This window comes from Coleofasciculus sp. H7-2, from assembly GCF_042747725.1.
GTDB lineage: Bacteria > Cyanobacteriota > Cyanobacteriia > Cyanobacteriales > FACHB-T130 > FACHB-T130.
Window position 1 is genome coordinate 1 of the sequence record NZ_JBHZGO010000101.1, and the last position, 56,335, is coordinate 56,335.

General features: G+C 45.8%; 55 protein-coding genes. 30 read left to right on the plus strand and 25 right to left on the minus strand.

Annotation, left to right across the window (positions count from 1 at the left end):
• Positions 1 to 250 precede the first annotated feature (250 nt).
• Both ACFW2W_RS20130 and ACFW2W_RS20135 read right to left on the minus strand, forming a co-directional pair.
• The gene (locus tag ACFW2W_RS20130; RefSeq protein ID WP_378182266.1) at positions 251 to 1,210 is read right to left on the minus strand and encodes a putative 2-dehydropantoate 2-reductase; all 960 of its coding nucleotides are present in this window, start codon (positions 1,208 to 1,210) and stop codon (positions 251 to 253) included.
• A gap of 6 nt (positions 1,211 to 1,216) precedes the next feature.
• Entirely contained in the window at positions 1,217 to 1,393 is a 177-nt protein-coding gene (locus ACFW2W_RS20135; protein ID WP_378182269.1) for a hypothetical protein, read from the minus strand.
• Between the two features lie 108 nt (positions 1,394 to 1,501).
• Between ACFW2W_RS20135 and ACFW2W_RS20140 the strand changes: the two genes are divergently transcribed.
• A complete protein-coding gene (locus ACFW2W_RS20140) occupies positions 1,502 to 2,482 on the plus strand; it encodes an ABC transporter ATP-binding protein (protein ID WP_378182272.1) in 981 nt (326 codons plus the stop codon).
• A 392-nt stretch (positions 2,483 to 2,874) separates the two neighbouring features.
• Complete coding sequence (locus tag ACFW2W_RS20145; protein WP_378182275.1) at positions 2,875 to 3,291, plus strand: fasciclin domain-containing protein; 417 nt, start codon at positions 2,875 to 2,877, stop codon at positions 3,289 to 3,291.
• A 158-nt stretch (positions 3,292 to 3,449) separates the two neighbouring features.
• Here ACFW2W_RS20145 and ACFW2W_RS20150 read toward each other — a convergent pair whose 3' ends face one another.
• Both ACFW2W_RS20150 and ACFW2W_RS20155 read right to left on the minus strand, forming a co-directional pair.
• The gene (locus ACFW2W_RS20150; protein WP_378182278.1) at positions 3,450 to 4,910 is read right to left on the minus strand and encodes a glycoside hydrolase family 13 protein; all 1,461 of its coding nucleotides are present in this window, start codon (positions 4,908 to 4,910) and stop codon (positions 3,450 to 3,452) included.
• Between the two features lie 141 nt (positions 4,911 to 5,051).
• On the minus strand, positions 5,052 to 5,441 hold the full coding sequence (locus tag ACFW2W_RS20155; protein ID WP_378182281.1) for a CU044_2847 family protein: 390 nt from the start codon (positions 5,439 to 5,441) through the stop codon (positions 5,052 to 5,054).
• A 133-nt stretch (positions 5,442 to 5,574) separates the two neighbouring features.
• Between ACFW2W_RS20155 and ACFW2W_RS20160 the strand changes: the two genes are divergently transcribed.
• Entirely contained in the window at positions 5,575 to 6,711 is a 1,137-nt protein-coding gene (locus tag ACFW2W_RS20160; RefSeq protein WP_378182284.1) for a hypothetical protein, read from the plus strand.
• A gap of 158 nt (positions 6,712 to 6,869) precedes the next feature.
• Here ACFW2W_RS20160 and ACFW2W_RS20165 read toward each other — a convergent pair whose 3' ends face one another.
• Positions 6,870 to 8,063: a trypsin-like serine peptidase gene (locus ACFW2W_RS20165; RefSeq protein WP_378182287.1), complete on the minus strand. Its 1,194-nt coding sequence runs from the start codon at positions 8,061 to 8,063 to the stop codon at positions 6,870 to 6,872.
• Here ACFW2W_RS20165 and ACFW2W_RS20170 point away from each other — a divergent pair.
• On the plus strand, positions 8,032 to 10,101 hold the full coding sequence (locus tag ACFW2W_RS20170) for a pentapeptide repeat-containing protein (protein ID WP_378182290.1): 2,070 nt from the start codon (positions 8,032 to 8,034) through the stop codon (positions 10,099 to 10,101). The genes ACFW2W_RS20165 and ACFW2W_RS20170 overlap by 32 nt on opposite strands.
• 333 nt (positions 10,102 to 10,434) lie before the next feature.
• Positions 10,435 to 10,833, plus strand: coding sequence for a response regulator transcription factor (locus ACFW2W_RS20175; RefSeq protein ID WP_378182293.1), 399 nt, complete (start codon positions 10,435 to 10,437; stop codon positions 10,831 to 10,833).
• Positions 10,834 to 10,910: 77 nt separating this feature from the next.
• Here the strand turns inward: ACFW2W_RS20175 and ACFW2W_RS20180 are convergent, their stop codons facing one another.
• Both ACFW2W_RS20180 and ACFW2W_RS20185 read right to left on the minus strand, forming a co-directional pair.
• Positions 10,911 to 11,093, minus strand: coding sequence for a hypothetical protein (locus ACFW2W_RS20180; protein ID WP_190410508.1), 183 nt, complete (start codon positions 11,091 to 11,093; stop codon positions 10,911 to 10,913).
• 42 nt (positions 11,094 to 11,135) lie between these two features.
• On the minus strand, positions 11,136 to 11,396 hold the full coding sequence (locus tag ACFW2W_RS20185) for a hypothetical protein (RefSeq protein WP_378182297.1): 261 nt from the start codon (positions 11,394 to 11,396) through the stop codon (positions 11,136 to 11,138).
• 300 nt (positions 11,397 to 11,696) lie between these two features.
• On the opposite strand from ACFW2W_RS20185, the gene ACFW2W_RS20190 reads away from it, so the two are divergent.
• Positions 11,697 to 12,242, plus strand: coding sequence for a DUF2854 domain-containing protein (locus ACFW2W_RS20190; protein ID WP_378182300.1), 546 nt, complete (start codon positions 11,697 to 11,699; stop codon positions 12,240 to 12,242).
• A 25-nt stretch (positions 12,243 to 12,267) separates the two neighbouring features.
• On the opposite strand, the gene ACFW2W_RS20195 is transcribed toward ACFW2W_RS20190, so the two are convergent.
• From ACFW2W_RS20195 to ACFW2W_RS20205, 3 genes are all read right to left on the minus strand, one after another.
• Positions 12,268 to 12,525, minus strand: coding sequence for a chlororespiratory reduction protein 7 (locus ACFW2W_RS20195; RefSeq protein ID WP_378183016.1), 258 nt, complete (start codon positions 12,523 to 12,525; stop codon positions 12,268 to 12,270).
• A gap of 469 nt (positions 12,526 to 12,994) precedes the next feature.
• The gene (locus tag ACFW2W_RS20200) at positions 12,995 to 13,492 is read right to left on the minus strand and encodes an Hsp20/alpha crystallin family protein (RefSeq protein ID WP_378182303.1); all 498 of its coding nucleotides are present in this window, start codon (positions 13,490 to 13,492) and stop codon (positions 12,995 to 12,997) included.
• Between the two features lie 258 nt (positions 13,493 to 13,750).
• Entirely contained in the window at positions 13,751 to 14,284 is a 534-nt protein-coding gene (locus ACFW2W_RS20205) for an Hsp20/alpha crystallin family protein (protein WP_378182306.1), read from the minus strand.
• Positions 14,285 to 14,588: 304 nt separating this feature from the next.
• Between ACFW2W_RS20205 and psaC the strand changes: the two genes are divergently transcribed.
• From psaC to ACFW2W_RS20220, 3 genes are all read left to right on the plus strand, one after another.
• Entirely contained in the window at positions 14,589 to 14,837 is a 249-nt protein-coding gene (gene psaC, locus ACFW2W_RS20210; protein ID WP_089128523.1) for a photosystem I iron-sulfur center protein PsaC, read from the plus strand.
• 184 nt (positions 14,838 to 15,021) lie between these two features.
• On the plus strand, positions 15,022 to 17,175 hold the full coding sequence (glmS, locus tag ACFW2W_RS20215; protein ID WP_378182309.1) for a glutamine--fructose-6-phosphate transaminase (isomerizing): 2,154 nt from the start codon (positions 15,022 to 15,024) through the stop codon (positions 17,173 to 17,175).
• A 181-nt stretch (positions 17,176 to 17,356) separates the two neighbouring features.
• A complete protein-coding gene (locus tag ACFW2W_RS20220) occupies positions 17,357 to 18,166 on the plus strand; it encodes a class I SAM-dependent methyltransferase (RefSeq protein WP_378182312.1) in 810 nt (269 codons plus the stop codon).
• A 35-nt stretch (positions 18,167 to 18,201) separates the two neighbouring features.
• Here the strand turns inward: ACFW2W_RS20220 and dxr are convergent, their stop codons facing one another.
• On the minus strand, positions 18,202 to 19,398 hold the full coding sequence (gene dxr, locus ACFW2W_RS20225; RefSeq protein ID WP_378182315.1) for a 1-deoxy-D-xylulose-5-phosphate reductoisomerase: 1,197 nt from the start codon (positions 19,396 to 19,398) through the stop codon (positions 18,202 to 18,204).
• Positions 19,399 to 19,573: 175 nt separating this feature from the next.
• Between dxr and ACFW2W_RS20230 the strand changes: the two genes are divergently transcribed.
• From ACFW2W_RS20230 to ACFW2W_RS20240, 3 genes are all read left to right on the plus strand, one after another.
• Positions 19,574 to 20,863, plus strand: a complete 1,290-nt coding sequence (locus tag ACFW2W_RS20230) for a mannosyltransferase family protein (protein WP_378182318.1) — start codon at positions 19,574 to 19,576, stop codon at positions 20,861 to 20,863.
• Positions 20,864 to 21,241: 378 nt separating this feature from the next.
• Positions 21,242 to 22,645, plus strand: a complete 1,404-nt coding sequence (locus tag ACFW2W_RS20235) for a DUF2079 domain-containing protein (RefSeq protein ID WP_378182321.1) — start codon at positions 21,242 to 21,244, stop codon at positions 22,643 to 22,645.
• Between the two features lie 30 nt (positions 22,646 to 22,675).
• Positions 22,676 to 23,347, plus strand: coding sequence for an acetoacetate decarboxylase family protein (locus ACFW2W_RS20240; RefSeq protein WP_378182324.1), 672 nt, complete (start codon positions 22,676 to 22,678; stop codon positions 23,345 to 23,347).
• 323 nt (positions 23,348 to 23,670) lie between these two features.
• Here the strand turns inward: ACFW2W_RS20240 and ACFW2W_RS20245 are convergent, their stop codons facing one another.
• Positions 23,671 to 24,150, minus strand: coding sequence for an orange carotenoid protein N-terminal domain-containing protein (locus tag ACFW2W_RS20245; protein WP_378182327.1), 480 nt, complete (start codon positions 24,148 to 24,150; stop codon positions 23,671 to 23,673).
• Between the two features lie 473 nt (positions 24,151 to 24,623).
• On the opposite strand from ACFW2W_RS20245, the gene ACFW2W_RS20250 reads away from it, so the two are divergent.
• Positions 24,624 to 24,758 carry a hypothetical protein gene (locus tag ACFW2W_RS20250; RefSeq protein ID WP_378182330.1) on the plus strand — a complete coding sequence of 45 codons (135 nt, stop codon included), beginning with the start codon at positions 24,624 to 24,626 and terminating at the stop codon, positions 24,756 to 24,758.
• Here ACFW2W_RS20250 and ACFW2W_RS20255 read toward each other — a convergent pair.
• Positions 24,747 to 26,168 carry a 1-acyl-sn-glycerol-3-phosphate acyltransferase gene (locus ACFW2W_RS20255; RefSeq protein WP_378183019.1) on the minus strand — a complete coding sequence of 474 codons (1,422 nt, stop codon included), beginning with the start codon at positions 26,166 to 26,168 and terminating at the stop codon, positions 24,747 to 24,749. The two genes, ACFW2W_RS20250 and ACFW2W_RS20255, sit on opposite strands and share 12 nt — an antisense overlap.
• 90 nt (positions 26,169 to 26,258) lie before the next feature.
• On the opposite strand from ACFW2W_RS20255, the gene proS reads away from it, so the two are divergent.
• From proS to ACFW2W_RS20270, 3 genes are all read left to right on the plus strand, one after another.
• Positions 26,259 to 28,067 (plus strand): proline--tRNA ligase, encoded by a 1,809-nt coding sequence (gene proS, locus ACFW2W_RS20260; RefSeq protein ID WP_378182333.1) that lies wholly within the window; start codon positions 26,259 to 26,261, stop codon positions 28,065 to 28,067.
• 174 nt (positions 28,068 to 28,241) lie between these two features.
• Entirely contained in the window at positions 28,242 to 29,063 is an 822-nt protein-coding gene (locus ACFW2W_RS20265) for a DUF2993 domain-containing protein (RefSeq protein ID WP_378182336.1), read from the plus strand.
• Between the two features lie 89 nt (positions 29,064 to 29,152).
• The gene (locus ACFW2W_RS20270) at positions 29,153 to 29,806 is read left to right on the plus strand and encodes a GerMN domain-containing protein (protein WP_378182339.1); all 654 of its coding nucleotides are present in this window, start codon (positions 29,153 to 29,155) and stop codon (positions 29,804 to 29,806) included.
• Between the two features lie 8 nt (positions 29,807 to 29,814).
• Here the strand turns inward: ACFW2W_RS20270 and ACFW2W_RS20275 are convergent, their stop codons facing one another.
• From ACFW2W_RS20275 to efp, 3 genes are all read right to left on the minus strand, one after another.
• The gene (locus ACFW2W_RS20275) at positions 29,815 to 30,168 is read right to left on the minus strand and encodes a helix-turn-helix transcriptional regulator (protein ID WP_190410537.1); all 354 of its coding nucleotides are present in this window, start codon (positions 30,166 to 30,168) and stop codon (positions 29,815 to 29,817) included.
• Positions 30,169 to 30,683: 515 nt separating this feature from the next.
• Positions 30,684 to 31,205, minus strand: a complete 522-nt coding sequence (gene accB / locus ACFW2W_RS20280; protein ID WP_378182343.1) for an acetyl-CoA carboxylase biotin carboxyl carrier protein — start codon at positions 31,203 to 31,205, stop codon at positions 30,684 to 30,686.
• A gap of 145 nt (positions 31,206 to 31,350) precedes the next feature.
• Positions 31,351 to 31,908 (minus strand): elongation factor P, encoded by a 558-nt coding sequence (efp, locus tag ACFW2W_RS20285; protein WP_378182346.1) that lies wholly within the window; start codon positions 31,906 to 31,908, stop codon positions 31,351 to 31,353.
• Between the two features lie 196 nt (positions 31,909 to 32,104).
• Between efp and ACFW2W_RS20290 the strand changes: the two genes are divergently transcribed.
• Positions 32,105 to 33,244, plus strand: a complete 1,140-nt coding sequence (locus tag ACFW2W_RS20290) for a peptidylprolyl isomerase (protein ID WP_378182349.1) — start codon at positions 32,105 to 32,107, stop codon at positions 33,242 to 33,244.
• 99 nt (positions 33,245 to 33,343) lie between these two features.
• The gene (locus ACFW2W_RS20295; RefSeq protein ID WP_378182352.1) at positions 33,344 to 33,655 is read left to right on the plus strand and encodes a hypothetical protein; all 312 of its coding nucleotides are present in this window, start codon (positions 33,344 to 33,346) and stop codon (positions 33,653 to 33,655) included.
• A 109-nt stretch (positions 33,656 to 33,764) separates the two neighbouring features.
• Here the strand turns inward: ACFW2W_RS20295 and ACFW2W_RS20300 are convergent, their stop codons facing one another.
• On the minus strand, positions 33,765 to 35,111 hold the full coding sequence (locus ACFW2W_RS20300; protein WP_378182355.1) for a hypothetical protein: 1,347 nt from the start codon (positions 35,109 to 35,111) through the stop codon (positions 33,765 to 33,767).
• Positions 35,104 to 36,444: an NB-ARC domain-containing protein gene (locus tag ACFW2W_RS20305; protein ID WP_378182358.1), complete on the minus strand. Its 1,341-nt coding sequence runs from the start codon at positions 36,442 to 36,444 to the stop codon at positions 35,104 to 35,106. Before ACFW2W_RS20305 ends, ACFW2W_RS20300 begins: the two co-directional genes overlap by 8 nt.
• Positions 36,445 to 36,713: 269 nt before the next feature.
• On the opposite strand from ACFW2W_RS20305, the gene ACFW2W_RS20310 reads away from it, so the two are divergent.
• Both ACFW2W_RS20310 and ACFW2W_RS20315 read left to right on the plus strand, forming a co-directional pair.
• Entirely contained in the window at positions 36,714 to 37,514 is an 801-nt protein-coding gene (locus ACFW2W_RS20310) for a DUF4114 domain-containing protein (RefSeq protein ID WP_378182361.1), read from the plus strand.
• Between the two features lie 97 nt (positions 37,515 to 37,611).
• The gene (locus tag ACFW2W_RS20315; RefSeq protein WP_378182364.1) at positions 37,612 to 37,806 is read left to right on the plus strand and encodes a hypothetical protein; all 195 of its coding nucleotides are present in this window, start codon (positions 37,612 to 37,614) and stop codon (positions 37,804 to 37,806) included.
• A gap of 65 nt (positions 37,807 to 37,871) precedes the next feature.
• On the opposite strand, the gene ACFW2W_RS20320 is transcribed toward ACFW2W_RS20315, so the two are convergent.
• From ACFW2W_RS20320 to tyrS, 5 genes are all read right to left on the minus strand, one after another.
• Entirely contained in the window at positions 37,872 to 38,510 is a 639-nt protein-coding gene (locus ACFW2W_RS20320) for a Uma2 family endonuclease (RefSeq protein WP_378182367.1), read from the minus strand.
• 571 nt (positions 38,511 to 39,081) lie between these two features.
• Positions 39,082 to 39,933 carry an exosortase-dependent surface protein XDP2 gene (locus ACFW2W_RS20325; RefSeq protein ID WP_378182370.1) on the minus strand — a complete coding sequence of 284 codons (852 nt, stop codon included), beginning with the start codon at positions 39,931 to 39,933 and terminating at the stop codon, positions 39,082 to 39,084.
• A gap of 495 nt (positions 39,934 to 40,428) precedes the next feature.
• Positions 40,429 to 41,073, minus strand: a complete 645-nt coding sequence (locus ACFW2W_RS20330; protein ID WP_378182374.1) for a hypothetical protein — start codon at positions 41,071 to 41,073, stop codon at positions 40,429 to 40,431.
• Positions 41,070 to 41,822: an orotidine-5'-phosphate decarboxylase gene (gene pyrF / locus ACFW2W_RS20335; protein ID WP_378183022.1), complete on the minus strand. Its 753-nt coding sequence runs from the start codon at positions 41,820 to 41,822 to the stop codon at positions 41,070 to 41,072. The genes ACFW2W_RS20330 and pyrF overlap by 4 nt, the downstream gene beginning before the upstream one ends.
• A gap of 67 nt (positions 41,823 to 41,889) precedes the next feature.
• Positions 41,890 to 43,098 carry a tyrosine--tRNA ligase gene (gene tyrS / locus ACFW2W_RS20340; protein ID WP_378182377.1) on the minus strand — a complete coding sequence of 403 codons (1,209 nt, stop codon included), beginning with the start codon at positions 43,096 to 43,098 and terminating at the stop codon, positions 41,890 to 41,892.
• A 328-nt stretch (positions 43,099 to 43,426) separates the two neighbouring features.
• Here tyrS and ACFW2W_RS20345 point away from each other — a divergent pair, with 328 nt between their 5' ends.
• Positions 43,427 to 45,346 carry a transglycosylase domain-containing protein gene (locus tag ACFW2W_RS20345; RefSeq protein ID WP_378182380.1) on the plus strand — a complete coding sequence of 640 codons (1,920 nt, stop codon included), beginning with the start codon at positions 43,427 to 43,429 and terminating at the stop codon, positions 45,344 to 45,346.
• Between the two features lie 43 nt (positions 45,347 to 45,389).
• Here the strand turns inward: ACFW2W_RS20345 and ACFW2W_RS20350 are convergent, their stop codons facing one another.
• Entirely contained in the window at positions 45,390 to 45,713 is a 324-nt protein-coding gene (locus ACFW2W_RS20350; protein WP_378182383.1) for a DUF1825 family protein, read from the minus strand.
• A 460-nt stretch (positions 45,714 to 46,173) separates the two neighbouring features.
• Here ACFW2W_RS20350 and ACFW2W_RS20355 point away from each other — a divergent pair, with 460 nt between their 5' ends.
• On the plus strand, positions 46,174 to 46,557 hold the full coding sequence (locus ACFW2W_RS20355) for an NINE protein (RefSeq protein WP_378183025.1): 384 nt from the start codon (positions 46,174 to 46,176) through the stop codon (positions 46,555 to 46,557).
• Positions 46,558 to 46,562: 5 nt separating this feature from the next.
• A complete protein-coding gene (locus tag ACFW2W_RS20360) occupies positions 46,563 to 47,111 on the plus strand; it encodes a helix-hairpin-helix domain-containing protein (protein ID WP_378182386.1) in 549 nt (182 codons plus the stop codon).
• Between the two features lie 83 nt (positions 47,112 to 47,194).
• Here the strand turns inward: ACFW2W_RS20360 and lepB are convergent, their stop codons facing one another.
• A complete protein-coding gene (gene lepB / locus ACFW2W_RS20365; protein WP_378183028.1) occupies positions 47,195 to 47,719 on the minus strand; it encodes a signal peptidase I in 525 nt (174 codons plus the stop codon).
• Positions 47,720 to 48,307: 588 nt separating this feature from the next.
• Here lepB and ACFW2W_RS20370 point away from each other — a divergent pair.
• The 7 genes from ACFW2W_RS20370 (at position 48,308) to ACFW2W_RS20400 (ending at position 56,284) form a co-directional block, all read left to right on the plus strand.
• Entirely contained in the window at positions 48,308 to 49,198 is an 891-nt protein-coding gene (locus tag ACFW2W_RS20370; protein WP_378182389.1) for an XDD3 family exosortase-dependent surface protein, read from the plus strand.
• A 101-nt stretch (positions 49,199 to 49,299) separates the two neighbouring features.
• Entirely contained in the window at positions 49,300 to 50,748 is a 1,449-nt protein-coding gene (locus ACFW2W_RS20375) for an S-layer homology domain-containing protein (RefSeq protein ID WP_378182392.1), read from the plus strand.
• A gap of 311 nt (positions 50,749 to 51,059) precedes the next feature.
• Positions 51,060 to 52,112, plus strand: a complete 1,053-nt coding sequence (locus ACFW2W_RS20380; RefSeq protein WP_378182395.1) for an SGNH/GDSL hydrolase family protein — start codon at positions 51,060 to 51,062, stop codon at positions 52,110 to 52,112.
• 87 nt (positions 52,113 to 52,199) lie between these two features.
• Complete coding sequence (locus ACFW2W_RS20385) at positions 52,200 to 53,273, plus strand: M42 family metallopeptidase (protein WP_378182398.1); 1,074 nt, start codon at positions 52,200 to 52,202, stop codon at positions 53,271 to 53,273.
• 70 nt (positions 53,274 to 53,343) lie between these two features.
• Positions 53,344 to 53,808, plus strand: a complete 465-nt coding sequence (locus tag ACFW2W_RS20390) for a CBS domain-containing protein (RefSeq protein ID WP_378182401.1) — start codon at positions 53,344 to 53,346, stop codon at positions 53,806 to 53,808.
• A gap of 96 nt (positions 53,809 to 53,904) precedes the next feature.
• Positions 53,905 to 54,570 carry a phycobilisome degradation protein NblB gene (gene nblB, locus ACFW2W_RS20395; RefSeq protein WP_378182404.1) on the plus strand — a complete coding sequence of 222 codons (666 nt, stop codon included), beginning with the start codon at positions 53,905 to 53,907 and terminating at the stop codon, positions 54,568 to 54,570.
• A 901-nt stretch (positions 54,571 to 55,471) separates the two neighbouring features.
• Positions 55,472 to 56,284 carry an exosortase-dependent surface protein XDP2 gene (locus tag ACFW2W_RS20400; RefSeq protein WP_378182407.1) on the plus strand — a complete coding sequence of 271 codons (813 nt, stop codon included), beginning with the start codon at positions 55,472 to 55,474 and terminating at the stop codon, positions 56,282 to 56,284.
• The last annotated feature ends 51 nt before the right edge of the window (positions 56,285 to 56,335 follow it).

The window sequence follows — 56,335 nt, forward strand, 5'->3', positions numbered from 1 at the left end:
GAAACCCAACACGCATAAGCATTTGTTGGGTTTCGTTCCTCAACCCAACCTACTAGCTACTCAACCCAACCTACGCAGATTTTGAATTTTTAGCTCTAAATGAACCGTATTGGGTTTTAGCTGTTCAACCTTTCAATTGCTCTTTGAGTTTGTCGTCAAGGAGATGGGGAATTATCAAGTTAAAAATTTCCAATTCCCACCTTTTCTTACCTGCTCTAAACAGAAAAACGTAACTAATATACCCAGCAACTTACAACTGCTTGGTATAAGTTTTGATGCGATTTCTAGCATCCAAAAACTTTAGCTGCTGGTAAAGCATCGCAATTTTCGGCAAATCAACACCTGCTGCTTGTGCAGTTCGTAGGGGATTGCCGAACATGGTTTCCACCTCTAGAGGACGCCCTTCGTCATAGTCTATTTTCATGCTAGTGCGGTACGGCTTCATCTTTGCCGTATGATCGAGCATCTTTTCGACAAAGCTATCAGGAATTATCCGACCAACGGCAGATGCACCTGCCAACACTTCACCCATCAACTGCTCGGCTAATAATCGAGTGTGAAAATCGCTCATCAGCTCATCTGTTGTGGCGTCAAGAACCACAGAAAGCCCGTTATATGGGATATTCCACACCAGTTTCTGCCAACGAGCAAATAGCAAGTCTTCAGCAAGTTGGATAGGGATGTCAGCACTTTCAAAGTCGCTGGCAATCTGACGCATTCGCTCGGTAATCCCGCCGGATTGATAATCGGGAGTATATTCGCCAAGTGTAATCGCTTTATAGTCAAGGTGGCGGATGTGTCCTGGTCCCACTTTATAAGAACAGAGAAAGCATAAGCCTCCCATCACTCGTTCCGAACCAACAATTTTGGCGACTTTCTCTTCAACGCCTAGACCATTTTGCAGCACCAAGACAACACCATCATCCTTGATCGCAAATGGCAGCATTTCAGGTAGCAGGTGGTTTTGGGTCGTTTTCAGCGCCACAACCACCACATCGCAAGGTGGCATCTTGCCAGCGTTAGGGTAGGCGTTAACGTGGGGGAGGGTAAAATCGCCATCTGGGGACTCAATGACTAAACCCTGTTGCCAGACGTGTTCGTAATCGCTGTGCAACAGGAAGTGGACATTCAGCCCCGCTCGTTGTAGTTTAGCTCCGTAGTAGCCCCCCAGCGCTCCTGTTCCGAGGATGGCGTAACTCCGATTAGACATTGCTCTCTAAAAAAGCTGAATCGCGGATATTTGGGCAACTTGCACGACTGGCGGTAGTTGACTTTGGGGTGCGGGTATCATTTCACCCCGGAAATCTAGTAACTGAACAAGCAGCAGATAAGCGATCGCTAGAATTATAGAAATTGCCCCAGCGATAATTGCCACAATCTTTGAGCGTTCCATCAGTTCCCTCGTAACATTACTCATTCCATTTTCTATCTTGAACTGACACGATCGGCAAAATAGAGAATCAATAATATTGTAGAGAATGCGATCGCTTGCCGAACTAATATGAATTCTGTTGAAGATAAGTCAGGGGAATCGATTACAGTTTACCGTCAGCCGGTAGTACAGACTTTTGAACTGCGAAAGGTTTATCGCAGCGGATTTTGGCTGAATCAAAAAATCGAATCTCTCAAAAGCTGCACGCTGTCTGTGTTTCAGGGGGAAACGTTTGGGCTGCTAGGACCGAATGGTGCTGGGAAAACGACGCTGTTGAAGACGCTCTTGGGAATTGTACGTCCTACGGGTGGACGAGGGGTACTTCTGGGAAAACCTTTGGGCGATCGCGAAGTTAAACAACGCATCGGCTATCTACCAGAAAACGCCTATTTCTACGACTTTCTCACTGGCTGGGAGTTTTTGCAATTTACTGCTGGATTATTTCAGATCCCGAAATCAGTGCAGCGTCAACGCATTCCCCAACTACTGGAATTAGTCGGATTGGCTCAATCTGCTGCCCGTAAAAAGCAGATGCGTCAGTATTCTAAAGGGATGCTGCAACGAGTAGGCATGGCTCAAGCGCTGATTAACGATCCAGAACTGGTATTTTTGGATGAGCCGATGTCGGGTCTTGACCCAATGGGGCGCTACCAGATGCGAGAGATTATTCTATCCCTGAAAGAGCAGGGAAAGACCATTTTCTTTAATAGCCATATTTTAGCGGAAGTGGAGCAGATATGCGATCGCGTCGCTATCCTCGCCCAAGGTGAACTGATTTGCGTCGGCTCCCTCGATGAACTCCTTGGCATCGCTGAATCCTACCACGTCAGAGGCAAAGGCGGGAACCTGGAGGTTCTCAAACGCTGGATACCCGATTTAGCATTTGAGCATAATGGCTGGCACGGTCACTTACAAGGCGAACCCCAAGAGTTTCTGGCTAGCCTCCGTCTGATGAGTGCCCATCTGACGACAATGAACCTATCCCGTCCTTCTCTGGAAGACTTTTTTATTCAGCAGCTACAACAACGTGGCATTCGTTCCAGTAGTTGAGTGGCAATTCCAACCAAATTTCAGACTTGAGGTAGGCAAGCAAAAAAGATGTATGGGCATAGGCAACCAGCTTATACCCATTCATTTTTTAACCGCTATACTTAAGCTTCTTGTTAGCCCTTTGTGCAAGGGGGATTGGGGGATCTGATCGGGACTTACGCAAAGCTTATACATATAGCATTTTGTAGGGGCAATCCCCCTGTGGTTGCCCCTAGATGTCGCGCAAGTTGCGTAAGTCCTGCGATCGGTGGCTGCACAAAAGTGAAATGGGATTAAATTGGTAGCTGTGTTAACCTACAAGCGATCGCGCCTTCAATACTTTTGAAGGATGCACTGCAACTCTTCTAGCGAGTATCTCTAAACAGGACACTCACTTAAAATCATCGAAACGCATGGCTGACCTTGTAGAAACTGCCGCCAACGAAGGATCTTTCAAGACTCTGGTTACTGCTATTGAGGCTGCTGGTCTGTTAGAGATTCTCAAGAGTCCGGGGCCGTTTACTGTCTTTGCCCCAACCGACGAAGCGTTTGCCAAAATTCCAGCGAATACAATTGCTTCTTGGATGGAGAACATCCCCAAGCTGAAGCAAATTTTAACCTATCACGTCCTGTTTGGGGATGTTAGAACCGATAACTTCGTCGAGATAGATTCCGCTGAGACAGTTGAAGGCGGCATTGTGGGGATTGATAGCACCGACGACGGCTTCAAAGTGAATGACGCTAAGGTGCTGAAAACAGATATCCTTACCGATAACGGTGTCATCCATGTCATTGATTCTGTACTTGTACCGTCGATACTGTCTAAATAGACACTGTTCGCTGCCCTTGCCTTCTGTCTAAAGACATAACTCATTGACCTAAAACCTGGCGATTAAGTAGGTCACGCTAACCCTAATTTGCTGACATAAAGAGGCACCTTTGCAAAGGTGCCTTCTTTTGATTTAGGCGATCGCCTGGTTGAATCAGCTCAACCTAGGATGCATCCACTACGCGGTGGCAAATGCAAGGACAGATGGTTAGATTCTCCCTCACTACTCCATGACACCTCAGCAGTGCCATATAATTGCTGATGAGGCTGGGATTGTAATCCCGCCACCTCAAAACTCAGATGATCTGCCGGTGCCGTCCCCACGTTAACGGCAACAATCAGTTCCTCATCTCCTAATTTTCGGGCAAAGACGTAAACCGTTCCTTCAGCAAACAGAACGTGGTAAGAACCTGTACGCAAGGCTGGATATTCGTGACGCAGGGCGATGAGTTGCTTGTGATAATCTAGAACATCACGCTCCCAGTGGGCTTCCATCGGAAAGCCTCGGCGCGAGTCGGGATCGAGTTTTCCCGGTAATCCCACTTCATCTCCGTAGTAGACGCTGGGCGCACCGGGATAAGTTAATAGCAGCAATGTTGCTAGTTGAACACTCTCCTTGTCGCCGCCAGCAATGGAAATCAGCCGCGCCGTATCGTGACTAGCTAACAAATTCAACTGTGTCAGTTGAATATCCCACGGGTATAGTTCCAACAATTGCTGGATTTTTTCGCCATATTCGGCGGCGAACAGCGGTGGGTAAGGATGGTAAGAACGATCTTTCACTTGCTCCATATCTACGCGATCGCCTGCGGCAAAAGCAATTGTCGGTGCAGCAAATAGATAGTTCATCACCCCGTCAAACTGAGTCCCATCCAGCCATTCGCGGGAATCTCCCCAGACTTCCCCCACGATATAAGCTTCTGGGTTAATGGCTTTCACGCGATCGCGGAATTCTTGCCAAAATCCATCAGCCTTAATCTCAAACGGCACATCCAACCGCCAACCATCAACGCCGAACTTAATCCAATATTCGGCAATCTCCATAATATATTCCCGCACTTCAGGATTTTCATGGTTGAACACTGGCAACGCCCGATTTCCATCCCAACCCTCATAGTTAGCCGGAAACTCGCCGTTATAGGGGGATACAGGCCATTCGTGAATCTTAAACCAATCCAGCCAAGGCGAATTGGGGCCATTTTCCAGAACATCGTGGAAGAAGAAAAAGCCCCGACTAGAGTGATTAAACACCCCATCCAGCACCACCTTAATATTCCGTTCGTGGGCAGCTTCTAGCAATTCCCGAAAAGCGCCATTCCCCCCCAACATCGGATCGACTTGGTAATAGTCGTGAGTATGATAGCGGTGATTGCTAGCCGATTGAAAAATGGGCGTAAAGTAAATTGCATTAATTCCTAGATCCTGCAAGTAATCCATCTGTTCTATCACCCCCCACAAATCGCCGCCCTTGTACCCCTGCAGCGTCGGCATTTCGTGCCAATCTTCCCAACGCATATTCTTCAAAAGCCGCTTGTGAGGCTGCTTAGTTTTAGCAAAGCGATCCGGAAAAATCTGGTAAAAAACCGCGTGCTTAACCCAATCTGGCGTCTGTATCTGCATGAATAACTCCCTCTCCACAACCAACACGGTACAAAGGCTGGCAGCTTTCGGGTTCTACCCTCTGGGTGAAACTCAGGGATGATTTAGCCCAGATTGCAAGTTTTCAGAGAAAGTCAGGTTTCTGTTTTCAGTTGTTGTGCTTTAGGACACTGAATTTGGCGGCGGCGAACCAAGTTTTGATTTATCGGAAAACTTACACTTCACCTCAATTTCCAAATTGCTTTCTGCCTTGCCTTCAGTAATGTAAGGGATGCCCGCTGAACCACCCAGTTTCATGCCAAATTTCAGCGTCACCTCCTCAATCTCAGCGGCACCGAAGTCTTTAAAAGCACTGATGGCATACATCGCATAGCCCCGAATCATCTGCCGCGCTTGCTGCATGCTCACTACAGCATTATCTCGAATCCCGTATTCTTCTCGACCTCTTCCCTGTACCTCTGAAGTAGGTGATACTGAAGTGACAGATGAGTCAATGTAAATGTCGTAAGTTTGGCCATCTGCTTCAAAGACCAGACGTTGCAGTTCAGACATGGCTGTTTGAGTTAAAGTTTGTATGGGTTAGAGGCTGTTTTTGGAAGGCTGAGTTATTCTAGTGTTTCAATTAACACAGCCCTTAATGGTGCCTGTCAACTAACTTTAGTATTTGAAACTCAGGTTCTGCTAGATGGCTCGATATGCGCTTGTTATTGGAATTGCGGAGTATCAAACTCCCCTCCTGCCCTGCCTTCAGAAAACGACGAGTGATGCTGAAGCTGTAGGGCAGCTATTAGAGCAATATGGTAATTTCCAGGAAGTGAAACGACTACCTGCACGTTGGAACTCTGATAAGAACTGCTATGAGATGGTAGCAGGGGGAGTCACCGGTGCTGAGTTGGGTAAAACCTTACGACACTTTTTGCTAGAGCAGGCTGCAAATAGCGAGGCACTAATATACTTTACAGGTCACGGTATCACTGTCTCCGATTCTTTAGGGCAAACAGAGGGATACTTAGCCACTTCAGATTGCACGATCGAGATGGAGGGTAATCAAGTTGTTGAGCAAAGGCGTGGGATTGCTCTTGACAGCCTCAATAATCTCATCCGTGCTTCTCAGCTAAATAGCCTGGTAGTGCTACTCGATTGTTGTCATGGCGGATATTTTCTAGAACGCAATCTAGTAGAACAAACGCTTACCGCCTTCAGTTCGCACAAGGATTACTATTTGATTACAGCCTGTCGAGGCTTTGAAAAAGCTTATGGAGGTGAGCAGCACAGTTTATTCACAGGAGCCATCGTCAACGGTTTGTCACCAGAAAATGCTGGAGACGATGGGCAGATTAGTGGCGATCGCCTGTTTGACCACATTCGTAAAGAACTAAAAGGCTCAGGACAGGAACCCATCCGCATGGGCTGGGGACGCTCCATTCCCTTAGTCACATATCCCGCTAGCAATCAGTCGTCCGTTGCTACACCTGAACCAGTCCACCCTTTAAATAATTACTCCTTTAACATAGTGTCAGATGCTACTGTCACCAACTTTGCGGGGACTGGACAAGTTGTCAACAATGAAGCACCTAACCAAATCCGCAACATAACTTTTAATTCCTCTAGTTCTCAAACAACAAATTCTTCAGTCACGCAGCGTCGGTGTCAAAGTCTTTCCAAGCAACTAGATTATGCCCTCGAACTTCTAGAAGACTATGAACAACAAGAAAGACTTACAAGTGACCCAAAAGAACGCCAAATAGCCAAAGTCGAACAAGAGCGACTGCGGCAAAAGATTGATAATTATGAACAAGAAATCAAAAATTTGAGGTGTTGAAGTACAAAAAACAACGTTAGGTAGCTAAGTGTAAGTAGCTTGAACTGGATTATTATCAGCCTTTTTTTCTTCTGTATTAACAAAAGCGTTGAGGAAATTTTGAATCTTTTCAGCTCTGGGATCTAGCCCCTGCTTGGCCAGATTATCCTTTTCAAACTCTACTTGATAGTCTTCTTTTTTTTCTTTAAATCTTTGACAATTTCACAAGTTCTTATACCCTGCTCTACCTCTATTTCCAAAGTAGAATCATCTTTGGTCTTTGCTACTGCCGCATGATGTAAAGCTACTAATTCCCATTGTTGATTAAATACTGGGCTACCAGAAGAACTAAAATCAGCATCAGCTTGATATTGTATAAATTTTTCATAAATATTAGTAACTCGATTACTAGAAAGAATGACTTGCTTGCGCTTTCCTTTTGGATGCTGAATGATGTTAACTGGCTCTCCTTCCATACTTTGCCCTTGCGGAATTTTTAGCTGAAATCCTTTTGCTTGAAGTTCTGCAACTTTTTTATCATCTATAGGTGGTGCGATGTTTATAGATTTTTCATCTAAAGTAATCCAGCCAAAATAATAGCCTGCTTTCCCTAAATTAGATAATTTTATATCTTGAGGTCTGTCTTGTAATTTAACTAAGGTATAATCTAATTCTTCATTAGTTTCAAAAAAACCTTCTGAATCAAGTTTGTATTGTATAGGAGAGATTTTGCGTCCAAGAACATCTTGGTCATACCCAAATTCGGCTATACACTCATCACATACTTCCTTACTAGGAAGTACGTGATTGTTGGTCATTAAGTAGCTGCTTCCAACTAAAAATCCTGTTGCCACTGGAATAGGTAGCAGTTTTCTAAAGCGTTCTGTATCTTTAAGTGCATTTGATGGACGTGCTTCATCAACTCCCTGAAAAAAATTCTCGGCAAAATCTTGTCCCTTCTCGGACATCGAAAATATTTCCTCTAGTTCTGGTCTAAGGAATATTTTGTCTTTGCTCTGATTCTCTAATTGCTTTTCAAGCTCAAAAATTGCCTCCACTAGATCTTTCCCGGTTGAATCAGAAAAGTCTTGAACCAGTCGGCATACAGCAGCACCTCGCCTTAACCCTAGTTCTAGAAAGGAAAATGGTATAAAATCAGGAGTTCCAAAAACTGCACTAATGAGCGATGCACGATCGGGATCAAAACGCGAATTTACAATTTCTACTAGCTTAGCATCAGCAATGGCATCAACAGGATAATTTTCCCCAGGCTCAGATGGTATAGCACTTAATCTTAATCTTCCTCTAAAGATTATTGGAAGAAATCTAGTTTGTATTAATTTGTCACGCCAAGGAGTTACAGTAATACTCATAATTTTATTTTTAACTAAAACATTACTTGGTGAAATTAAGATGCCCTCTAACAGCTCAAAGCGAATTATTTATTCGGGACAAAACATCCAAGGCTGGCATTTTTCTCAAGAATCTTTACAGCCAGAACTGCGTAACATTATTGCTGGGCAGCCGCTTCTGGTAAAAGCTTGGCTACTTATAGTTGTAGCTATTTTATGTATAACATCTGGTATTATATCTAGCTTTTTTGGAGCATATACTTTTCTTTACATAACTTTACAGCCTGATTCATTCTGGATTGAGATTTTGTGGATGATTCTGGTAGTTATTGCTTGGATTATTACTACTATTCGTGGAAATGTAGCTAGAGGCCTGTTAGTAGCATCAATAGTTTTTTTTATAGCGTTATTGATAACAGCTTTAGTGGCAAAGCTTGAATTACTGCCAAGTTATGATAAACATATTTCTTCAGCTATCGATCATAGTATTCAAAATATGATTGTGACTCCTTTGGGAATAGTTTTTGCGATTATAAGCCTAATTTCCGGAAGTTTAGCTATTGCTTTAATTTCTACTTCATTTAAAAGAAATAAAAATCTGCTTCAAGCAACCTGGTTTCTCATTATTATGATTACTTCACTAACTACAAGTATTACCTCAGATTTTTCTGAGATTGTAGACAACAAAACAAGAGAACCCACTATTACTGTGAAACATATATCTACCTTGGGCGGCACAATTTCAAGTTTTGGTGTAATAGCAGTCAGTGTAATAGCCACAAATTTAAGTAAGAAATACCTTAGTCAATTCGAGTTTTTGCGAAATTGGGCGATCGCAGTCAGCTCTTGGGGCAGTACATCATTTTATGACTTAGACCTGAGTGGTATTGATTTTACTGAAGCAAAGTTAGCAAATACTGATTTACGGACGCGAAAATTGTACCGGACTTGTCTACAAGGAGTAACTGGACTAGATAGGGCTAGAGTTGATAATCGATACCTGGATTTGACCAACCCAAAAGTACAGAAACTGCTAACTCATGGATGTAGTGAAGATACAGACTTTAGCCGACTCAACTTGCAAGGGGCATATGTGCGAAATGCAGATATGCGGCACTTTAAGCTGATAGAGACCAACTTGAACGGAGCAGATTTACAGGGTGCCGATCTACGGGGGAGTATTTTAGTTCGCGCTCAGGTTACAGGAGTTGACTTTACCAGGGCTATTTTAACTGGAATTTGTATTGAGGATTGGAGTGTCAATAACCAAACTTGTTTTGCAACGGTTGAATGTGATTATATCTACCGAAGATTAGATGATAAGGGGGAGCCAACCGATCGCTATCCAGTAGGACGAAACTTTGAAGCCGGGGAATTTGAAGCTCTGTTTCAAGAAGTGGGCAATGTAGTTGAGTTAGTTTTTAAGGAAGGTGTAAACTGGCGTGCTTTGAGCTTCACACTCCGCAAATTTCAGTTGGAGGATGAGGGATTAGACTTGGAACTGAAGGGTGTTGAGCAACGGGGAGACTTGTGGGTGGTTAAAGTTACTCACAAAGAGGGAGTTCCTAGGCAACAGGTGGAAGAACGTGTCAATGCAATTTACGACGAAATTCATAGTCTACTGACTACCAAAGAACAGCAGATTAACAAGCTTTTAGGCATTGCAGCAGATCAGGCAGAAGCATTAAAAGAATCCAGTAAAAGACCTTTTGGTAATAGTTTTTTCATTGTTGGCAGTACGATTACAAACCTTGCCGGGTCTGGGCAAATTGATTATGACGAAGCTTCTAGTAAGATTCGCAGTATCGTTGCTAATGGCGGCGATCCAGCGCAAGTCACTCCAGTCGTTCAAAGCCTATTGGAGCAATTACAAAGACAAAGTGTTGCTAATACTGCAAATCAACAAGCAGAACTGATTCAACAAATAATCCTGACGGAAGCTAGAAAAGATCCTTTTTTCAAACAATTTTTTGTTCAACAAGGACAGCAAATTGCTGATGCTATGCCAGAGAGCGCGATCGCCACAGCCATCCGAGAAGCGAAGGCCCAACTAAGCTAGCAGCCATTAGAAGTAATTAAGGAGCGCGATCGCACTCTCTACTCAATCAACAGGGCGATCGCTCTTTTAGCCTATCCCTCCAGGTGGAGAGGACAGCCCGAAAAAGTCTTGGTATCCTAGAGAGCGAATGGCTGAAACTTAAGAGCGATATTGGCACATACACATAAAAACTAAAATTTTGAATTTCTTTATAAATATTTAAACTTTAGGAAAATATCGGCTTTGTTTGGAGGTAAAATGAGTATTTCTTGCAGCAGTTCGCTCGGACGATAGAGGGACTTTTGTATCATATGCCCCTACACTAGAACCGTCAGATGATATAGTTATCCTCTTATGTTGTCCTGTCAGCACCCCCTTCTCCGTGTTCTTGTTGTTGATGACCACGAGCTGACTCGTTTTAGCCTGAAATTAGCATTCCAGAGTCAGGCGAACATCGAGTTAGTTGGACTGGCTAGTAACGGTCAAGAAGCCATTGAGATGGTCGAGCGTCACCGCCCTGATGTGATTATTCTCGATCTACAAATGCCAGTATTAGACGGTTTGAGCGCATCTACCCAGATCAAGCACATCGATCCACACACTCAGATTATTGCCTATTCCTCAGTCGAAGACCCGCAGATTGAGGTGATGAGCCAAACTGCCAGAATTGATGCTTTTTGTAAAAAAGACACCGCTACTCAAGAGCTGATTGCTCTAGTCACGCAGCTAGGGCAGCGGGCAGTCAGTCATTAGAAAGGGGTGCAAGTAGTGATTGGAGTCCTTGCCGTAGCCTCTTGGCTAGAGCAATCAGCTCGGCAAGGCATTAGTTTCTAATTGGCATCTGCCTCTGGGAAGGTGCGCCTAAATTCATCAATTAGGTCGTCAATTTCTTCGAGTGCCTGATTAACATCAATTCGTAGAGTTCCCAGGTTTGGTTCCTCCAGAAGCCGTACCAGCGACTCACGCTTGAGTTCAATCTGGCTAATCCATTGCTTAAGTGTTTGTGGGTCCATTGTGTGCTTCCTCGCTCGACTATTTATTTACAATAATTAATCCTAGCGAAGGAAGGGAGGACGTTTCGGATCGGCAGGCTTATTTTTAATCACTTCAGCAATAAACCGCTTCAGCGCCTTCTCTCGATTTTTCATAAAAGCCGACCAAAATCCTGGTTGAAACTCATCCATTGTTTTGGCTAAAGCCCAAACATCTACAGCCAGGATGTTATAAAGCGTTTCATCTTCCTGCTTCAGCGTTTTGAGCTGGTCTAGGATGGCTTTACTCTTTTTTGTAGTCCCGGAATTGTCTTCTTGAATCATTTTATTATCTCAGTTATGAATTGATGGCAGCGGACAACAGCGACTTATTTTGATAATACGGGTTTCTTTTGTAACCGCCCTAAGTTACGAATTGCCGTTGGTTGATGCGCTACTTTACAGATTCTGCACTCATTCGTCAAGGGCTATGAAATTAGTGAGACTTCTTCAGCTTCGTGCTTCCCAATCGTGACCCAAAGCGATGCACATAATTTTAACGAAAGTCCCACCCGTAGTAGAGATGTTACCCAGTGCCAAGGATAATAAAGCTGAAGAGATTGTAAATTGGGTATCCTAATTAAAATGTTACGTCAAACTTCTTTGGGAACGTTGGGTTTAAGTGTGGGTGGCGTTTTATTTTTGGCGGGACTTGTCGCTTACGTTACCGACAACCCGACGCTGAATCTGGCAGGATTCTTCTATGGAATTCCCCTGTTGCTGGGAGGGCTTGCCCTCAAAGCCTCAGAACTTACGCCCGTACCGTTCACGCAACCCACTTCCAAGGACATACTGGCACTCCGAGAACAGCAAGCAACTACGACTCAAAACCAAATTCGTCTAGATGTCACCCGCTATCGCTACGGTCAAGATGCTCATCTCGATAGCTCTTTGAGTCGCTTGGGTCTGAGTCCAACCGACGAAGAAAGACCTGTGCTTACAGGATTACACGAAACTGCGATCGCTGGGGCTTACACTTTAGTATTGGAATTTGAGTCGCCGCTCATTCCTCTGGAAATTTGGCAACAGAAGCTGGAGAAAATAGAGGGGTTTTTTGGCCCTGGTGTGCGCGTAACCCTGTCTCAACCTGCTGAACAACGTGTTGACGTGGCGCTAATTGCTACACCCTAAACGTAGGGGCACAGGAACTCCGCTTTTATTTTTCTAAACGCACGACATACCACTGTAAAAATTGTCCTGGCTCCATATCTAATTCGCAGGACGTTTCTAGCAGGTATTGAGCTTGAGCTTCTACTGAGGGAAATTTTTGCAAATCTGGCGGTAGGTTATCTTGACGAGTTGCCAAAATTGCCTTCAGTTTTTCTAACATTTCTGCGGGAGTGAGGAATTGCTCTGGTTGGTTGGGTTCCAGAACAACGAAGGCATCTTGCCGATACATCAAGGAATCTGGCATTTTGAGTTTTTTCCCAAAGAACACATCTTGCACAAGTGTATCGCTCTTGACGGTAGCCAAAAAGATGGCATTGTCCAATTAGGAGATGGTTTTTTTGTAGGGGCAATCTAAATGGGGGATTGTCTGTAGAATAACTATCTTTTTCAAGGTGCAATGCAAAAAAATAGCCGCTGAGTGGAGGGTTGGGATTCCTCATATCTTGCACCTACGCTGTTAACCCGCCAGCGATTCAAATCACTGGCTAATAGCTGAAGTCCATTAAAATGGACTGAAACTCTTTATTAGTCCTCTGAAGAGGACTTTCGCTATAAGCTGTGGAACTTGAGTTCCGGGCGGGTTGTCGGGTTGGTGCAAGATATCAGGATTCCACTGAAGACGACTCAGCGGTTAGATGATTAAATTAGGCTATTATTCTCTTACCCAGGCTCAAGACCCTTCGGGAGGGCAAGATTAGTTAACGCTGGCGTGGTTAGCTTGGCTGAGTTGACTGACTGGTCAATTCTGGAGTAGCGCTGGTGCGATCGCCTAAATTTAGTTTGACGACGGTACGCCGCGCTTCCGTGACTTTAGGCAGGGTCAACGTCAGGATGCCATTCTGGAAGTCAGCCTTGGCTTGCTCGTTCTGAATGGGCACTGGCAGAGGAATCACGCGCTGGAAACTACCATAGCGGAACTCGGAGCGGAAGAAGCCTTTTTCTTCGTTCTTGTTCTCAAACCGATGTTCGCCGCTAATGGCGATGGCTTCACGAGTAATTTGGACATCAATGTCCTTGCCTTCTACGCCAGGAATTTCAGCCCGTAGGATCAGATGGTCTTCAGTGTCTTGGAGTTCAATGGCAGGCTTCCAACTTGTGCTGTACTGGCGAGAAGCTGAGCGATCGCTTCCGGCAAGTTCATCAAACATTTGATCCATTTGACGACGCAGGGTTTCCATTTCTGGGAAAGATTGCCAACGAATCAGTGCCATAAATCAGTTACCTCCAATTTGCAGTGACTAAATGCTTGAATTGAAATCTGTTCAATGGGATGAAGCTTTTAGTTCCCACATTTTTATAATGTCAAAGCAGTCCGGTTGCGTCAGTGAGGAAAACCGAATGGTCTTTTAGGGGATTTTCCCGACTTCTGGGAGAATGCCAAAAAATAACCGCTGAGTTGCTGACGCTCAGCGGTTGAGTCGTTAGACTAAAAAATCTTAGCTGCTACCATCGACCCAAAATCATCTGAATTAATCCCAGACACTAGCGGGTTCGGCAACCTGAGTGGCTTCGGGATTCTTCGCATCAGCAACGGGTGCGTCGGTGACTTCTGGAGTCGCGCTGGTGGTATCTGCTAGATTGAGCTTGACGACGGTACGCCGCGCTTGGGTGACTTTAGGCAGCGTCAACGTCAGGATGCCATCCTTAAATTCAGCCTTGGCTTGCTCGTTCTGAATCGCAACTGGCAGAGGAATCAGGCGCTGGAAATTTCCGTAACGGAACTCAGAACGGACGTAACCGCCTTCTTGTTCTTTCTTTTCGTAGCGGCGATCGCCCGTAATGACCACCGCTTCACGAGAAAGGCGGATATCAAGGTCTTTGGCTTCGATGCCAGGAATTTGCGCCCGCAGGATCAGGCTGTCCTCTGTATCTTGCAGCTCAATCGCAGGCTTCCAGCTTATTAGAGCATCCCGATTAACGCTTGCCAGTTCGTCAAACATTCGATCCATTTGACGACGCAGGGTTTCCATTTCTTGAAAAGGTTGCCAACGAATCAATGCCATAGTAGGTTCCCCAGGGTTAAAACTTGTCTGTTGCGAAAGCTTGAATTGAATTTTGTGCAACTGAGTTAAGCCTTTCGTTCACACTTCTTTATGATGTCGAAGGCAACCTAGCTTTGCCGGTGAGGCAAACCGCCTTGAGACAGAGGGATTTCACCGCCTCTGTGGGAAAGTCGCAATTAGGGGCAATCTATTACAGAGTTTGAAGTTCTGTGGCCTTTTGCAGAGGCGTCTATGCGCCTGCGGTAAACTAAGCCTTGATTCTAGTGTCATTAGTAGAGAACACTCAGAAAGGAGCCGTTTTTCGATGTCTCATACCGTTAAAATCTATGACACCTGCATTGGATGCACCCAATGCGTTCGCGCTTGCCCAACGGACGTCCTAGAGATGGTGCCCTGGGATGGCTGTAAAGCTCAACAGATTGCCTCATCTCCTCGGACTGAAGATTGTGTAGGTTGCAAGCGGTGCGAAACTGCCTGTCCAACCGACTTTTTGAGTATCCGGGTTTATTTGAGCAATGCTGAAACTACTCGCAGCATGGGCTTGGCATACTAACAAGCTGGCTTGAAAACACTTTTTATCATTCCGATTCCAAGGCATCGAGGGGGCAAATTGCTCCCTCTTTTTTTGCGGAACAAGAGCGCGATCGCCCGTAACCAATACAATGTTGTTGACCTTGACGTTCCTGGGATAGCCCAGTAGCTCTTTAGATTAAGTGCGAACAGGAGTGTTGTGATATATGTGCGGAATCGTTGGCTATATTGGCACTCAAGCGGCGACAGAAATTTTGCTGGCAGGCTTGGAAAAACTGGAGTATCGGGGCTACGATTCTGCCGGTATCGCCACAGTCTTGGAAGGTGACATCCACTGCGTGCGGGCAAAGGGCAAACTCTACAACCTGCGCGAAAAGCTACAACGAGAAGTCAATCCGGCGACGATTGGCATCGGACACACCCGCTGGGCGACTCACGGCAAGCCAGAAGAATACAACGCCCATCCCCACACGGATACGGCTAAGCGAATCGCGGTGGTACAAAACGGGATTATTGAAAATTATCGGGAGTTGCGAGAAGAACTCAAAGCCAAGGGACACGAGTTTCGCTCAGATACCGATACCGAGGTGATTCCCCACTTAATCGCCGAACTAATGGCACAGCAAGCGCAGCAAGCAGCGGCGACAGCTCAACCGTTTCCGTTTTTAGAGGCTGTGCGGCAGGCGGTGACGAAAACCGGGACGGATACGGAGTTAATCCCCCAGTTAATCGCTGAACTAATCGGACAGCAAGTACACAACTCAGCTTCTACACCTCAACAGTTTCCGTTTTTAGAGGCGGTGCGGCAAGCGGTGACGAAGGCGGGGACGGATACGGAGTTAATCCCGCAATTAATGGCTGAAGTGATGGCACAGCAAATACAGAACTCAGCGGTGACAAGTCAGCATTCTCCCTTTTTAGAAGTGGTACGGCAGGCGGTGAATAAACTGGAGGGAGCGTTTGCGATCGCGGTTATCTGTGCCGACTATCCCGATGAATTGATTGTGGCACGGCAACAAGCTCCCCTCACCATTGGTTTCGGTCAAGGAGAATTTTTCTGCGCCTCTGATACCCCTGCACTGGTTCCCCACACTCGTGCCGTCCTGACGCTGGAAAATGGCGAACTGGCACGAATGACGCCGATTGGCGTTGAGGTGTACAATTTTGCAGGCGATAGGCTCAAAAAAAGTCCCCGGACGCTGAGTTGGAATCCCGTACAGGTAGAAAAACAGGGATTCAAGCACTTTATGCTCAAGGAAATTTATGAGCAACCGGGAGTGGTTCGCGCTTGTTTAGAAGCTTACCTGAACGCGGATTGGAACGCCGACTCCGATCGATCTCCCATTAAACTGAATTTACCCGCGTCACTGTACGAGAATTTAGAACACGTTCAAATTCTTGCCTGCGGTACCAGTTGGCACGCCGGACTGGTGGGTAAATACCTGCTGGAACAGTTAGCGGGAATTCCTACCATCGTGCAGTATGCCTCTGAGTTTCGCTATGCACCCGCGCCTCTAACTGCCAATACGCTGACAATTGGCGTGACCCAATCTGGAGAAACAGCGGATACGCTGGCGGCTTTGGCAATGGAATCCCAGCGTCGTGCCAGTCAGCCGCCCCAATTTCAGACGCGATTGCTAGGGATTACCAATCGCCCAGAAAGCACTTTGGGGACGATGGTGCCGCAGATTATCGAAACCCACGCGGGGATTGAAATTGGAGTAGCGGCGACTAAAACCTTTGTTGCCCAACTGATGGCGTTTTACTGTTTGGCGCTGGATTTAGCTTATCGGCGTCAGACAGTATCGGCAATTCGGTTAGAGCAAATTCTAATTGGCTTGCGGCAGTTGCCAGCGCAGATTGAACTGATTTTAGAAAGTCAGGAGCGCTATATTGAACATCTGACTCACGATTTTGCCGAAACTAAAGATTTTATCTTTTTAGGACGGGGGATTAATTTCCCGATTGCCTTGGAAGGGGCGCTGAAATTGAAAGAAATCAGCTATATCCACGCCGAAGGTTATCCCGCTGGAGAGATGAAACACGGCCCGATTGCACTGTTGGATGCTAAAGTTCCCGTAGTAGCGATCGCCATGCCGGGGACTGTCTACGAAAAAGTCCTCTCTAATGCCCAGGAAGCGAAGGCGCGGGATTCCCGCTTGATTGGCGTGACGCCGATGAATGACCCAGAAGCAGCGGAAACATTTGATGATTTGTTACCCGTTCCTGCTGTGGAAGAGTTACTTTCTCCCATACTCACAGTAATTCCGTTGCAACTGTTGGCTTATCACATTGCGGCGCTTCGCGGCTTAGATGTAGATCAGCCTCGGAATTTGGCGAAGTCGGTGACAGTGGAATAAGCTGTTATAGCAATCCTTTTTTGTTGTACAAGGAGAATAAAGTTCGCGTAGGGAATGGTTGAGGAACGAAACCCAACAAAACATAAGCATTTGTTGGGTTTCGTTCCTCAACTGCGGTTCTTTTTTTTACCAATCAAATTAGGACTACTATACTCCCATAAATTACCAATTTCATTGAATTATGAATAGTTACAAGCAACAGGTAATTGAACTTTACAATTCTAGAACTACCTACGATTGTGAAGAAGGAACTCGCCATCCACTTGAAGCCAATCTCCTACTTGAATTTGTCCCAATTCAGAAGAGAGATAAAATCCTTGATGTTGCTACTGGAACGGGTTTATTAGCAATTCCTGCTGCTCAGAAAGTGGGTTCGGAAGGCAATGTTATTGGCATAGATATGTCTCCGGGAATGCTCCATCAAGCCAAACTTAAAGTTGAAGCAGCTTCCTTACAAAACATCGAGTTGATTGAGGCAGATGCAGAATCTATCAACTTTAATGATAGTTGTTTTGATGCTATCTTTTGCTGTGAGGCAATTGTACTTTTCACTGATATTCCTGCTAGTTTGCAAAGGTGGTATCGCTTCCTGAAAACAGGAGGGTTTGGGGCATTTACTTGTCCTCCCGAAACAGCTTATATGGGAGCTGTTTACAGGAATATCTGCGTTAGAGTATTGGGCATATCGCTACCACACATCCTCGAAACACTCGGTACTCCAGAAAAGTGCCACAATTTGCTACAACAGGCAGGTTTTAGAGATATCGAGATCAAAATTGAGCCGTCTGGACGGTATCGCCATCTAAGGGATGACGAATTATCTTGGAAGGGACTTAATTTAGGTTTTAAAGGCAATCCGCTGTTGGCAAAACTATCACAGTCACAATTAGATCAACTGCAAGTTGAGTACAGAGCAGAAATTGATAAACTAGCAACTGATAAAGGAGTCTGGGAAGATACTACAAAATTCTTTGTTCGTGGTAGAAAATGAGTTGGTGAGCGATAGAAGGAAGACCAGGAAATACGCTAACGAACTACTGCGGCGCTACTACCTTTGTGCAACTGCTGACTCACCTCAAGTGCTTCCTGTCTTGCCCATTTGTCTGCGGCAATGATGTCATCGAGATTAGGAGTTGAGCGGTTGTGAGAAGAGAAGCGATCGCAAACTGATTCGATGCAACGGGGAATATCCAAAAATTGAATTTTTTCTTCTAAAAATAGCGCCACTGCCTGTTCGTTCGCCGCATTCAAGACAGCAGGCATCGAACCACCCGCACGACCCGCCGCATACGCTAACTGCATACAGGGATACTTGTCGTGGTCGGGTTCCTTGAAAGTGAGATTCCCAGCTTTCACCAAATCTAACGGTTCCCAGTCGGTATAGATTCGCTCAGGCCAGGATAGGGCATAGAGTAGCGGCAAACGCATATCAGGCCAACCCAACTGAGCTAAGACTGACGTATCTTGCAACTCAATCAGCGAGTGAATAATACTTTGGGGATGGATGACAATCTCGATGCCATCGTAATCCATGCCAAAGAGGAAGTGCGCCTCAATCACTTCCAGCCCCTTATTCATCAACGTGGCAGAGTCGATGGTTATTTTGCGACCCATCGACCAATTGGGATGCTTCAGGGCGTCTGCAACCGTGACTGAGCCTAATTTCTCGACAGGCAAATCGCGGAAGGCACCGCCAGAAGCCGTGAGCAGAATTCGTCGCAAGCCGCCTTTAGGGACGCCTTGGAGACACTGAAAAATTGCCGAATGTTCGGAGTCCGCTGGCAACAGCTTCACGCCGTGTTTCTCTACCAGCGGCAGCACCACTGGGCCACCAGCAATCAAAGTTTCCTTATTCGCCAAAGCAATATCTTTCCCGGCTTCAATCGCGGCAATGGTCGGTAATAACCCCGCACAGCCGACAATTCCGGTGACGACAGTTTCCGCATTGCCGTAGCGGGCGACTTCAATTACCCCAGTTTCCCCAGCTAGCAGGATTGGTTGGGGATCGAGGTCTGCGATCGCCTCTTTCAGTTCAGACAATTTGTCTTCTTGACAGATGGCGGCAATTTCCGGTCGGAACTGCCGAATCTGTGCGGCAAGCATTGGCACGTTGCGCCCTGCTGCCAACCCCACGATTCTGAACTTTTCCGGGTTTTGAGCCACAATATCTAGCGTCTGAGTCCCGATAGAGCCAGTGGAGCCAAGGAGAGTAATCGCTTTCACAATTGTTTAAGGATTCAGGGGCAATTCCACTATAAATTGCTTGGGGTTCATCCTTAACATCTCAGCTGAGCGGATTGATAAAGATCGCGGTATTATTACTCACCATAAGCCATCAATGGGTGGTTGGGTGAGTGTCAATAAGTAAGATTGGGAAGCTCAATTGAGTGGGGCATCTATGCAAAAATACGCTGCAACGGTGGAAGCCACTGCTGTTGAAAAGAAAGAGATAGGGGCGAATGGATTCGTCTTTGCAACGGCAATGTGGCTATGCAGCCGACTTGTAATTGCGATCGCCATGATGGTAATTGCGCCTGCACTTCCAAGTCCCTCAAATGTTATGCCTACACTTGGCTGGGGAGTTTTTGACGGCTGGGATAGCATCCATTATCGAGCGATCGCTATCTCTGGTTATGAATACGCCAATGATGGACAAGGACATAACGTTGCCTTTTTCCCCGTTTTGCCTTTACTCATCCGGGGACTGATGACCCTCGGCTTGCCGTTTGAAGTGGCAGGCACGCTGGTAAATAATTTGGCATTATTAGGAGCGATCGCCCTTGTATACTTTTGGGTCGAAGAACGTCATGGTAAAAGTGCTGCACGGTGGGCAAGTGCGGTGTTGGCTTGGTGTCCGTTTTCCCTCTTTGGAACGGTAATTTACACGGAAGGACTATTTTTATTCTTCAGCACTGCGGCTTTACGAGCCTTTGATAAACGCCAATATACCTGGTTATCCCTGTGCGGTGCATTAGCAACTGCCACCCGTCCCACCGGAATCGCACTCATCCCCGCCTTTTTGATTGTGGCATGGAAAGAACGCAGACCCCTTATCGCCTACGTTGCCAGTCTCGCAACTGCTGGAGGATTGCTTCTATTTAGTTTGTATTGCTGGATTCAGTTTGCAGACCCCTTAGCGTTTATTCACGCACAGCGAGGATGGCGACCTTCAGTCGGGTTTGATTGGCAGGGTTGGTGGAAAATGCTGATGCAAATTTCGATTGGCACGGCAAATTGGAAGTATGGCGGGATTAAAGATCCTTGGCATCCGCTGCTATTTTTAATCATTGTTGGCTGTGGCTATTTACTGTGGCGATTCCGTCAAAAATTAGGTTCGGTTAAGGTGGGATACGGCTTTTGTGTTTTATGGTTAATTTTGTGGTTACAAGCAGGCGATCCGTTGATTAATACGGTTTCGTTATTGGGGGGTGGCTACTTGTTATGGCACTTCCGCACTCAACTCAGTTTAGTGACCGTAATTTATGGTTTTTGCGGTTTGGGGTTGATTTTGTCCTCCGGAGGAACCTGGTCAATTGGGCGGATTGCTTACGGCATTGTCTCACTTGCGATCGCGCTTGGTTTATTACTTTCCCGTCACCCGCGTTGGGGATATGCCACGATAGGCTTTTTTACCGTCTTACTTGTCCCTCTATCGATTCGATTTGCCCAACACCTTTGGGCAGGATAGGAAGGATTAAAGATTGACGACCGAGGATTAAAGACTGACGACCGAGAATCTAAGATTGACGACTGAAGATTAAAGACTGACGACCGAGAATCTAAGACTCACAACCGAGGATTAAAGACTCACAACCGAGGATTAAAGACTCACAACCGAGGATTAAAGACTCACAACCGAGAATCGAAGACTCACGACTGAGTATTAAAGACTAATGACCGAGTATTAAAGATTGACGACCGAGTATTAAAGACTGACGACCGAGAATCGAAGACTCACGACCGAGTATTAAAGACTGATGACCGAGGAAATAAGATATCACACAGACCTGAGAGATAACAGTTTATTTCCTCTGCGTCCTCTGCGCTTCTGCGGTAAGAACATCTTATGAAAGAAAAACTAATCAAGCCGAGTGTCCTGTCATTGATGATTGGCGCAAGTGCCGTAATGTTATTCGCGTGCAGTAGTCTACGACACTCCATGTTTCAATCGGGGGCTTATGACCTGGGAATTTATGACCAGGTGGTTTATTTAATCAGTCAAGGACAACCGCCAATTTCTTCGATTCTTGGCTTCCATCACATGGGAAACCATGCTGCTTGGGCAGTTTATCTACTGTCTTTACTGTACAAAATTTATCCAAACGTTCATTGGTTGTTAGTAGTACAAGCCGTCGCATTATCTTTAGGTGCTTTACCAATGTGGCACCTAGCGCGTCAAGCGGGATTGAAAGAATCACAAGCAATAGTAATGTCAGCAGTCTACTTGCTTTACCCGCTAATTTTTAATGCCAATTTGTTTGAATTCCACCCGGAAGTAATGGCTGTTCCCGCCTTTTTAGCAGCGGTATGGTGTGCTAGGCAAAATCGAATTGGGTGGTTTTGTATCAGCATTATTTTTATTTTGGGATGTAAAGCTGTTTTATCCCTTACTGTGGCGGCGATGGGGATTTGGCTGCTGGTGTTTGAGAAGCGGCGTTTATATGGTGCATTTGCCCTTTGTGCTGCTATCGCTTGGTTCCTAATTGCAACTCAGCTAATTATTCCATCTTTCAGCGGTAGCGAAGCAGCTGCGGTGTCACGTTACAGCTATCTCGGTAACTCAGTTCTAGATATTGCTAGAAATTTGCTGTTTAAGCCGGGGTTGATATTGGGGAGAATTTTCTCATTCAAGACACTTGAATATCTGGCGCTATTGATTTTGCCGGTAATTTGGGGACTTTCTCCTCGGCACATGACTCCTCTCGTGAGTGCGATTCCCGCTTTGGTGTTAAACATTCTTTCCGACAAACCACACCAACGCGATTTAATCCACCAATATTCTTTGCCAATTCTGCCTTTTCTGATGTTAGCTGTCATTTCCAGTCTTGCCGCCAATCGAAGTTGGTTGCGAAACAGACGGACGATAATTCTGTGGTCGATAGTGGCTTTCTTAGCATTAGGAAAGTATGGCTATTTTTGGTCAAAATATCAAAATTCCCTCGATACTTGGCAAGCAACGCGAGAAGCGATCGCTCAAGTTGAAACTAAAGGCGGTGTGTTAACCAGCAATCGGATTACACCCCATTTAACTCACCGCCAGACGATCAAATTAGTGGACGATCTGAGTCCGCCCCCTACCGATCTATCTCCTTTTGAGTATATATTGCTCAATGTGCGTTACCCAGGCGGTGCTGGCGGGACTGGTAGCCAAGAGTTTGCTGCCAAGCTGGCAAATCAACTAAAAAATACCCCAGAATTTCAATTAACCTATCAACGTGATGATGTTTATCTGTTTAGGAAAAAGTCTTAATAAAAATGAATCTGATTGCAGGAGTTAAAAATGTCATATCCAGCACCTTGGACACTGCAAGGTTACGCTATTGCAACCGTGCATTTGATAGATGTTGAGCGATCGCGTCCCTTCATCCCTCCAGAGTTAGAAATCGTCTCAGTTTTCCCTGGAAAAACCCTAGGCGGGGTTTATCTTTCCTACTACGGATCGGGTTCCGTGCTGGAGTATAGCGAATTAATTGTTATCCCAGCGATGGTCAAATATGAAGACAAATTCGGCGGTTGGGTATCCCACATCTATGTAGATAATGCAGAGTCTGTTGCTGGCGGGAGAAGCATCTGGGGACTACCGAAGGAACTCGCTAAGTTTACTTGGGAAAAAGGCGATCGCGCTGGTGTCACCGTCCGTCAAGGCGATAATTTGCTGTGCAGTCTCAGCTACACAGATGCCCTATTGCCCGTTTCTACATGGTGGCGACAGCCATTAATCGGAACTGCGTTTAGTAGCCAAAATTCCGATCTGCTTTTCTTCAAAAGTCAGTTTGAATCTCAACTGAAGGCAGTTAGTGGCAAGTTAGAAATCCCGGTAGAAAGTCCTTTTTCTCAGTTAAACTTAGGTCAGCCTTTACTAACTGTTTACTGCGACCAGATGAATTTAGTAGTCGGTGCGCCAGAAGCCGTAGGTACAACAGTCAGGGAAGCTGAATTTAGCTACAGTTAAACACTAAACTTCTGGCAAAATTCCTTGTAGTTCACAGGTTCAAACCTGAAGCTATACAAACGAAATCCGCCTACTCGGACTTCATCAACAAAGCCTGGGTCAGCAGGCTTTGTTTGTGTAACGCCAGACTTGAGTCTCCACGCAATTATACAAGAAGTAGGTTAACTCATATCTTGCACCAAAGTCATCACCCGCCCGGAAATCAATTTCCGGGTAGGTTATCGGGTTTGTGCAAAATATCAGTTAACCAAAAAACCCGCTAATTGCTTAACAATATAGCGGGAGATACAAAGGAGGAATTCAACAGTAAATTAGTATTCTTTCTAGATGTCAGAACCACTGGCTGGCTCGGCACCCATCGGTAGCACCGCACCGCGTAGAAAATCGATCTGGTGCTGAAAGTCCATTGCTTCAATTTGCGCTAACAAGTCTTTTCCAGCTTGGGAAAGTTCATAGTTAGGAGGCATAGGAATAATGGTGCCACTATCCATTCCTTGCGCTAAAAAGTACCAAAACGCTAGCTTAGTTTCTGGACTCAGAGAACCATACTCGCGGCTAATTTGAGTATTCGCTTTGGACGCAATATCACGCTGAACTTGTAGTTGTTCTTCATGGGATAGTTCCTTAACTTGATTGAACAATCCCTGAGCAATATCAGAACCAGAAGCGCCTGGAGCAGCTGGTGTAACAGATTTACCCATCTTGGTGTATACAAACCACAGGACGGCAAGCTGCTGGTCTACATCCATGCCTTGAAAAGCTTGTTTACCTTGATCGTAGGCGTTTAAAGTGCTAGCTGTCATAATTACCCTCCGAAAAATTAATAATTGCTTAGTTTCCTCAGTTCTTCAGGAAACTGGTTTTCACTTCCTTAAAGAAAATTAACAAATAAACCCTGTAAGTTTAACCCCGCTGAAGACAGATATGATCCCCATCACAAATCCATCAATAAGATGGCAAAGATGTCACAAGATTTATAACTAAAGAAAGAGGTAAGCAAGGAAGTAGCCATCCCCTCCGAGCGATATTTATTACATCGCTCGGAGGGCAAAAGGGCGAGATTGGTCAAGCTTCTTATAAAGGCTATAGCAATCCTAAATGATTTGCACTCTCCCTGTAGAGACGCGATTAATCGCGTCTCTACACTCAGGCGAATACTCGCGCACAACTTAAATAGGATTGCTATAGTTGGTTTTTGTAGAATCATCACAGTAGACCAAGCAGCAATTACAATGGCGCTTACTGCAAAATCTCAAACATTTCCGAGATTTTGAAGATGCCATTCAGTAGAGCGATGATGAATAATCTGGATGCAATTGTTACTCGTAATCCGCAAGATTTTATAAATGTCACCCTGCGGATTTTCATGCCTAGCCAACTCATTCAGGAACTTGGGATTTCACCCAGATGAAGAAATCAAACCTTCCATCGCCTGTTGCAAATCTTTAGTCAAATCAGCCACAGCAAGTCTCGCACCCTGCCGATTTGCCTGATAGACTGGGTAGCGTTCTGAAACCGAGATGGGTTGCCCTACAGCCATCTCTACCCGTTGCTTACCTAGTCGAGGACGCCCAAAGGGATTGCTGCCTTTGATTCGAGTTACCATATCCCATAAAAGTAAGGTAGTTTCGGCAAACCGCTCTACTGTTGGTTTTTCCAGAACATATTGTCCGCTTACTGCCACAAAAGTTTCTACCAAGCGCATATGCCATATCCGAAGGTTGGCTTCCTCAGCAATTCGATTTGCCAATCCGCGTTCTAGGGGAGACAGCGCTTTAATATTCTTCAGGTCTTCTCGATAGATGTAATTCCAGCCAGCCGCCTCTAGCCGACGACAACGGTCAATCACACTTCCCTTTGGTGGCACGTTAAAATACTCCTCTGCTACGTGTAGCGCCACGTTCAGCAGCGCTTGCAGTCGAATCGCCAAAGCTTCGTTCGCATTGCTCGGCGACGCTTCCACTGTGGGCAAAGTTTGATGATAAAAGCGGGTATAAAACTCCTCCATTAGAGACAATAAATGTTCGCCTAAACGACACAGCCGCCGATAGAGAGAAGCTTGGAAAGGTTGCAGGTCAGCAGATGGATTTAAACTTTCAGCCTTCAAATCTTGTTCATCCTTCAACTTTCCTTCTGGCAAACCGCTCGCTACTTCCAATTCGCTTAAAAGCTTTTCTATCTCTTTCCAGGGAGCTTCGACGTAACGGTATTTAATTCCCACTGGCACTATTAAAACTTGCTCCCCTCGTCCAGCCTTGAGCAAATCTTCAGCACACCAAAAGCCCAATTGGGCGATTCCTGGTTCTAAAGGGCTGATAATCTCATTGTGACCATTGGTGGCTCCTTCTGGAGAAGCGGTTATCGGAAACTGAGCGTTGGCAAACAAGTCACGAGCCGAACGCAATCCCATCCAGTCTGCCTTACCGCGATGGATGGGGGTACCACCTAAGCGAGAATAGAGCCAGCCCATGTGCGCTCCAGCCCATAAGGGAATCCCTCGGTCATAAAGAAAGTGGGCATGAATCGGGTGCTGTAGCGAGATACCCTTTTGTCGTGCCAGCCGTGGTACTAATTTCCAAAGCAGATAGCTCATGCACAGCGGATCTTCAACCCTGGGATGGCGAAATGCCATCATAAAGCGGATCTTACCGTCCTGAAATTGGCGATATAAATCGACTAAAATCTCAACGTTGTCGGCTTGAATTTGGGCGATCGCTGTTTGGGAACGTATGCAGCCAGGTAGCACTTGTTGGGCGGCTCGTAAAACCAGGGGGTTGAGCGCCGGTGGAATAAATTCTAGAGGAGGCTGAGCCGGACTCATTAAATCGGACAAAGTGGTTTTCTTGTGAACTTGTGGACATTCTAGACTTAACTGAGATAACGATTATCCAATCTGTAGAGGGAACCAGTGATGCGACTGTCACAAATGTTTTTTGTCACTCTGCGAGAAGAACCGGCGGAAGCGGAAATCCCCAGCCATAAATTACTGCTCCGTGCAGGCTACATTCGTCGCATCGGTAGCGGTATCTACGCCTATCTACCCCTCATGTGGCGGGTGCTGCAAAAAATCTCTCATATTGTGCGGGAAGAGATGAATGCGACCGGCGCACAAGAGTGTCTACTCCCGCAACTACAACCATCTGAGTTGTGGCAACAGTCGGGGCGCTGGGATACTTATACCAAAGCTGAAGGGATCATGTTCGCCCTGACAGACCGCCGAGACCAGGAACTGGGACTGGGACCGACGCATGAGGAAGTGATTACAGCGATCGCTCGTGATATGATTCGCTCCTACCGCCAGTTGCCTCTGCACCTCTACCAAATTCAAACTAAGTTTCGGGATGAAATTCGCCCCAGATTTGGTTTGATGCGAGGACGCGAATTCATTATGAAGGATGGCTACTCGTTCCACGTCAATGAAGAAAGCTTGAAAAAAACTTACCAGGATATGCACCATGCTTACAGCAAGATGTTGCGCCGGACTGGTTTAGCCTTCCGGGCTGTAGAAGCTGATTCAGGTGCGATTGGGGGATCTGGTTCTCAAGAATTTATGGTGCTGGCTGAAGCTGGGGAAGATGAAGTTCTCTACACCGAAGATGGCAAGTACGCCGCCAATGTGGAAAAAGCGGTTTCTTTGCCTGCTGACACCAAACCATCCCCGTTTAAGACTTATGAGAAACGGAAGACGCCGGACACCGATACAATTGATAAACTCTGTAGATTCCTCAAGTGTTCGCCTACCCAAGTGGTGAAAAACGTCCTCTACCAGGCAGTTTATGACAACGGCATAACGGTGTTGGTGCTGATTAGTATCCGGGGCGACCAAGAAGTCAATCAGGTAAAGTTGCACAACGATCTGGCAAAACTGGCACCAGAATACCAAGCCAAAACTGTGCTATCTGTAGAAGTGCCAGCGGCGGCGCTTCAGCAACTGTGGGCGACGAGACCCTTACCTTTGGGTTACATCGCTCCCGACATCGCAGACGATTATATCTGTTCGGCTAAAAATTTGGCTCCCCGGTTTTTGCGGTTGGTCGATAAAACTGCGATCGAGCTAAAAAACTTCGTCACAGGTTCTAACGACTTGGAATACCACGTCGTGGGTGCCAATTGGGACGAGCAATTTAAGTTACCAGAACGAGTAGTAGATATACGCAAGGCACGACCGGGCGATCGCGCGATGCACGATCCCGATCAAACGCTCCGAACTGCCCGTGGCATCGAAGTGGGGCACATTTTCCAGCTAGGCAATAAATATTCTCAAGCGATGGGAGCCACTTACACCAGCGAACAAGGTGAGGAAGTTCCCCTGGTGATGGGTTGTTATGGTCTTGGTGTTTCGCGGTTAGCTCAGGCGGCGGTAGAACAATCTTATGACAAAGATGGAATTATCTGGCCTGTAGCGATCGCGCCCTATCACGTCATCATCTCAGTTCCCAACACCAGCGACGCCCAACAAGTGGAAGTTGCCGAAAAACTATACACCCAGTTGCATCAAGCAGGAATTGAAACCCTTTTGGATGACCGCGATGAACGAGCGGGAGTAAAGTTCAAAGATGCTGATTTAATTGGGATACCCTATCGAATCGTAACCGGGCGATCGCTCAATAGCGGCAAAGTAGAAGTCGTCGAACGGGCGACTCGCAAATCCCAGGAAATTCCTGTTGAGGAAGTGGTAACTACCTTAAAGCAGTGGATTGATGCTGCTTTAAATCAATAACAATTAACCACAAAGGCACAAAGTTATCAATTTTGTGTCTTTGTGGTTCAAAAAAGCACTTTGATGATAATTTGATGCCAAGGCGCTTTCATCACTAAGAAAAACTTTGCGTCTTGGCGCAATTTTTTGAAATCTCGCGCCAAGACGCAAAGCCAGAAAATTTAAGCGATAACTATGGAATTTATAGCAATTTTTCTATCTGGTTTGCTTGCTCTAATTTCACCCGCTAATTTAGCCATCGACCGCATCGCTGAAAATGCCATTCGTTCCCAGTTTGATAAAGTGGAGCAGTTGCAAGTCCGCGTTGACAATGCTCCGAATTTCCAAATTGTGCAAGGAAAAGTTGAGCGAGTGCGGATTGGTGGGCGAGGGTTGTGGCTGACGCCAGAATTCCGGATTGCAGCGCTGGAACTGGAAACCGATCCCCTTGACCTTGATGTGGCGCGTCTCCGGCAGAAGGGAAAGGTGCGACCGACCGAATTGTTGAAGCAACCTTTACAAGCTGGGGTGCGTTTGGTGATTACCCAGCAAGATATCAATCAAGCTTTACAGTCACCAACTGTCAGCGCTCAATTGCGTAAACTGGGAAGCCGCATTCTTGGCAGCAACGCTGATATGCTGGTTCAGCGCTATGAGTTTGTCAATCCTCAAGTGGAATTTCTGGGGGATAACCGGCTGCGTTTCCATTTGGAATTGCAGGAGCCGGGAAATGTAGATAAACTGGTTGTCTCGGTGGAATCAGGGCTGGGTATCGTGGCTGAGCATCAGTTGCAATTGATTGAGCCAAATGTCTTGGTAAATGGGATGCCAGTGCCACCCCCCCTGCTTGCCTTCTTCGTGTCCGGTGTCAATAGCCGCTTGGATCTCCGCACCTTGGAAGATGCAGGGATTGCTGCCCGACTCCTAAAATTAGATATAAATAAGGAACAACTAGAGTTAGCTGCATTTGTGCGGGTAGAAAAGCCAGAAACTGCTTCCGCACCTAATCAACGTTAAAATTATCCGGAGCAGCGCTCGTCTTCACTGTATTCCTCAACAAAACCTCCTCACAAGCATCCAAATAAATTTTAAGGAGGGAAATTGATATGAAAGTTCAACAACCAGGCCGTCGAATCGGTATTGGCATCGCCGTTGGTGTTTTGGCGATCGCTTTGGCGGCTTGTAGCCCAGAAGAGCAACAGGCAGCAAATACAGGCAATTCTTCGCCAACACCGTCAGTTTCCACGACTATTCAACCGACTAATTCGCCTCAGGCAGTGCAGCCGTCTGTGAAGCCCTCTGTGAAGCCGTCTGCTCAGCAACTATCTAGTCAGAAGACCGTTCAAGTCTACTGGCTGAAGAGTAGTGGTAGCAAGATTGAGGTGGTGCCTGCTCCGGTCAAAATAGAGGCAGGAGTCAAGTCTGAGAACATTCTAGAAGGTGCGTTCAATCGCTTGTTAGCGGGACCGAACGATCCGGCTTACAGCAGCACGATTCCTAAGGGAACGCAGCTACGAAATCTGGATGTTCGGGAGGATGGTGTTCATGTGGATTTGTCCCAAGAATTTACTGCTGGCGGCGGTAGTGCCTCGATGACAGGTCGCGTGGCGCAAATCCTCTATACAGCCACCAGTATCAATCCAAATACCAATGTTTGGATTGATGTAGAGGGAAAACGGTTGGAAGTTTTGGGCGGTGAAGGGTTGGTACTCGATCAGCCTCTGACTCGCCAAAACTTTGAGAAAAATTTTGATTTATAGGGCTTTGTTTACTTTCTAGCGCTTAAGCTAAAGTCACGGAAGTGGCGGGCTTGCTGTTCAATCCGAGCGGCAAGGCGATCGCAAACCAAGTTACATAATTCAAAAATCAACTCATCTTCCACTTTGTAATAAGCCGATGTCCCTTCGCTGCGGCGACTAAGGATACCGGCTTGTAGCATGACTTTTAGATGCTTGGAAACGTTAGCCTGACTGGTTTGTGTTGCCTCGACCAATTCTTGTACGCATTTCTCGTCGTCGCGCAGGAAGTTCAAAATCCGCAACCGCATTGGCTCGCTCAAGATGCTGAAGTACTCTGCAAGTTGTTGTACAACTTCTGGAGGTACAGACAAAGCTTGTCGCATGAGACTAATCAGAAATGATAGTTCATCCTGATTATATATGATGTTTTTTGGTTAATAACTATTGAGTAATTATTAAATCTTTTTGTGCTGATTAATATGGGAATCTGGGTAACTTTAGATACTATTTGTTTAAACAAACTCTGTAGAATTAAATAAGGCTCTTCATTACTTGGTATGCTAAAAAGTTGATCCCAAAACTTGAAAGGCTTACCTAGCAAGGTATAACAATTTTGGACTGTATTTTCTATTTAATAAACGCTAAATTGGCTTAAATTTATGGCTAGTATAGCTTGTGGCGCTTCTTGACTATAATTTAGCATACCAACTACGGAAGAGCCTTAAATAATGGAAATATGTGTTAGCAACACAAATCGATATTTCCATTATTTAACAGGAAATTTTTAGGAAATTAAATTATCCAAAAAAGTTTACTCCAAAAATATCAAAATTTTGGAAATAAACTTTTTAAACGATTCATGGCAGATGCCGCCGCGCAACTTTTACAAATGCTAAAGTTATTCGGGGTTAATCCGCATTAACGGTTGACCGTACTCAATGGGTTCGCCGTTTTGAACCAAAACTTCTATCACCGTACCAGATACCTCGGCTTCAATTTCATTCATCAGCTTCATTGCCTCAATGATGCAGACAGTTTGTCCGGTACGGATGCGATCGCCTACTTCCACAAATGCCGGTTCATCCGGTGACGGGGAGCGATAAAACGTCCCCACCATCGGCGATTTGACCTCTTCGAGTCTTCTATCAATGGGGGAACCAGCAGCGGCGGTCGGTGGGGCAGTTCGTTGCACCGCCTCTAAGCTGGGACTGGGCGGCATGGACGTAGATGCCAGGGAGGGGGGAGCCGGGACTTCGGGACTCCCACTCCCTGCCAGGGCAGGTGGTACGACCGGCATACCCCCGCGCGGATCTTTACGCACTGTGAGTTCAAAATCAGTGCTTTTGAGTGTCAACTCTGTAATGTCGGTTTGCGCGATCGCTGCCAGCAGTTCACGGAGATCGTTGAAGTCTATGGACATGAGAAAAAGGATGTCAGTGGTCAGGTATCAGTTGTTGCTTGGTAGAGACAAGGGTCAATCTCATCTCAAGGTCAGTGTCAGTTGTCGGTTGTGGGTTGTTTCTTCTGTACCGCTGACCCCTGACCACTGACTAAAAACTTTTGCATTATTCTCGACCCAGATAGGTATCGGTACGGGTATCCACCTTGATCCGCTCTCCGACAGTAATAAACAGGGGAACCATCACCTGGGCACCCGTTTCCACAATCGCGGGTTTCGAGCCGCCGGTGGCGGTATCGCCTTTGAGACCCGGATCGGTTTGCGTCACTTCCAGCACTACGGAGTTGGGTAGTTCCACTTCCATGACCTGCTCGCCCCAGCGGACGACGTTCACTTCCATTCCTTCCTTAAGGTACTTTACGCGATCGCCAATCTCAACGGAACTCAGATTCGCTTCCTCATAGGTTTCCATGTCCATAAACACGAACTGGTCGCCATCTTTGTAGGTATGCTGCATCGTGCGCTTTTCCAGATTGGCCTGGGGCACCGTTTCTGCGGCCCGGAAGGTTCGTTCCACAACGGAGCCTGTCTGCACATTTTTTAGCTTGGTGCGGACAAACGCAGCTCCTTTTCCTGGCTTAACGTGGAGAAATTCCACTACCCGCCACACAGCCCCATCTAATTCAATGGTGACGCCAGGTCGAAAGTCGTTACTCGAAATCATGAATCTTTATCTTGGGGAGAACAATCGGCACTTCATTTTACCGCGAGCGGAGGTTCTTCCCATTACTCGTACATCGATAAGCTGCGTTCTAATGTCGCTGGGTCGGGACACCCGTGTGGCAAGATTAAAAATGGAGTTTTTGGTAAGCGTGAAAGGTTCAACCGCAGTCGGGAAAGCAGCATTCAGGAATTAATTTATGCTTGATTCAAACCGTTCCATGCTCGATTGGTTCAAACGTTTGGTCTTAACGAGCGTGTTGGTAGTGCTGATGATGACGCTCTCAGCAGGACTCAGCGCTGCTTGGTGGGATGCCTCTGGCAAAACTGCCAGTGATAGTGGATTGCCATCGGGAAATGCCATCACAGATGGTAAAGCTTTGTTACGGTATGCCCTACCCATTGAAAATCAAACAGTGCGGGAAATGCAAGCCGATTTGGAAGATATTTCCACACAACTGCGAAGTAAGCGTTGGAGTGCCATCGTTAGCGATGTTAGCAAGGCATCTCGAATTCTAAGCGATCGCTCCTCTGACTTGCTCGCTGGCGTCCCTCCGTCGCAAAAATCTCAAGCAGAAGCCCTAATTGCGAAGATGAACGAAGAATTCGGGAAGCTTCGAGAAACAGTGGAAGCCAAAGATAAAGAACAAACCCAGGCGGAACGGAGCAACCTCCTCGATATCGTGGGTCAGCTAGAAGAGCTAATGGTGCCAGGATTCCCCTTCGAGGTGCCTTCAGAGTACAGTAATCTGCCTCAACTCAAGGGACGCGCCACCATAGAAATGACAACCGACAAAGGCACCCTTACCCTGGTTGTAGACGGTTACAGTGCGCCCGTGACTGCTGGTAACTTTGTGGATTTAGTCCAGCGTGGTTTCTATGATGGGCTAGATTTTGTCCGCGCCGAAGACTCCTACGTGCTGCAAGTGGGAGATCCTCCCGGCCCAGATCAGGGGTTTATTGACCCAGCGACTGGCAAATACCGGGCGGTTCCGTTAGAAGTGCTGGCGAGAGGCGACAAAGAACCCACCTATGGCATTACATTAGAAGACGCGGGGCGTTACCGCGACCTGCCAGTGCTTCCCTTCTCAGCTTACGGTGCCTTAGCAATGGCTCGTCCGGAAACAGAACCTAACGGCGGTTCTTCTCAGTTCTTCTTCTTCCTGTTTGAGCCAGAACTGACTCCAGCGGGTCGTAACCTGTTGGATGGGAGATATTCAGTTTTTGGCTATTTAACGAAGGGCAAAGAAGTTCTGGAAAAACTCGATGCAGGCGACAAAATTGTCTCGGCTAAGGTAATCCAGGGTGCGGAGAATTTAGTTCCGCCGCCAGCCGCATAAACATCCAGCTCCGATAAAGAGCTATTAATAGGGTGGGTGGGACGGCAATGCTGCCATTGCGCGATCGCCCACCCTCTGTGCTATAAAATCAGGAAATTTATGGCAATTGTTGAGGTAATCTTTGTCTTCACCGTCAGTGTGATGGCGGGTTTGTTGTTTTACAGTGCCTCCCAGCAGCGGCAGCAGCAAATGCAGTTAGAAAATGCTTTTTATCAATTGCTGGAAGCTCAAGATAGTTGTATTTCTCTGATTCAACTGTCAGCAGCGGCAAGAGTAGATGTTCAGTTAGCGAAGCAATACCTAGATCGTCAGGTGCAGATGTTTGGAGTGCTGCCAGAAGTAGATGCTGATGGAGATACCTTTTACCGCTTCCCTAAGCTGAAGCGGGATTCTGCTTCAGATAAAAATTAGAGTGAAATAGGGCGATCGCCTTTTTGTGGTGAGGATGCGATCGCTCATACCCTCCTCATCCGTACTTTCCTTTCCATTGCCCGTGGCATTTTCTCAACTTGCTTCGGTATTACTTGTTATTTAGCTTGCATTTAGGTTCTAAACAAGGGCATCTACGTAGAATTTTATTAGGTCTAAATTTTTTATAAAAATTGAATTTTATTTGGTGATATAGCTTTAACCCAATTTTGTATATAAAAGCCAGTAAAAAAATTATACCACCTGACTTATGGAATTCATTTGACATCAAAATATCCCAAACCACTTTCAGCGCTAAATAAATTTTTAGATTCTTCATATAGAGCGGAAGCAGTTGTACAAGAGCCATTAGGTAGCCACGATGATAACCAGTTTTTAAAGCTTTTTCCGCAGCATTTTTGATTTGCTTTTCCTGTTTATAATAATTGTCTCTTGCCAAACAAGATTCATTTTCTACCAGATTAGCTAGGGCTAAGTTTACATGAACTAAACTAGATGGGTCGGCATTACGTTCAATGAAGAGTTGTAGGCTCTTATCGTAATGGTATTTTACACTTTCTTTAATTTGAGCGGCCTCAAGAACCTGACCTAGTCGCAAGTGATAGAAGGCAGTTGCTCCAATATCTAGCGTCAAGCTATTTTGATTGCAGCCTTCCTCTAGAATTTTTTGGGATTTAACATAAAAGTTAACAGATTTAATAAATTCATATTCTTCAAAATATATTCTGCCAAGGAAATGTAAACATTCACTCAATGTTCGCAGGAGCCACTTATAATTTTGATGTTTGCATAATAACTCTAGTTTTGATTGTGCTTGAGTGAAATAATTTTTGGACTCAGCAAAGTTAAATCTACGAAAATAGTAGTGACCCAGTAGAACCCAGGTACGCGCCAAATATTCCTCAGACCTTGATTCTTCTCTACAAAATGCTTCACATTTAAGAAGTACATCTTTCATTTTTTTATATTCACTGATATCTTCATAGTATAGGCTAAGTACAAAATATGCTTTAATCTTTTCTTCATGAGTCTTAGACAGTACAATTGCTCTATGCAAGCAATCTTCAGCTTCAGAATCAAAATTATTGAATGTTTTTAAGCAATAGTATTTTGAAATATACAAGTCAGCCGGTACAACTTTTCCAAACTCATGATAGTCTTGGAGTAATCGATCAGTTGCTTGAAGCCAGTCAAAACCTTGATTTGTTTGGAGCGCTTTGTTAATAAATTTAACTATTATCTTACAACGTGTTGGCAACTGTTCAGAATCTTTTCGATTATCCTGTAGTGACTGCAAAACGTGAGCGAGATCGGTTCTGGACTCAGCTTCAGAGAGCCATATGTTCAGAAGTTTAGCAATGTCTCCTGTCTTTTTATCAGGCTTTAGTTTTTCCTTAAGAAGTTGGCGCTTATTAATTTTCTCATCAAGTTTAGTCACTGGATTGCAATTCCCTCAAAAACTCGTATAGTAAGTTGTGTATTGAATAACGTGGCTCGTCTGAAAGTCTAGAAATACTTGTTAGCAAGGAACGCTGAAGACATTCTCCTACAGCTTCTCTAAATTCATCATCGCTCAGTTCAGCTTGTTGCTTCAGTAGACGACGTGGAACGGGAATACTCTCACTGAAGCGAGTCATTGATTTCAAAACTTCTAAAGCATTATTTGAAATTGAAACTAGAGCTTCCTCATACAGATAGGTGTAAAGCTCCTCTTGTTTAGTAAGTGACTGAATAATTTCATCTAACGGTGAGTCATCGGTTGCTATTAGGCTAATTACAAGTAAGATTATGAGAGGAATACCATTAGTAGCATGAAATATTGGTAACAATTCATCATCTTGTGAATCATGAATGCGTTGAATGTGCGCTCCCTTGTACCGGATTAACTCTAAAGTTGGATTGACACCTATACCTTTGAGTTCAACTTCCCGCATATCCATAGTTAGTTTTTGAATTTTTTGTCTAGAAGTAAAGATAATCTTACTAGGTCTCAAATTATTTTTTTGGGTATAAGGATCAAATTTTGTGAGTAACTCAGTGTAGTCTTGCAGAGTTTCAAGATTGTCTATTACAATTAGATATGGGGAAGTTCTTAGCTGGCTTTGTAAATAGGAAAAATGTTCATCTATCGTTGGTGGCAATTGTATTTGTAGCTGCTCTGCTATTTCCGAAACTAATGCATCAATATTTAAAACAGTACCTATATCTCGAATTGCTAGATTCTCGACTCTAAAATAAGTTCTTTTAGCTGTTACCCAAGCAAGATCAATAAACTCTGACTCTACTGTATGTTCTCTGACTAGCTTCTCTACAATAGATGTTTTACCAACTCCTCCCGTTCCAACAACACTAATAAACCAGCTACCTTCTTTGTCTTGTAAATATTCTGTTAACGTTGTTATATATTCTTCTACACCAAACAATACTGTTTGCGAAATATTAGCTTTATCTTCTAATTTTATTTTAATCCTTGCTTGAATTTCTAATTTGCTATTTGGGAGTGAAATATCGCTTTCACTATCTGGGAGTGCAATATCGCTCCCGTGAGTATCTAGGTTAGCGATCGCTTGCCAGTCCAGACCCAAGAAATTGCAAAGTTCCAAAAAATTTCTACGCTCAATAGGCTTCCCATTGAGGAATTTGCGAACTGTATCTGACGATACTCCGATATCTACCGCAAAATCCCTATGGCTTTCATACCTACTTCGCTGATAAGCAGATTTGGCTTGCTGGATACACTCCGAACGCACCATAAGGGAGCGTTGCGACATGGCTACCTCTTGGAAAACAGCTTAGACCCTAATGAGCTTTGTTAAAAATTTTACTTTAGTTGTAAGTCCGTGACAAGTTATTGATTTCTCAGTGCCAATATTAGCAAAAGTCAGGGTTATCTCAGTGTGGGGCTTGCTTCTATAGATATAGACACACAAAAACACCGTAACTTAGTGTCCCAATCAACTGTATTTATTGTCAAAGAAGCGATCGCGCCAGTTACTTTGTTCTCATGGCTACACCCAGAATTGCAAAAAGGAGTCTTTGAATGAAAATTAAGCTTATTTCTAGTTTGACTGTTGCTGTTATCGGGACAAGTGTATTCTCTGCCACCGCACCAGCCTCAGCTTATGACATCAAAAGCATTGACACTGACACTACAGGTTTTAAGGACATAATTGAAGAGTTCCAGCAATTCGTTTCTCCTTCTGGGGTTCCGTTTAGCAACCCCACAGCGTATAAGTTAGACCTTACCAAGTTAAAATTGGGAACTGACTATAATCCTCGTGTTTACTTTCTCAATGAAGGAGCAGGCTTCAGAAACCAGTTAGGGTTCACAGCTACTAATGGTTCTACTTTCCAGTCGGGGTTGATTTTTGAGGATGCCTCTTGTGGAATTAATAATACTGAGTGCCAAGGAGCAGCTAATGATGGACCTCTGGATATCGGGGACTATGTGGACTTAGGAAACTTCAGTGCTGGTACCCTCTTTAACTTCTGGCTGAAAGCTGATGGTTATAATGGCGGAACTTACGTTTACGGTGCCGATCCAGCTTCTAACCCAGATGGACTAGAACACTTGGTAGCTTATGAGTATAAAGGCCACTTGGTGATTGGATTCGAGGATTTATATGGACCGCTCGGTGCTACTGAGCCTCCCAATCAAAATTCCGATCGCGATTTTGAGGACACGGTCTTCGTGGTCAAGTTTCCGGGACTTGAAAAAGCCAGGAAAAATGTACCTGAGCCTTCTTCTGTATTGAGTATCTTAGGGGTTGGTGCTTTCGGTGTCAGTTCGCTGCACAAGCGCAAGCAGCAACAGAAATCTCAGGATTCTAGCCTCAGCTAGTTGATACAGTAGTTGGCGCGATCGCACTTTTTTCCTCTGCTGAAGCGAGTGCGATCGCTCTTTAGAATATCTTTTACTACCAGTTTCAGGGATTGATATGGTTTTAATCCGAGAAGTAGTCCAAAAGGCTTTGGCAACAGGTTATTTAACGTTAGCATCAGAGACCGAACTACGGCAGCTTTTACAAACAACAAAATATGGCTGGGAAGACCTAAATGCCTTTATGACTTTGCAGCAAGCAGTAATGGCTGGTCGTGTACGGCAAGAGTCCCGCGAATTGATACGTTATTAGTATATTTTTAACAATACCTGAAAACTGGCGCGATCGCATTTCCTGTATTATCAAGCGCGATTTATTTACTCCTCCCCAATCTGACTTCTCACCCACTCGCGGAACAAGCGAATCATAGCTGTTTCTCCCACAGTTTTTTGCTGTTCCAGAAACCGCACAATCTCAGATGGTGAGAGAAAAGGGAAAGTAGGAGATGTATTGCGCTCTACATATTGTTTTCCCTCTAATTGATAGAATCTTAAGCGTCTTCCGTCATAACGCCAGACTTCCGGCACCCCAAAATCAGCATACAAGTCGAATTGATTAATAGAACTGCTAGTAATATCAATCTCAATAATTAAATCAGGTGGTGGATATTGATTTAGGTCGATTTGCTCTAGTTGTCTGACAATCGGCTCATTCTGGATGTAGTAGCACTGATCTGGTTCAAATCCCCGTTGCAAATCCTCACGTTTGGAAGTTCTTGAACCTAAGCTGCGAATATTAATATTCAATTCTTCAGTCAGAGTTTCCACGAAACGTCCTAGGAGCTTCTTGTAGCTTTCATGTGGATCTAATGGGGACATTATTTGTAATAATCCTCGGTCATAAGTCAGTCGAATCCCTGCCTGTTCTTCTAAATCTTTCAGCAGAGATTCGTAAGTTTGCCAGCTAACATTCCTCAAGAGAACTGGTTGTGGAGTCTGAATTAGTGTAGTTGTCATTTTAAGACTGAGCCTAGGTAATTGCTGCTAGTCACAATAGAAGTGTTGGTGGATAGATATATTTTAGCGATCGCGCTTAGTATTTACTCAGAGTGCGATCGCTCTCTAGTCTTCTCTACTTAAACTTGACTTCTCACTCACTCGCACAACAAAACCTGCGCCACACCCAAAACTGCATAAAAATTCATTCGGTTAATAGGCTTTTTTATCGCAGATAGATAAAAATAACAACCAACCAAAGGATGAACTCCATTTCTGCTGGGTAATGTAGTGAATGCAAACTGATAGAAATGTCAAAATGAAGCTGAATTGATAAATTCCAGTAGTGGAATGCTTTTATATTTTAATATTATGAGATAAACAGGACTTACGCAAAGCTTATACATATAGCGTTTTTTCGGGTTCAATCCCCCTGTGGTTGCCCTTACTATGTGGTGATGTGCGGCGAGTCCTGATAAAAAAGAAAATTAGTACCAGAAACTAAAAAAATTGGGGCTAGAAGCGTTATCCACCTTCTAGCCCTCATTTTCATTTTCACTCAGTCTTTATGAACGCAAATTTTCTCTAAAAACTAGCTAGCTTTGCTGCTTCGACGCCGACGAATTGTCATTAACGATCCGGCTACCAATCCCAACCCAGCAAGCGTGGCTGGTTCAGGAATTTTTTCTTCTCTAGCGATTACTTTAAAGTCTGGGCCATTGTAACTCGCATCTGCTGTCACTCGAATACCCGCTAGAGAAGTAATTCCCAATTTTTCTAGGCTAACTCCCCAAGAACCAACCTGTTGACTTCCATTAATTTCCATTGTGTCAATGCTATAGCCTGTGGCAAACTGATCGGTTCGCTTTAGTTTTAGAAAATTACCAATGAGGTTGCCAGCTTTGTCAATTGCTTGAATACCCAGATCGCTATTCTTACCCCGTTCCCAGAAAAAGAGGTTGTCCAATCCTGTCTTATCTGCATGAACTAGGTTATTGAAGAAAAGGTTGATACTAATGGAACCATTATCCTCAGTATCAATAATGTTGTTGAGGTTTTGGTTGCCTAGATAAGCGGCAATTTCAGTATTGCCTGGGTTCTTAATTCCAGATACTTCAACACCGTTCGGCTTGCTAGCTTTATTGCCTCTGTCTGTGCTAGCAGCACCCGTATTATTGTTATAGCCACCCGCTTCAGGATTGGCAGTTTCTCCCTTCTTCCCAGTGAGCTTGATGGGAGTATTGGAGAGGATTTTAGCCTCTTTAACTAGATTAAAACTATCAAATGTGACTTTATTTTGAGTAATAGACTGAAGCCAAATATCTACCTCAGAGTTACTTTTTTGGCTAACGTTGGTTTGGAAGCTTGCGGCTTGCGCTGAACTAGAAATCGTTAAGATTCCGACAGTTAAGCATAGAAAAGTTGATGTACGCTGAAAATTCATTCTTTTAATCCTCTGGTAGTTGCCTATTTAGAAACGTTGGTGAAAGGTATTAGTCGAAAGTTTTCAGTGACGGATGCTCCCAATACACAGCAAATCGTTAAGCCACGACTTTAGTTATGTAGCCCTAGGCTAAAACTTTAGTTAAGTGACTAAAGTTCTGTCTTAATGCCATTTCATCCAAATCAAACTACCAATTTGCAGACAAATAATTCAGCTTTTCTTGGCTGAATCCTTGAAGAATTTGGCACCATCCTATCCTAATAGTAAAGATTAATTAAATTCATCGTTGAAGCTACGGAAATTAAAATTATAATCCTTCTTGCTGTACGTAAAATTTCGGATAATGGGAAAATGTCGTTGGAGATACAGAAATTTTATTTAAAGAAACAATGCAGGGAAGTAAAACTTCCGACAGATAGCGATCGCGCTTTTAAAAGCTACAATTACGCACTCAAGTAAAAACTTTCAGATAATGATGAAATTACTGAGGGAAAATTACTGAGACGCATTGGGGACGAGCGATCGCACTTTTCCCACCCGGCAATCTTGCAACCAATTCCGAACTGCCTGACCAATGATGCCATTACTGCTATCGCGCGGCGGCGTAGGGGGGCGTCCTCCCGGATAAAGGCCAGTACGAGAAAACATGAGCGCTAAACTCCAGCCGCTGTCAGTTTGAGCCAGAAATAGCCAGTGATACTGCTGCAATTCAATCAGCTTGCCAGCGGTATACTGTCGCTCTAAGGTGGTAATGAATACCTGCTTGGGGGCTGCGGCAAGTTCGGCTGGAGGCGTTGGGTTATATTGACCGGGACCCAGGCTAAGCGGCTCAAATTCCGGGCGTCCAGCGGCAATCACGGAACTAGAAGAAATGTCAACTTTTCGGCTGCGGCGTCGGGCACGTTGATTGACCCGATTAGCATAACTAGGTAAATCCCGAAGCAGGAGAAGTGTGAGGCTTTCTACATTACTTGGGCAAGCAAAACGCTGTAGGGACAGAGTTTCCCTGCCCCTGTTGAGTGCTATAGGGGCGGAGTTTCCTTGCCCCTGTTGAGTGCTGAATGCAGCGAACAGCGAACAGCTAGAAACCAGAAGTAACCTTCTAACTCCTGACAACTGACGCTTTCGACCTGAGTTCATGAAACCACTGTTAGCTCGTCGCAAATTCTTGCCCAAGCTGCAACGGGGTCAGAGGCGGCGGTAATCGGACGCCCTATCACCAGGTAATCAGCGCCTGCTTGGAAGGCTTGGGCGGGGGTAAGCGATCGCTTCTGATCTCCCGCTTCTGCCCAAGAGGGGCGCACACCCGGACAAACTAACAGAAAATCATCGCCACAAATCTGCCGCAGCTGTTCTGCCTCTTGGGGGGAACAAACCGCCCCATCCAGCCCCGCGTCTTTGGCTAGCAGCGCCATCTGTAAGGCATACTCTGGCAGTTCTAGCGGTATTTTCAGCTCAAAGGCTAGCTGACGCGAGGTGAGACTGGTCAGCAGCGTAATCGCAATTAAATTGGGGGGTGTCACCCCTACTTCCGCTGCGCCCTCCTGTGCCGCTGCTACTGCCCCCTGCAAGGCACCGCAACCGGCTGTTGCATGAATTGTCACCAAATCCACCCCGTAGCGGGCAGCGGCGCGACAAGCCCCGGCAACAGTGTTGGGGATATCGTGAAACTTCAGATCCAGAAAAATTCGCTTTTGCCGGTCTTTGAGCGCCGTCAAGATTTCCGGCCCAGTGCTGACAAATAGCTCTAACCCCACCTTCCAGAATGACACTTGGGGCAATTGATCGAGCAGAGCGATCGCTGCTTCTTTTGTCGGCACATCCAGCGGCACGATAATGCGCTCTGGTACTGACTTAGCGGATTTTAGGCGAGTCGGATTTGGGTTCACGGGTAGGAGTAAGGCTGGAAGAATCGACTTGACAACCGGCTGAATTTTACAATTGCACTCGCCCACCTTAACGTACAAGGCGGACAAATCGCTTTTTACCGACACTCAGGATGCGTCCGGCTAGCTGTTCGGGCGTGTCAAAGACTAGATCGATTTTGTCAACGCGATCGCCATCCAGTCGCACGCCTCCCTCTTGAATTCGCTGCCGTGCTTCCGAACTACTTTTACACAGACCGCTGGCACTGACAATATAGAAAAACTTAGCCGGAAATTGCACGCTCGAAAGCGAAAATTCAGGGACATCGTCAGTTTTTCCCTTCCTCGCTTCCTCCGCTGCTTCCTTACCGTGGTACTGCTTCACAATCTCGAAGGCAAGTTCTTGCTGGCGATCGCGCGGAGTTTCTGGCAGCCGATCCAAAGGCAGATCCGTCAGTAGTTCAAAATACTGCTCCAACAGATCATCCGGAATCTTTTCCAGCTTCTGATACATCGGAGTCGAGCGTTCTGATAGTCCCACATAATTGCCCAGAGACTTCGACATTTTCTTTTCACCATCCGTCCCGATCAAAATCGGCATCAACACCCCAAACTGAGGCTGCTGACCAAAATGCCGCTGTAAATCTCGCCCCACGGCAATATTAAATTTCTGATCGGTTCCTCCCAATTCCACATCCGCTTCTACCGCCACAGAATCATAACCCTGCATTAATGGGTAGAGAAACTCATGCAGATAAATCGGATTCTCTTGTTCAAAGCGGAGGGCAAACCCCTCCTTCGCCAGCATCTGTCCCACAGTCATCGTGGCGAGTAACTCCTGAATCTTTGCCAAATCCAGTTTGCTAAGCCACTCAGAGTTGTAACGAACTTCCAGCCGTCCCGGCGTATCAAAATCCAGAATTGGACGCACCTGATCCAGATACGTCTGGGCATTTTGAGCCACTTCCTCCGCTGTCAACTGGCGGCGTACCTCAGACTTCCCCGTCGGATCGCCAATCCGAGCCGTAAAATCCCCAAGAATTAAAACAGCCGTGTGACCCGCATCCTGAAGCGATCGCAACTTACGCATGGGGATAGTATGACCGAGATGAATCTCTGCACCCGTCGGATCGATCCCATACTTCACCCGCAAAGGTCGGTCGGTCTGCGCTAATCGTTGAGCCAAATTCTCCGCCGGGTCAGAAGAATCAAGCTGATTGGGAAAAATTTCGCTGACGCCGCGATAGAGCCAAGTGAGGGCTTCTGGAGGCGTTTTTGCCGATGATACACTAGCGGTCATGCTTTGCCAAAACTCAATCGGGTATGGTAACTAATCACTATATTTGTATTTGATGCAAGTCCAAGGCAAATCAAATTAGTATAATTTGCAAAAATTGTTAAAATTTCCATGCCCGATTAAAAAAATTTAAGAACAGGCTGCGCTTATGATGCTATAGCGGATCAGTTTCCTCCCCGGTCTGACCTCCCGACCGCATTCCCGGACAGATTCTAAAAATCGTCCGCCCTCCGGCTGCCCCTGGAAAGTCTTTGTAATTTCAATCAGCAAAGCCCTATCCAGTCGCGCAACACCCAAGTCCCACATTTTTTAGTGAGGAAGTGAAATCCCCGTGTCGTCTAGCACTATTCAAGACAAACACCCGCGAGAGCCAGTCCCACCGATTTTTAAGTTCATCCAGGGAGTCGGGAAAGCAACGGGCGGAACCCTCCTCGGCATCACCATGCTTACCAGTTCGGTAGTCGCCGGTGGACTGGTTGGATTAGCAATTAGCTTCCGTAACCTGCCAGATGTGCGCGTTCTCCGCAGCTACGCTCCTACTGAAACTTCTTACATCTACGATGTTAAAGGCAAGCACCTCGCCAGTCTCCACGGCGAAGCCAATCGCGAAATCGTACCTCTGGACAAAATCTCCCCCGAACTGAAGCGGGCGGTTCTAGCGATTGAAGATAGCCACTTTTACTTCCACCAAGGCATCAACCCGAACAGCGTTGGTCGCGCCATCAGAGCGAACTGGCAGAAGGGTGAGGTGGTTGAGGGTGGTTCCACAATCACCATGCAGTTGGTGAAAAATCTATTTCTCTCTCGCAAGCGCACCTTTAGCCGCAAAATCGCTGAAGCGGTACTGGCAATTCGTTTGGAGCAAATCTTTAAGAAAGACCAAATTTTAGAAATGTACCTCAATCAGGTGTATTGGGGTCACAATAACTATGGCGTCCAAACGGCATCTGAAAGCTACTTTGGCAAAAAAGCCGCCGACCTCAACTTGGCAGAGGCGACAATGTTGGCAGGGATGATTCAGGCTCCAGAAGACTACAGTCCTTTTGTCAACTACAAGCTCTCCAAACAGCGACAAGCGCAGGTGTTGGCTCGGATGCGAGAGTTGGGGTGGATTACGGCCCAAGAGGAAGCAGCCGCCCGCAAGCTAACCATTAAGAAGGGTCAGCTGACTTCTTGGCAAACCAGCGAACTGCCTTACATCACAGATGCAGTCGTGGCTGAGTTGAAAGAGCGCTTTGGCCCGGATGCAGTGCTAAAAGGGGGAATGCGAGTCCAAACTACCATCGACTACAAATTCCAACAGATGGCGGAACAAAAGGTCAGTCGTTGGCATAGAAGACTTCAGGGTTGGGGACTTTATAACAACCAAATTGCTCTGGTGTCAGTCGATCCTCGGACGCATTTTGTGAAAGCGATGGTCGGCGGGGTTGATTACGAAAAAAGTAAGTTTAATCGGGCAACCCAATCGCGACGCCAGCCAGGATCTGCCTTTAAACCTTTTGTTTACTACACGGCGTTCGCGACTGGCAAATATTCGCCCTATTCCACTGTCTACGATTCGCCAGTGAGCTATCGAGATGGTGGCGGCTATTACTCTCCCAAAAACTACGGCGGCGGCTACTCCGGTGCGATGAGCATTCGCCAAGCCCTCACGGTCTCCGCTAACGTACCCGCTGTGAAGATTGGGCGGGCTGTGGGGTTGGATAAGGTGATTGAAACCTGCCGGACGATTGGCTTTAAGAGTCCGATTGAGCCGGTGATTTCTTTGCCTCTGGGAGCGATTGGTGTGACGCCTTTGGAAATGGCTGGCGGCTATGCCACGTTTGCCAGTAATGGCTGGCATTCTGATACCACGTTTATTGTCCGGGTAACAGACAGTAGCGGCAATGTGTTGCTCGATAACACTCCTAAACCCCGTCTGGTTTTAGACCCGTGGGCGACGGCTTCTCTAACCCAAGTGCTGCAAGGGGTGATAAATGGCGGTACGGGGAAAGCGGCACAGATAGGTCGTCCGGCTGCTGGTAAGACGGGTACGACTTCTTCAGAGAAAGATGTTTGGTTTGTGGGCTATGTTCCGCAGCTGGCAACAGCTGTTTGGATTGGGAAGGATAACAACCGCAGCTTAGGTGGTGGTGTTACAGGGGGTCACTACGCCGCTCCGGTTTGGCGCGATTTCATGTCAACCGCTATGGCTGGTGAACCCGTGCAATACTTTCCATCGCCTTCCAAATTTGAACGACCCCGCTCATAATTTGAGATTTTGGATTTTGGATTCAATCCAAAATCCAAAATCTTTAGGTTTGCTTGGACAGTTCGGATTTCATCCGCTCTAGGGTGAGGTTCATTTGGTCAAACATTTGAGCTGGAGTGATGCCAAATTGACCAAGCTGGGTATGTAGCTGCTGCACTGTCATTTGAGCCATGAAGTCATCAGATAGCTCGAATCGCTTCATAAAGATGCGATAGCGATCCATCATGGCTTCCATTTGCTCAATGAAAATCTTTTTTCCTTCAAGATCAAATTTGCCGTAGTCGCTTCCCAGTTGGATCAGGGATTGATAATCTTCAAACAGCTGCTTGGCTTCTTGCTGAACAATTTCTGAATCAAAAAATCCCATAGCCTTTTCTTTTCCCCGTTAATGGGCTTCCCCGCCAAGGGGAAGTTTACTGCTTTGAGTATCATTTTAGTGCAGCCCAAAGTTTCCGTTATATTCGGTTTTCCGTATTAACGGCGATCGCGCTCTAAATCTTCGATCGCTTTTTCCCAATACTATTCGTCCGATCTCCCAGGATGCCTCTGTTTTGCCAGACGGCATCTAATCACCTAGCTTCCATTGACGATCTTTTAGTAAAGCCTATCCAGTTTCTGAGTAATGTCAGCGCCAAGCATCTACAAGCCGTACCAAGGGAAAAAATCAATATTATGGAAGAAGACAAATGCTTCCATCGCAAGTAACGTCTCGACAGGAGAATCCTCTGCTTTCCCTAAGCTTTTTTCGGGAAAATATGGCAGCGGCATCGGGAAGCAGGAAGTCAGTCTGCAAGGAGGAGCCAAGGGGTCATAAAGTGGTGCGTTTCATGTTAACAAAGGCAAAAAATCGAAAAGTTGCAGCTATCTTGGCGTTGGTGGGAACGGTGATACCCGTGGCTGGATTTCATAAATTTTATCTCGGACAGCCGCTGTGGGGTCTCGCTTATTTGCTCTTGTCGTGGGGAACACCGATTCCTCGGATTGCCAGCGCGATTGAAGGGTTTTGGTATTTAGTCCAAGACGGGGATGAGTTTGACCGTAATTTTAATTTGGGCGTGGAACCGGCTGTTTCTTCCGTTGGCGTCGATCCCGATCGGGTAGGTGCGATCGCAGATGCCTTGCGCCAACTGGACAGCCTGCGGGAAGAGGGACTGATTTCAGAATATGAATTTGAGCAAAAGCGCCGTCAATGGCTCGATCGCATAGCTTGATATCTATGGCACTTTTTGAATGGCTACCACCGACAGCTCGATTAAATGTGAATTTGCAGTCAATTCGGGGCAAGATTTTGAACGATCCCTACTACCGCCTGCAATCAACCCAAGAAATTGCGATCGCAGCTGAACTAGGTATCAAGATTGATGCGAATCAGGCAAGTGTAGACGATTGGCTGAGATTGCCGGGGTTATCGATTCATCAAGCGCGATCGCTTGTTTCCTTAGCTCGATCTGGCGTTAAATTTTTCTGCATAGAGGATATTGCGGCAGCACTAGGTATGCCGCCAGCTAGGCTAAAACCTCTAGAGGCAGTCATCCGATTTTGTTACTACGACGACTCTAGTTTGGCGACGCCGCAACTCATCAACCCTAATACGGCGTCTGTAGAAGAGTTGATGCAAATTCCATTTATTGACTCGGTTCTCGCCACCACAGTAGTGCAAAATCGTCTCGTTGCGGGGTCTTACCGCAACCTAGTTGATTTCCAGCAACGGCTGTCGCTTCCAGGAAATCTAACTGCCCAACTAATGCATTATTTGCGATTTTGAGTAAGTTATTGGGAAGAGTTATGAGTTTTAAGTTTTGAATTGAAAACATATAAAACTCAACATTCATAACTCTAAACTTTGACTTAAGTGAGACTAATCCGACTAAGAGGCCAGAAGCGGAAAAAGGCGCGACCAATGATATTTTTCTGGGGTAAGAAGCCCCAAACGTGGGAGTCGTTGCTGTTATTACGGTTATCTCCCATGACTAATACCTGGTCTTCAGGCACCAGCGCTGGCCCCCACTGATATTCTGGGGGTTCTGCGATGTAGTCTTCCTGGAGGGGCGAGTCATCCACGTAGACCTTGCCATTTTGAACTTTAACGACGTGACCCGGTGTGCCAATCACCCGTTTAATAAAGGCTTGGTCTTTAGCGTAGCCTTGAATTTGCAGTTTCTGGGGAGGGTCAAAAACTACGATATCGCCGAGGTGAGGTGCCTGAAAGCGATAAGAGATTTTTTCCACTACCAAGCGATCGCCCACCTGCAAGGTCGGCAGCATAGAATCAGAGGGGATATAGCGGGGTTCTGCAACAAATGTTCGGATAAAAAGTGCTAAACATAGGGCAATCAATAGAATTTGCAGATTTTCTCTTAATTGTTCCCATATTCCGCCTGCTACTGCATTTTTCCCTTTGTTTTCGCCAGGATCTACACGTTTAGGTTGCCCTTGTTCTGTCTTCTCAGCAACAACTACCTCAGTTTGATTGACTCCATCCTGGGAAGAAGCATCTGCCTGAAGCTCAGGCGGAAGTCCCAGTTGGGTCGAGTTTGAAGTAGCAAATTGTGGAGACTCGTTGACGGCTGCCAAATCCTTTTCCTCAGATGCCATAGAAGTTTCAACTAAAAATATCTGGCGTTGTTAGCCACAGAGACAGTCTTGGCTTGTTTCAGCTCTCAGCCAAGATACCACGCGACCTCCGGTTTAGATCCATTGGATTCCAGCAGGCTGTAATATTTCTCAATTTTTAAAGATTCTTCTTGTTCTTGTTTAACTAGATTTACTGAGTCTAAAAAGTAACCTCTATATTTTTATAAAAAAGTACTGACTTATATATACACTTTTATAATATTTTTTCGTTTTTGGGGTTTTGGCAAAACCTCAAAGTTCCGAGAAATTATCTAGAGACAATCAATAAGGTTACTGTTACAAATTAGGGAGGGACACAAATTTAGGGCAAAAAGGAGTTTTCATAATATGAAATTGCGTAATATTGCAACCTTAATAGCTGGTGCTACGGCAACTCTGTGCTTGATGTCTGCGACTGGGCAGCAGGCTAACGCAGGAACGATCTACAAAGATTGGAACTATGGAATTGATGCCTTTAATGATGGCTCTGGTGGCTCTGGTTATGAAATTAAGGGTATGGCAATAAGGGAAACCAGTGACAGCATTTTTGTAGCTCTGACTGGTGGTACGCCCTTGACAGGAACTTACGCTAGTGGCGCTGCTGACAAAAACATTGGTTGGGGAGATTTATTTTTCAATTTCACCGATCAAACTTTTAAAGCTGCCAGTGATACAAACAGTTTGTTTGGGATTCGCTTTGCTGGAACTAACGATTCAATGGCTTCCAGCACTGGCGTCTACAAAAATGTCCAAGCCACTACCGTCACTGGAGCGAACCAGGGATATAGTACTTTGAAGCAATACTATGATTATGGATGGAATCGGGAGAATACTCAAGGCACAGATATTGCCACCAAAGCTGATGCTTATGCCTACTTAGGTCAAGGCTCCATTCTGAATGTAATTGGCTCAGGTACAAAAGTGGGTGACATTACCATGCTCACCGCCTCTGCATTGAGTGCCGCTGGACTTGACTTTAGTCACTTTTTGGCAAGTGGAGAGCAAACCATTGGGTTCCAGTTGAACAAGTCTCTTCTTGGCTTTGGAGACTACGTTGCTAATATATTTCTTGAGTGTGGCAATGATGGCGTTGCAGTTGCTGGAGCAATTTTGCCACCAGCCCCAGCGCCTCACGAGGTGCCAGAGCCTACTGGAACTGCGGGTATGGCTTTAGTTGCTTTAGCGTTTGTAGGCAGTCAACTGCATAAGCGTTTTCAGGAGAAAGTGACGCTAGAGTGAGACTCTTAGAAAAATGTTATAGCTATTGAAAGCAACTAACAGGAACTTAACCAGGAACTGGAAACCGTCTTCTACTATCTGCGCTAGCGTAGATAGTGAAGATGTGTTCTCCAGTTTTTGCTGTGTTATTTTCTAAACGTCCTGTTATACTTACCGGATTTATCGGTTGCCTGCTGATTTCCTTAAGTGCTTGCGCTAACAGTCCTAATGGTGAAGCGCTAGAGCGATCGCTCGCAGCAGACCCTAAACTTAAAGACAATCCCGCTACGTTTGGTTTGCCATCTCAAAACAACTCTCAGAACGAAACGCTTGTCGCACTCCCCTCTGATTTCCCATCTGAGATTCCCGTCTATCCAGAGGCTCAGCTGCAAGAAGTCACGCCACCAACAGCCGATTCTAATCAAGGACAGAGCCTCCGTTGGACGACTTCTGACCCCAGCAACTCTGTCCAAACCTTTTACCAGAAGGAATTTCAATCGAATAACTGGGAAATTGTGAGTCAGCCAACTGAGACTGCCGAAGGTACTGCTACCCCGACAGATATCTTAGTAGCTCACCGGAATAACCTGAAAGTTACCGTATCCATCCAGTCGGGTTCCGGTAGTAATAGTTTTATCTCAACGCCCTCGCCGACTCAACCTACTGCCGCTAATAATGCAGCTAGTACCACACAATTTACCATTCAGTATGTCCGCGACGGCAGCGAAGCAACAGCACCGTCACCGAGTAATTCAGATGTCGCCAGTCAGCCAACTACTGAGGCAACTACCGGCAAGCCTGAGTCTCCCTCTGAACCCTCTGTATTTACAGATATCAACAAAGCACCCCAAGAATTACGTCAGCACGTAGAAAACCTGGCAGCATTGGGTGTACTTTCGCTCAACTCTGGTGGTTCCAAGAGTAATTCCGCCGCAGGCGAACAGTTTGAGCCAAATAAAACCATCACCCGCCGCCAGTATGCGCGTTGGCTGGTAGCTGCGAATAATCAGATTTATGCCAATAGTCCGGGTAAGCAAATCCGTTTAGCATCAGCAGATGTCCAACCGGCTTTCCAGGATATTCCCCGCAGCGAACCTGATTTTCCAGCAATTCAAGGTTTAGCAGAAGCAGGTTTAATTCCCAGTCGGTTGACGGGTGATGCTACCGCTGTGTTGTTTCGCCCCGATGCACCGCTTACCCGCGAAAACTTGATTCTCTGGAAAGTGCCCCTAGATACGCGCCAGACTTTGCCCACCGCTTCGGTTGACGCAGTGAAGCAAACGTGGGGATTTCAGGATGCAGGCAAAATTGAGCCGAAGGCGTTGCGGGCGGTATTGGCAGATTTCCAAAATGGAGAATTGGCAAATATCCGGCGGGTTTTTGGGTATACGACGCTGTTCCAGCCGAAAAAACCCGTGACGAGGGCTGAGGCGGCGGCGGCGGTCTGGTACTTTGGCGCTGAAGGTGAAGGGGTATCTGCTCAAGATGCTTTGCAGAGCCAGCGTCAACAGAGCCAGCCATCAGCGACATCTACGCCGGAGCCTACACCGTTAAGTTCTCCGAATCAATAAGCTTGACAATCAAAAGCAGTCAATGAAGCGATCGCAATTAGGCAAAGCCCTTGCTGGAGGTAAGCGATCGCTTCGTGCATTCTTTGGAATACAACAGCTCCCCTTTGAGAAGCGTAGGTGGAGGCAGTGTCAGAATCTATTAAAAAAATCTTAAAAAATAAATTATAGTACTGCCCCTGTGGGTTTTCACTGGAATTAGCCTTAAATTCACATAAACTTTACATTATTTGGCGATAAATTTGCAAGAACTTCATCCAAAACTCTATAGAGTTGGGGAAAACGTAGCAGAAAATACGGAGAAAAAGATAACCATGAAAAAGCAAGTTCTAGCCACAGGATTTGTGCTTTTTTCTTTCCTATTGCCACTTAAAGCAGTAGCGGCGTCCTTTGATAAAATTTACGTCTTTGGTGACAGCCTCTCAGATACTGGCAATGTGTTCAATCTTACGCAAGGATTCTTTCCCCAAACTCCACCCTACTATCAGGGACGTTTTTCTAATGGCCCGCTCTGGGTGGAGGCTTTAGCCGATAAGTTGGGATTAGCTCCGGCTCTGTTCACTAACCTTGGAGGAAGTGCTAGCTCTAGCGACGGCATTAACTTCGCTTTCGGTGGTGCTACCTCAGGAAGCAGTAACGTCGCTGGTTCGCTTTTACCGGGATTGCAGACGGAAATCAATTTCTTTAAGAGTGGTTTGGCGGCAACCAATCAATCTGCTGACTCAGAAGCTCTATATATAGTCTGGGCAGGTGGCAATGATTACCTCGGTGGTGGCGTTACAAATCCGACTGAGCCAGTCAAGAATATATCGGCGGCGGTGACATCGCTTTTCAACGTTGGCGCTCGAAATTTCCTCGTGGCTAACTTACCAGATTTGGGAAAGGCTCCCATCGGTCTTAGTGGTGGTAGTAATGTGTCCAACGGTCTCAGCCAGTTGACCGGATTACATAACTTGGGCTTGAGCCAGACTCTTGCTAGTTTGAGCCAGTCATTAAACGGAATCAACCTCAAATCTCTCGATATCAATTCTTTATTTAACAATGCGATCACAAATAAAGAGAAATTTGGTTTCACAAATGTGACTGGCTCTTGCCTAACCAACTACAATTTTCCCTTTGATTTGAACTACGATGTATGCGATAACCCAGACAGTTTTTTGTTCTGGGACGACATCCATCCCACAACCGCTGGTCATAAGCTAGTGGCAGACTTAGCATTTGCAGCGCTGACACCAGCGCCCGAACCTCAAAAAAGCGTTCCGGAACCGGCTTCTGCATTGGGGATATTAGCCTTCGGTGCTTTAGGGGCGAGTTCGCTGAGGCGGCGCAAACAGAAAAAAGCCAGCTCAATAAAGACTGAAGTATAAAGGATGAAGGCTCAAGGATGAAGGAGTTCATGTTAAGGCTAAATTTCACCGTTCATCCTTGATATTTCACACTTCATACTTTTAAGCATGACTTTGTTGGATTACGACAATCTGTTTAACACTATTGAAGAGTTAGTGCTGCACCATTCTCCCAGCGGTGCGGAGGAAGAAATTGACCAATTGTTGATGAGTCGATTTAAAGCGCTGGGAGTGGAAGTTTGGCAGGATAATGCCGGAAATATCATTGCCAAAATAGCCGGTCAAAAGCAAGAGAGAGGCATCGCCATCACTGCCCATAAAGACGAAATTGGCGGCATTGTCAAACAAGTCGGCGACGAGGGACGGGTGGAAGTACGGAGGCTGGGCGGCGCGTTTCCGTGGGTTTATGGCGAGGGCGCTGTAGACTTACTGGGAGACGAGCAAACAATTACTGGGATTCTCTCTTTTGGATCGCGCCACATCTCCCATGAATCCCCCCAAAAATCCCAGCAGGAAGACAAACCAGTGCGCTGGGAAGATGCTTGGGTGGAAACCAAATGCACGCCCGAAGAACTAGAAATAGCGGGAATTCGACCGGGAACCCGAATGGTGGTGGGGAAGCATCGCAAGCGTCCCGTGCAGTTGAAGGATTGGATTGCCAGCTATACGCTGGATAATAAGGCGTCTGTAGCGATTTTGTTAGCGCTGGCTGAAACGGTAAAGCAGCCTCCAGTTGATATTTATCTGGTGGCTTCTGCGAAGGAGGAAGTTGGCGCAATTGGGGCAATGTACTTTACTCAGAAGCAACGTGTGGATGCTTTGATTGCGCTGGAAATCTGTCCTTTGGCTCCCGAATACCCAATTGCCGATGGGATTGCGCCGGTGTTGCTTTCCCAAGATGGCTATGGAATCTACGATGAAGCTTTAAATCGTCAGTTGCGGCAAGTTGCCAAGAATCTGAATATCCCTGTGCAATTGGCGACGTTGAGTGGTTTTGGCAGCGATGGCTCAATTGCTATGAAGTTCGGTCATGTCGCCCGTGCTGCGTGTCTGGCGTTTCCGACGCAAAACACGCATGGCTATGAGATTGCACATTTAGGCGCGATCGCTAACTGTACACATATCCTGTGCGCCTACTGCGAAACCGACTTTAGCCATTCGTCAACAGCACCTGATAACTGACAAAGGACAATTGATCCCTGCAATTCCTTACAATTAAGCCAGTGATCCTGTGATAGCAGTTAAGCCTTGTATGCCCAAAACTGTAGCCGACGTTATGAGCCGCGACCCGATCGTGGTACGGACTGAAACACCTCTCAAGGAGGCCATCCAAATCTTGGCGGAACGACACATCAGCGGTCTGCCAGTAGTCGAGCAAACTGGCAAATTGGTGGGCGTTATCTCGGAAACTGACTTGATGTGGCAAGAAAAAGGGGTGACTCCCCCGGCTTACATCATGTTTCTAGATAGCGTGATTTACCTGCAAAATCCAGCCACCTTTGAACGAGACTTGCACAAGTCTCTGGGGCAAACGGTTGGGGAAGTGATGACCCACGATGCGATTACCATTACAGCGGACAAACTTTTACGGGAAGCCGCTGCGCTGATGCACGAGCGAAATGTTCGCCGCTTGCCGGTGATTGATAAAAATGGTCAGGTGATTGGTATCCTCACCCGTGGGGATATTGTGCGGGCAATGGCATCTGAGATCGATTAATCCTGGTCATTAGTCATTGGGAGGAAGCCGCAAAGGACTAATGACTAATGACTCATAACGAGTGACAACTGAAAACTAATCAATAATCAAATAATAATGAGCATTACCCCTGAGTCTGTTAGAGAATTGCTGGGTTCAGAAAATTTTGGCGATCGCATTCGTGGCATTAACCAGCTGCGCCAGCTGGAACGGGCGATCGCATTTGAGCTGGTACAACCAGCCGTGACGGACAGCAATACCCGCGTCAGATATGCCGCTGTCAGCCAGATGGATACCCTGGGACAAGAAGATTTACAAAAATCTTTGACCGTTTTGCGCGATCGCTTGTTCAATGACTCGGAAGCAGATGTCCAAGCTGCCGCTGCTGATGCTTTGGGAGCGCTACAGTTAAAAGAAGCCTTCGATGACTTGCAGCAAGTTTACAACCAAACCCCTGAGTGGCTCGTCAAGTTCAGCATTGTTGCTGCTTTGGGAGAAATGGGCGACAGCAGAGGGTTTGAACTACTAGAAGAAGCTCTCACCTCTGGTAACGACTTAGTACAAACTGCTGCTATCTCTTCTCTGGGAGAATTGGGAGATCCGCGTGCAGTTCCCCTCATCGTTCCCTATTCCACCCATTCGGATTGGCAGATCCGCTACCGGGTGGTACAGGCGCTCAATCGCCTGGGTGGAGCAGAAGCACGCTCGACATTAGAAGCTCTAGCGAATGATCAAGTCGAGCAAGTAGCCCAGGAAGCACAAACTTGTTTAAAATCCGCTTGAATAGCCGGTTAAAGTAACCCTAAAATTTCCCTAGTCTGATAGAATCCGTTTTCTTTGCTGGAAGTTGAACGGGCGAAGCATTCCTCTCCTTAACCAGGGGTTTATCCCCAAATTGGGAAAGGCTTCGCCCGTTTTTGCATCCATTTTTTTAAGTATTTTCTCCTACTAACTATTAACTCCAGCCGTTTTCAAAGCCATTTTCTCAGTATTTCCCGCAGTTAAACTATTCCGTTGTCAGTAATTTCTCGGTTATTTTATTTGGCTCTTCCGTAGTTGGTATGCTAAATTTATAGTCAAGAAGCGCCACAAGCTATACTAGCCATGAATTTAAGCCAATTTAGCGTTTATTAAATAGAAAATACAGTCCAAAATCGTTATACCTTGCTAGGTAAGCCTTTCAAGTTTTGGAATCAACTTTTTAGCATACCAAGTAATGAAGAGCCTTTTATTTTCTTTAAATAATAGAAATTTAGTAAGCCGTAGTTTCCCGGAAATTTTATAGATTGTTTTTATTTAATCGTAAAAAATCCGGATACATATATATTCTTAGCCCCAGACCTTTACTTCACTCCAGCTTTACAAGTTTCTGTAGAAACTACGGGTGATGTTAAAGAGTCAGTAAAGATACGTCCGAATGATTGCTATCCGCTCGGAGGATTCCCTATATTAGGAATAACAAAGCCAAGCATATTTACGCGGTCTCCTGAGTTTGCTACTAAAAGCTAGAGTCATCTCTTAGATAACCATTCTTCGTTCATCAGGTGCTTAAGTAGTTTCCAACAAAATCATCCGGAACACTCAAGCAAACTACTAGGTTCAACTAAAAAATAGCAACAAAACTCAAACGCTGAATATGCGGAAATTTAAAATCCTAAACTTCGGATCAATTAAGGTGAACCAGATGAAACTTCAACAGACTTCAGCCTTCATCAGCTTAATGGCTGGCAGCCTTCTAGCTTTTGGTGCAACTTCGGCTCAGGCTTTTGCTCCCTTCACGTTCGATACCACCTTTTCTCCAAATCCTGCTGACCCCAAAAAGGATATCAAGCTAGAGGCAGTTACTTTTGATTCCACTACGATCAAAGACTTCTCTCTAGTTACAGGTGCCAAAATTATCCAAAATGACCTGAAAAATTTCGGTCCTGGCAGTTCCGACCACGGAGATGATACTGTAAGCGATCCGTATCTGCCGGAGGGACCTAGAAAGGAACACCCCGCTGCTGCTGATATCGTTGCTAGCCTAGGCAACTTGAATCTCAACAGCATCATTGACACTGAAGATGACTATGGAACATCTATAATCGAAGTTTTCTTCGGGAAGGCAACAGACACATTCTTCTTCTTTGAAAGAGGCAATCCGAAGCCTGGGGCTACTCAGACAGCTGGGAACAGCGATCTAAAGGTTGATTCTCTGGATAAATTTGGAAACGTGCTAGAAACGTTCACGATTACCAGAAATATGTGGACGGATGCTGGCTACAGTATCAACACCAAAGAAATCAACGAAAATCAGAAGGTTGGTTCTTTAGGTCTGAAGGGGTCACAGAAGGCTGTTGGTCTCCGGCTGTCAAGCTTCAAGGGCTTTAACGGTCCTGACTATAAGGTAGTAGCTACCAAAGACGTGCCTGAACCAGCAACCTTGGCGGGTTTAGGAATGGTAGCAGGTGCTTTAGTGGTTTCTCGCCGCCGCCGTCAAGCTGCTAAGGTTTCCTAATTCTCAATTTTTTAAACAACGCACATATTAATCGGGATTAGATGCTGAACA

Excerpts from the sequence above, each read along its gene's own strand:
- ACFW2W_RS20130 (WP_378182266.1), bottom strand. The coding sequence starts at position 1,210 with ATGTCTAATCGGAGTTACGCCATCCTCGGAACAGGAGCGCTGGGGGGC.
- ACFW2W_RS20135 (WP_378182269.1), bottom strand. The coding sequence starts at position 1,393 with ATGGAACGCTCAAAGATTGTGGCAATTATCGCTGGGGCAATTTCTATA.
- ACFW2W_RS20140 (WP_378182272.1), top strand. The coding sequence starts at position 1,502 with ATGAATTCTGTTGAAGATAAGTCAGGGGAATCGATTACAGTTTACCGT.
- ACFW2W_RS20145 (WP_378182275.1), top strand. The coding sequence starts at position 2,875 with ATGGCTGACCTTGTAGAAACTGCCGCCAACGAAGGATCTTTCAAGACT.
- ACFW2W_RS20150 (WP_378182278.1), bottom strand. The coding sequence starts at position 4,910 with ATGCAGATACAGACGCCAGATTGGGTTAAGCACGCGGTTTTTTACCAG.
- ACFW2W_RS20155 (WP_378182281.1), bottom strand. The coding sequence starts at position 5,441 with ATGTCTGAACTGCAACGTCTGGTCTTTGAAGCAGATGGCCAAACTTAC.
- ACFW2W_RS20160 (WP_378182284.1), top strand. The coding sequence starts at position 5,575 with ATGGCTCGATATGCGCTTGTTATTGGAATTGCGGAGTATCAAACTCCC.
- ACFW2W_RS20165 (WP_378182287.1), bottom strand. The coding sequence starts at position 8,063 with ATGAGTATTACTGTAACTCCTTGGCGTGACAAATTAATACAAACTAGA.
- ACFW2W_RS20175 (WP_378182293.1), top strand. The coding sequence starts at position 10,435 with ATGTTGTCCTGTCAGCACCCCCTTCTCCGTGTTCTTGTTGTTGATGAC.
- ACFW2W_RS20180 (WP_190410508.1), bottom strand. The coding sequence starts at position 11,093 with ATGGACCCACAAACACTTAAGCAATGGATTAGCCAGATTGAACTCAAG.
- ACFW2W_RS20185 (WP_378182297.1), bottom strand. The coding sequence starts at position 11,396 with ATGATTCAAGAAGACAATTCCGGGACTACAAAAAAGAGTAAAGCCATC.
- ACFW2W_RS20190 (WP_378182300.1), top strand. The coding sequence starts at position 11,697 with ATGTTACGTCAAACTTCTTTGGGAACGTTGGGTTTAAGTGTGGGTGGC.
- ACFW2W_RS20195 (WP_378183016.1), bottom strand. The coding sequence starts at position 12,525 with ATGCCAGATTCCTTGATGTATCGGCAAGATGCCTTCGTTGTTCTGGAA.
- ACFW2W_RS20200 (WP_378182303.1), bottom strand. The coding sequence starts at position 13,492 with ATGGCACTGATTCGTTGGCAATCTTTCCCAGAAATGGAAACCCTGCGT.
- ACFW2W_RS20205 (WP_378182306.1), bottom strand. The coding sequence starts at position 14,284 with ATGGCATTGATTCGTTGGCAACCTTTTCAAGAAATGGAAACCCTGCGT.
- psaC (WP_089128523.1), top strand. The coding sequence starts at position 14,589 with ATGTCTCATACCGTTAAAATCTATGACACCTGCATTGGATGCACCCAA.
- glmS (WP_378182309.1), top strand. The coding sequence starts at position 15,022 with ATGTGCGGAATCGTTGGCTATATTGGCACTCAAGCGGCGACAGAAATT.
- ACFW2W_RS20220 (WP_378182312.1), top strand. The coding sequence starts at position 17,357 with ATGAATAGTTACAAGCAACAGGTAATTGAACTTTACAATTCTAGAACT.
- ACFW2W_RS20230 (WP_378182318.1), top strand. The coding sequence starts at position 19,574 with ATGCAAAAATACGCTGCAACGGTGGAAGCCACTGCTGTTGAAAAGAAA.
- ACFW2W_RS20235 (WP_378182321.1), top strand. The coding sequence starts at position 21,242 with ATGAAAGAAAAACTAATCAAGCCGAGTGTCCTGTCATTGATGATTGGC.
- ACFW2W_RS20240 (WP_378182324.1), top strand. The coding sequence starts at position 22,676 with ATGTCATATCCAGCACCTTGGACACTGCAAGGTTACGCTATTGCAACC.
- ACFW2W_RS20245 (WP_378182327.1), bottom strand. The coding sequence starts at position 24,150 with ATGACAGCTAGCACTTTAAACGCCTACGATCAAGGTAAACAAGCTTTT.
- ACFW2W_RS20250 (WP_378182330.1), top strand. The coding sequence starts at position 24,624 with ATGCCATTCAGTAGAGCGATGATGAATAATCTGGATGCAATTGTTACT.
- ACFW2W_RS20255 (WP_378183019.1), bottom strand. The coding sequence starts at position 26,168 with ATGAGTCCGGCTCAGCCTCCTCTAGAATTTATTCCACCGGCGCTCAAC.
- proS (WP_378182333.1), top strand. The coding sequence starts at position 26,259 with ATGCGACTGTCACAAATGTTTTTTGTCACTCTGCGAGAAGAACCGGCG.
- ACFW2W_RS20265 (WP_378182336.1), top strand. The coding sequence starts at position 28,242 with ATGGAATTTATAGCAATTTTTCTATCTGGTTTGCTTGCTCTAATTTCA.
- ACFW2W_RS20270 (WP_378182339.1), top strand. The coding sequence starts at position 29,153 with ATGAAAGTTCAACAACCAGGCCGTCGAATCGGTATTGGCATCGCCGTT.
- ACFW2W_RS20275 (WP_190410537.1), bottom strand. The coding sequence starts at position 30,168 with ATGCGACAAGCTTTGTCTGTACCTCCAGAAGTTGTACAACAACTTGCA.
- accB (WP_378182343.1), bottom strand. The coding sequence starts at position 31,205 with ATGTCCATAGACTTCAACGATCTCCGTGAACTGCTGGCAGCGATCGCG.
- efp (WP_378182346.1), bottom strand. The coding sequence starts at position 31,908 with ATGATTTCGAGTAACGACTTTCGACCTGGCGTCACCATTGAATTAGAT.
- ACFW2W_RS20290 (WP_378182349.1), top strand. The coding sequence starts at position 32,105 with ATGCTTGATTCAAACCGTTCCATGCTCGATTGGTTCAAACGTTTGGTC.
- ACFW2W_RS20295 (WP_378182352.1), top strand. The coding sequence starts at position 33,344 with ATGGCAATTGTTGAGGTAATCTTTGTCTTCACCGTCAGTGTGATGGCG.
- ACFW2W_RS20305 (WP_378182358.1), bottom strand. The coding sequence starts at position 36,444 with ATGTCGCAACGCTCCCTTATGGTGCGTTCGGAGTGTATCCAGCAAGCC.
- ACFW2W_RS20310 (WP_378182361.1), top strand. The coding sequence starts at position 36,714 with ATGAAAATTAAGCTTATTTCTAGTTTGACTGTTGCTGTTATCGGGACA.
- ACFW2W_RS20315 (WP_378182364.1), top strand. The coding sequence starts at position 37,612 with ATGGTTTTAATCCGAGAAGTAGTCCAAAAGGCTTTGGCAACAGGTTAT.
- ACFW2W_RS20320 (WP_378182367.1), bottom strand. The coding sequence starts at position 38,510 with ATGACAACTACACTAATTCAGACTCCACAACCAGTTCTCTTGAGGAAT.
- ACFW2W_RS20325 (WP_378182370.1), bottom strand. The coding sequence starts at position 39,933 with ATGAATTTTCAGCGTACATCAACTTTTCTATGCTTAACTGTCGGAATC.
- ACFW2W_RS20330 (WP_378182374.1), bottom strand. The coding sequence starts at position 41,073 with ATGAACTCAGGTCGAAAGCGTCAGTTGTCAGGAGTTAGAAGGTTACTT.
- tyrS (WP_378182377.1), bottom strand. The coding sequence starts at position 43,098 with ATGACCGCTAGTGTATCATCGGCAAAAACGCCTCCAGAAGCCCTCACT.
- ACFW2W_RS20350 (WP_378182383.1), bottom strand. The coding sequence starts at position 45,713 with ATGGGATTTTTTGATTCAGAAATTGTTCAGCAAGAAGCCAAGCAGCTG.
- ACFW2W_RS20355 (WP_378183025.1), top strand. The coding sequence starts at position 46,174 with ATGTTAACAAAGGCAAAAAATCGAAAAGTTGCAGCTATCTTGGCGTTG.
- ACFW2W_RS20360 (WP_378182386.1), top strand. The coding sequence starts at position 46,563 with ATGGCACTTTTTGAATGGCTACCACCGACAGCTCGATTAAATGTGAAT.
- ACFW2W_RS20370 (WP_378182389.1), top strand. The coding sequence starts at position 48,308 with ATGAAATTGCGTAATATTGCAACCTTAATAGCTGGTGCTACGGCAACT.
- ACFW2W_RS20375 (WP_378182392.1), top strand. The coding sequence starts at position 49,300 with ATGTGTTCTCCAGTTTTTGCTGTGTTATTTTCTAAACGTCCTGTTATA.
- ACFW2W_RS20380 (WP_378182395.1), top strand. The coding sequence starts at position 51,060 with ATGAAAAAGCAAGTTCTAGCCACAGGATTTGTGCTTTTTTCTTTCCTA.
- ACFW2W_RS20385 (WP_378182398.1), top strand. The coding sequence starts at position 52,200 with ATGACTTTGTTGGATTACGACAATCTGTTTAACACTATTGAAGAGTTA.
- ACFW2W_RS20390 (WP_378182401.1), top strand. The coding sequence starts at position 53,344 with ATGCCCAAAACTGTAGCCGACGTTATGAGCCGCGACCCGATCGTGGTA.
- nblB (WP_378182404.1), top strand. The coding sequence starts at position 53,905 with ATGAGCATTACCCCTGAGTCTGTTAGAGAATTGCTGGGTTCAGAAAAT.
- ACFW2W_RS20400 (WP_378182407.1), top strand. The coding sequence starts at position 55,472 with ATGAAACTTCAACAGACTTCAGCCTTCATCAGCTTAATGGCTGGCAGC.